We start from the raw sequence: 57,671 nt of genomic DNA, 5'->3' as shown, positions 1-57,671 counted from the left end.
CGTGGTGGTCCCCGCGGAAGCCGTGCACCGCCAGGACGGTCTGCGTCGCGTCGGACGGCCCGTACTCCCAGTAGTGCGTGGTGCGGCCGTCGACCTGCACGGACCGGTGGACCACCGGTGTGGCGGCCATGAGCGACTGGTACGGGGAGAGCACGGGCGGTTGCATCGGCGCCAGTCTACGAAGACAACCGCACGAAACCCCGGACACCCGCAGCATCGCGCGCCTATCGTGTCCGGGGCGGGCCGTCGACCGGCCCGTCGATGACGACGAGGAGCACGGTGACCTTCACAGCCCCGATCCAGCTGCCCGGCCTGACGCTCGACCCGCAGTGGTACAAGCGCTCGGTCTTCTACGAGTGCATGATCCGCTCGTTCGTCGATTCGAACGGCGACGGGATCGGTGACCTGCAGGGTGTGATCGGCAAGCTCGACTACCTGCAGTGGCTCGGCGTCGACGCCCTGTGGCTGCCGCCGTTCTTCCAGTCGCCGATGCGCGACGGCGGGTACGACATCGCCGACTACAAGGCGATCCTGCCGGAGTTCGGTACGCTCGACGACTTCCGCGAGCTCGTCACGAAGTCGCACGAGCGCAACATGCGCATCGTCATCGACATGGTGATCAACCACACCAGCGACCAGCACGAGTGGTTCCAGCAGTCCCGCGAGGACCCCGACGGCCCCTTCGGTGACTTCTACGTCTGGCGGGACACCGACGAGGAGTACCCGAACATCCGGGTCATCTTCGTCGACACCGAGGAGTCGAACTGGACGTTCGACCCGGTCCGTCGGCAGTTCTTCTTCCACCGGTTCTTCTCGCACCAGCCCGACCTGAACTTCGAGAACCCCGCGGTGGTCGAGGCCGTGTACGACGTCGTGCGGCACTGGCTCGACCTCGGTGTCGACGGACTGCGGCTCGACGCGATCCCGTACCTGTTCGAGTCGGAAGAGGGCAACGGCGAGGGCGAGCCGGAGACCCACGAGTTCATCAAGAAGATGCGCGCGATGGTGGATGACGAGTACCCCGGCCGTGTCCTGCTCGCCGAGGCGAACCAGTGGCCGCGCGAGACCGCCGCCTTCTTCGGCACCGACGAGGAGCCCGAGTGCCACATGGCGTTCGACTTCCCGGTGATGCCCCGCATCTTCTACTCGCTCCGTGCCCAGCACGCCAAGGAGCTGTCCGCGATCCTGTCGGAGACGCTCGACGTGCCGTCCGCGGCAGCCTGGGGCGTGTTCCTCCGCAACCACGACGAGCTCACGCTCGAGATGGTCAGCGAGGAGTACCGGCAGGCCATGTACGGCTGGTACGGCTACGACCCCCGGATGCGCTCGAACATCGGCATCCGCCGCCGCCTCGCTCCCCTGCTCGACAACTCGCGTGCCGAACTCGAACTCATCCACGCACTGCTGTTCTCGCTGCCGGGCTCGCCGTTCCTGTACTACGGCGACGAGATCGGCATGGGCGACAACATCTGGCTCCCCGACCGCGACTCGTCCCGCACGCCGATGCAGTGGACCCCCGACCGCAACGCCGGGTTCTCCTCGGCAGACCCGGGCAAGCTGTACCTGCCCGTGGTGCAGTCACTCGTGTACAACTACGCGCAGGTCAACGTCGAGGCGCAGCTCGCCCAGTCCCGCTCCCTGCTGCACTGGGTGCGCAACGTCATCCACGTGCGGAAGGCCCACCCGGTGTTCGGGCTCGGGACCCTGCACGTGCAGGAGACCTCGAACGAGTCGGTGCTCGCGTTCGTGCGCTCGTGGGAGGGCTCCGGGCAGCAGTTCGGGCCGTCGGCGGAGGACGTCCTGTGCGTGTTCTCGTTCGCCACGAACCCGACGTCGGTCACGGTGTCGGCTCCCGAGTTCGCCGGTCGGCCGCTCTACGACCTGTTCGGCGGCGGTTCGTTCCCCGCGTTCGACGAGGACGGCACCGTCACGCTGACCCTCGGGACGCAGTCGTTCTACTGGCTGCACGTCGGCGCGCCGGTCGGGTAGCACCGGTCGTGTCGGTGCGTCCCGTTAGCCTGACCGCGTGACGTTCCCCACAGCACAGCTGGATCCGACAGCACAGCTCGACACGCCCTCCCCGGCGCAGGACCTCTCCGGACGCCCCTGGTGGCACGCCCTCGGCGTCTTCGACCTCGAGACCACCGGTGTCGACGTCGAGACGGCGCGGATCGTCACGGCGCACGTCGGCCTCATCGACATGACGGGTGCCTCCATCGCCGAGGGCGCGTGGATCGCCGACCCGGGCATCGCGATCCCCGAGGGCGCCGCGGCCGTGCACGGTTACACCACCGAGCGCGCCCAGGCCGAGGGGCGTCCCGCGGCCGAGGTCGTCGCCGAGATCATCGCCGCGATCGAGGCGGTGTTCGCCCGCGGCATCCCGTTGGTGATCTACAACGCCCCGTACGACCTGACGGTCCTCGACCGCGAGGCGAAGCGGCACGGCTTCGCCTCCCCCGTCATCGGCAACGTCGTCGACCCGCTCGTGATCGACAAGGCCCTCGACACCTTCCGCAAGGGCAAGCGCACGCTCGAGGCGGCGTCCGAGCTGTACGGCGTCACCCTCGACGACGCGCACGACGCCGGCGCCGACGCCATCGCGGCCGGTCGGGTCGCCCAGGCCATCGCCGGCAAGTACCAGGACGAGCTCGGCATCTCGGCAGAGGAACTGCACCGCAAGCAGGTCGGGTGGTGCGCCGAGCAGGCGAGCTCGTTCCAGGAGTACATGCGCAAGAAGCGCGACCCGTCCTTCACCGCCGACGGTCGCTGGCCGCACCGCAACGGCGCCTGACCCGCGCACCGCTCGCACGACGCAGAACGGGCGGTTCTCCCGAAGGAGGACCGCCCGTTCCGACGTGCTGTGGAGCTGCTTACTTGGAGAAGCCCTTGAAGCGCTGGTTGAACTTCTCGACGCGACCGGCCGAGTCGAGGATGCGCTGCTTGCCCGTGTAGAACGGGTGCGAAGCGGACGAGATCTCGACGTCGATCACCGGGTAGGTGGCACCGTCGAGCTCGATCGTCTTGTCGCTGTTCGCGGTCGAACGCGTCAGGAAGGTCTCACCGGAGGCCAGGTCACGGAAGACGATGGCGCGGTACTCGGGGTGGGTGTCGGTCTTCATGGAGTTTCCTCGATAGCGGTAGCGGTGGTGGGATTGCGCGAGATGCGCGGGAAGTCATCGGCTTGCGCCAGCCGTCAACGTTACCAGACGGACGGCGCGATCGCAGCGCTAGGACGCGCGCGCCGTGTACCGACCGGCGTCCTTCGTGACGGACAGCGCGATGCCGAACGCCTCGGTCAGGGTCTGGTCGTTCAGGACCTCGTCGATGGGCCCGGCGGCCTGCACGTGGCCGTCGGCGAGCACCAGCGCGTGGGTGAACCCGGCGGGGATCTCCTCGACGTGGTGGGTGACGATCACGATGGCCGGCGAGTCGGCGCTCTGGGCGTAGCCGCCGAGGGTGCGGACGAGGCTCTCTCGGGCACCGAGGTCGAGCGAGGCGGCCGGTTCGTCCAGGAACAGGATCTCCGGGTCGGTCATGACCGCACGGGCGATCTGGACGCGCTTCTGCTCGCCGTCGCTCAGCTCGCCGAAGGTGCGGTCGGTGAACGACCCCAGGCCCCACTCCTCGAGCACGCGCTGGGCACGGCGGACGTCGAGCTCCTCGTACTCCTCGTTCCAGCGGCCCGTGACCGAGTACGCGGCCGTCAGCACGACGTCGATGACCTTCTCGGTCACCGGGATGCGACGGGCCAGGGCGGTCGACGCGAAGCCGATGCGCGGGCGGAGCTCGAACAGGTCGGCGCCGCCCAGCTCGGTGCCGAGCACCTCGACGTCACCCGAGGTCGGGAACGTCTGGGCACCGGCGACCTGCAGCAGCGTGGTCTTGCCGGCGCCGTTCGCGCCGAGCACGACCCAGCGTTCGTCGTCCTGCACCCCCCACGAGATCGAGTCGAGGATGGTGGCCCCGTTGCGGACCACGGAGACGTCTGACAAGCGCACGACCGAGGGCATGCGACCAGCCTACGGGGTCCGGCCGAGCACCTCGTCGTAGACCTGCCGTGTCCTCGTCGCGATCGCGTCCCAGGTGAACTCGGACTCGACGCGCAGGCGTCCGGCGCGGCCCATGAGCTTCGCGAGCCCCTCGTCGGCGAGCACCTCGCCCAGGGTCGCGGCCAGGTCCGCCACGTACTTCTCGGGGTCGGTCGGGGTGCCGGTGCCGTCCTGCGCCTGGTCGATCGGCACGATGCGACCGGTGAAGCCGTCCGCGACGACCTCGGGGATGCCCCCGGTGCCGGTCCCGACGACGGGGATGCCGCACGCCATGGCCTCGAGGTTCACGATGCCGAGCGGTTCGTAGATCGACGGGCACACGAACACGGTGCCCGAGGACAGCACGTTCACGATCTCCTCGTGCGCGAGCATCCGGTCGATCCACACGACGCCCTCGCGCTGCTCGCGCAGGCCCTCGACCAGCCCGGTGACCTCGGCGAGGATCTCCGGGGTGTCCGGGGCGCCGGCGCACAGCACGATCTGGACGTCCTCGGGGAGCGACGCCACGGCGCGGAGCAGGTAGGGCAGGCCCTTCTGCCGGGTGATGCGACCGACGAAGACGACACTGGGGCGCGACGGGTCGATGCCGAGGGCGCGGACGGCGTCCTCGTCGACCTGCGGCTTCCAGGCGTCGATGTCGATGCCGTTGTAGACGACGTGCACCTTGGCCGGGTCGATCGACGGGTACGAGCGCAGGATGTCGGCGCGCATGGCCTTCGACACCGCGATCACACCGTCGGCGTTCTCGAACGCCTCGCGTTCCATCCAGCTCGACAGGCGGTAGCCACCGCCGAGCTGCTCGGCCTTCCACGGGCGGAGCGGCTCGAGGCTGTGCGCCGTGACGACGTGGGGGATCCCGTAGGTCAACTGCGCGATCCGGCCCGCCGAGTTCGCGTACCAGGTGTGCGAGTGCACGAGGTCGGCGCCCTCGACGTCGGCGGCGATGGCCACGTCGGTGCCGAGCGCCTGCAGTGCACCGTTCGCCTGCTCGAGGCCGGCCGGCGTGCGGTACCCCCAGACGTCGGCTTCGTCGCGGAAGGCCCCGAAGGCCCGGACCCGGACGTCGGTGTCGGTTCCCGACCGCAACGCAGCAGTCAGTTCGGCCACGTGGACACCCGCTCCGCCGTAGACCTCCGGCGGATACTCCCTGGTCAGTAGATCGACTCGCACGGGTTCAACGTAACCGGTTCCCAGTGCTGACGCCTACTGTGAGCGGCATGGCACCAAAGAAGGTCTTCGGCATCGTGCTCGCTGGCGGCGAGGGGAAGCGGCTCATGCCGCTCACGGCCGACCGGGCGAAGCCCGCAGTCCCGTTCGGCGGGAACTTCCGTCTCATCGACTTCGCGCTGTCGAACCTGGTGAACTCCGGTCTGCAGAAGATCGTCGTCCTCACCCAGTACAAGTCGCACAGTCTCGACCGGCACGTCGCCGAGACCTGGCGCATGGAGGGCCTGCTCGGGTCCTACGTGGCGTCGGTCCCCGCGCAGCAGCGACTCGGCAAGCGCTGGTTCGCCGGGTCGGCCGACGCGATCCTGCAGTCGCTCAACCTGCTCCGCGACGAGCGCCCCGACATCGTCGTCGTCGTGGGCGCCGACCACGTGTACCGGATGGACTTCCACCAGATGGTCGAGGCGCACATCGCCTCGGGCCGCAGTGCCACCGTCGCGGCGATCCGTCAGCCCATCGAGCTCGCCGACCAGTTCGGCGTCATCCAGGTGGACGCCGACGACCCGACGAAGATCGATGCCTTCCTCGAGAAGCCGAAGGACCCGGTCGGGCTCGCCGACTCCCCCGGCGAGGTCCTGGCCTCGATGGGCAACTACGTGTTCAACGCGGACGCCCTCGTCGACGCGGTGCTCCGCGACGGCCAGGTCGAGTCGTCCGCGCACGACATGGGCGGTGACATCGTCCCCGACTTCGTCGACCGCGGCGACGCCGGTGTCTACGACCTGCAGCGCAACGAGGTCCCCGGGTCCACCGACCGCGACAAGTACTACTGGCGCGACGTGGGGACGATCGACTCGTTCTTCGACGCGCACATGGACCTCATCGCCCCGGTGCCGGTGTTCAACCTGTACAACCAGGACTGGCCGATCTTCAACCAGCAGACCAACCTGCCCCCGGCGAAGTTCGTGCGGGACGCCAACGGCAACACCGGCTCGACGGTCGACTCGCTCGTGTCGCTCGGCTGCCTGGTGTCGGGCGCGCAGGTCGAACGCAGCATGATCGGCCCGTGGTGCGGGATCGACTCCGGCGCGAAGGTCCTCGACTCGATCGTCTTCGAGCGGGCGACGATCGGCGCCGGTTCGGTCGTGAACCGGGCGATCCTGGACAAGGACGTCGTCATCGCGCCGGGTGCGCAGGTCGGCATCGACCGTGAGGCCGACGAGGCCCGCGGCTTCACCGTGACCGAGTCGGGCATCACCGTGGTCGGCAAGGGCGTCCGCGTCGACGCGTAGGACGACCCAGGAAACCGGTCAGGAGGCACGGCTCGCGTCACGGACGCGAGTCGTGCCTCCGTCTGTCGGTACCGTTGGTCCGTGCCCCGCTTCCTCGTCGTCCTCGATGCCGATTCCACCCTCCTCGAGGACGAGGTGATCGAACTCCTCGCCGACACCGCCGGGACCCGACCACAGGTCGAGGCGATCACGGAGCGCGCCATGCGCGGGGAGATCGACTTCGCCGAGAGCCTCCGGGAGCGTGTCGCAACCCTGGCGGGCCTCCCGGTCGACGTCTTCCGACGCGCACAGCGAGCGGTCCGCGTGACGCGGGGAGCCGACCAACTCGTCCGCGGCGTGCACGCCGCCGGGGGGACCGTCGGTGTCGTGTCCGGCGGGTTCCACGAGGTCCTCGACCCGTTCGCCGAGCAGCTCGGTCTCGACCACTGCCGGGCGAACCGGCTCGAGGTGGCCGACGGCGTGCTGACCGGACGTGTGCTCGGCGACGTCGTGGACGCGCACGCCAAGGCCGTCGCCCTGCGGGAGTGGGCCGAGGCCGACGGCGTGGACGCGGTCCGCACCGTCGCGATCGGCGACGGGGCGAACGACCTCGAGATGATGCGCGTCGCCGCCCTGTCGGTGGCGTTCGACGCGAAGCCGCGCGTGCGGGAGCAGGCGGACGTCGCCGTCGTGGACCGCGACCTGTCCGCCGTGCTCGCGACGCTCGGACTGCGCGGCTGACGCTCCGCTCCTCGCAGCCGAGTCTCGCGCACGGCGACACTTCTCGGCCCGCGCGGCCCGAGCAGTGTCGCTCAGTCCGAGACTCGGGCCGGGCGGGCCGGGCCGGGCGGGCCGGGCGGGCCGGGCCGGGCTGGCTAGTGGCCCATCCCGAGGCCACCGTCGACCGGGATGATCGCGCCGGAGACGTAGCCGGCCCCGTCGCTCGCCAGGAACAGCGTGGCGTCGGCGACGTCGTCGACGGTCCCGTAGCGGGCCGCCGGGATCGCCTTCTTGAACTCGGCCTGCAGTTCGTCGGACAGCGCAGCCGTCATGTCGGTCTGGATGAACCCGGGCGCGACGACGTTGGCGGTGATGCCGCGCGAGCCGAGCTCACGGGTGATCGAGCGGGCCATGCCGACCAGGGCGGCCTTCGAGGACGCGTAGTTGACCTGGCCGATCTGGCCGTAGGCGCCGACGACGCTCGACATGAGCACGATGCGGCCGAACTTCGCCTTCATCATGCCCTTGGTGGCACGCTTCACGACCCGGAACGTGCCGGTCAGGTTGGTGTCGACGACACTCGTGAAGTCGTCCTCGGACATGCGGAGCAGCAGCTGGTCGTTCGTGATGCCGGCGTTCGCCACGAGCACCTCGATCGGACCGAGCTCGGCTTCGACCTGCGTGAAGGCCGCGTCCACCGAGGCCGTGTCGGTGATGTCGGCCTGCACGGTGAGGGCCCCTTCGGGTCCGCCCTGTCCGCTGCGCGACGTGACCGCGACGCGGTGCCCGGCGGCGACGAAACGCTCGGCGAGGGCGTGGCCGATGCCGCGGTTGCCGCCGGTGATCAGGACGGTACGGGGGGTGCTCATGGTCGCTCCGTTCGGTGGTGGTGTGCGGTCGTGTGGTGCCGACGGGTCGGCGGACACGCCCGGACGAGCGTAGCGGAGCCAGCACCGCAGCCCGTTCGCGCGCGGCGCACCCACGATCGGCCCCGGAGGCTTAGGCTGGACCACGGGTAGACGGAGACCATCTGTATGAAGAGCACGCACACCAGCATCACCACGCTCCCGGATTCGCCGGAGCTGGACCGGGCGCACCGCCTGTCCCGCTACGTGTGGCAGATGGCGATCCGCGTCGTGCTCTTCGTCGTGGCCGTGCTCGTCTACTCCATCTGGCACTCCTGGATCGCCGTCGTGCCGATCGTCCTCGCCGCGGTGATCCCCTGGGTCGCCGTCATCGTCGCGAACGCCGGCAGCCGGACCGAGAGCGACATGATCTCGCCCGCCGGTGCCATGCAGCTCTACGACGCGGTCGACCCGGGCCTCCGCGAGCAGCAGGAAGAGGACCGCGCCCAGGCCTACCGCGACGAGCAGGACCGCCTCCGGCAGCAGGCGCAGCACGCACAGGACGAGTGGCAGCGCAACGGCGACCGCTCGAAGATGTGGGGACACCGCTGATGGGCGCGACCTTCGACCTGCACACCGAGCCGGGCTCGACCCCCGTCTGCTCCCGGGCCGGCTGCTCCAACACGGCAGCCTGGCGGGTGAACTGGCGCAACCCCCGGATCCACTCCGCCGACCGCGTGAAGATCTGGGCCGCGTGCGACGAACACCGCGACTTCCTCGCCGACTACCTGCGGTCCCGCACCTTCCCGGTGCGCGTCACCGGCATGCACGAGGACGTCGACCGGCTCGACGACGAACGCGATCCGGCATCGTCGCCGAAGAACGACGTCGGGGTGCGCTCCACCGGCACCGGTCGATGACCGACGACTTCGACCCGCACTCCCGGTACGGCCGGAAGCACGCTGCCAAGCTGCAGCGCGCCGCCGACCACGCACGGCGATCCGTACCGGACGACGAACGTCCCACCACGCACCCGGACGAGCCCTTCGTCGGCTGGCACTTCGTCCGGAGTCGCCGCTGGCTCGGGTACTTCGCGATCGCCGTGGCCTTCGCCATCGTCTGCGCCCTGTTCGGCATGTGGCAGTGGGACCGCCGCAACGAAGCCGTACGTCAGAACGAGCAGGTCGCCCAGAACTACGACCACACTCCGGTGCCCCTCGACCAGGCGCTGCCGACGGCGTCGAGCTGGCAGGACGAGCAGGAGTGGCTGCGCGTCGCCGTGACCGGCCGCTACGACATCGACGCACAGCTGCTCGTCCGCAACCGCGTGCACAACGGCCAGCCCGGCTTCGAGGTCCTCACCCCCCTGGTCACCGACGACGGCCGCGCGTTCATCGTCGACCGCGGCTGGGTCCCCACCGGCAACGCGCAGGACGCGCCCGACCACGTGCCCGCTCCCCCGTCGGGCGAGGTCACGGCGATCGTCCGGCTGCAACAGAGCGAGCCCCGGATCCCCGGCCGCACCGACCCCGCGCACACCGACCAGGTGCAGTCGGTCACGCTGGCGGACGTCGCGAAGAAGGTCGACACCCCCATCTGGACCGGCGCGTACGGCGAGCTCGCCTCCGAGTCCCCCGCCCCGACCGAGGCGCGCCCGCTCGGCTGGGAGCGCCCCACTGCCGACACCGGCCTGCACCTGAGCTACTTCATCCAGTGGTTCCTGTTCGCGGCCGGCGGCTTCGGGTTCCTGGCGTACGTGATGGTGCAGGAGTACCGGAACCTCAACCAGGACGACCCGGAGGAACGCGAGCGCGCCCAGGAGCGGCAGCGCCGCAAGGACGCCAAGCCGAAGACCGACGCGGAGATCGAGGACGACCTGATCGCGTCCCGCCGCTGACGCGCTGCACCGGGCCGCTCGCCGCACGCGTGCCGCCGAGCGGTCAGGAACCGTCGCCCGTCGACGCCGGTGACGACACGTGGTGACCACTCGGCGGACGCGAGCGGGTTGCCTTGACCAACGGGACAGCAGACGGGAGGCCCGTGGCGGCGTCGCCACGGGCCTCCCGTCCGTCCTCCGGTCACGTCGACCACCGCACGCCACCCGGCCGCTGGTCACGACGCGCTCGCATGCGTGCCGCCGAGCGGTCACGAACCGTCGCTCGCCGGCGACGGTGCCGACACATGGTGACCACTCGGCGAACCTGAGCGGGGTGTCGTGACCGCCCGCTAGGCGAGCTCGATGAGCTCCGCGTAGTCCTTGTTCCAGTGGTCCTCGGTGCCGTCCGGCAGCAACAGCACGCGCTCGGGGTTGAGCGCCTCGACAGCACCGGCGTCGTGGGACACCAGGACGACCGCACCCTCGAACCCGGCCAGGGCGTTCAGGATCTCCTCGCGCGACGCCGGGTCCAGGTTGTTCGTCGGTTCGTCGAGCAGCAGCACGTTCGCGCCCGAGACGACGATCATCGCGAGCGACAGACGCGTCTTCTCACCACCGGACAGGACCCCGGCCTTCTTGTAGCCGTCGTCCCCGGTGAACAGGAACGACCCGAGCACGCGACGGGCCTCCGTCTCGTTGAGGTCGGTCGACGCCGACACCATGTTCTCGATCACGGTGCGGTTGACGTCGATGTTCTCGTGCTCCTGCGCGTAGTACCCGATGCGCAGACCGTGGCCGGGCTGGATCTCACCGGTGTCGGGCAGGTCGGCACCCGCGAGGATGCGGAGCAGGGTCGTCTTGCCGGCGCCGTTGAACCCGAGGATGACGACGCGCGAACCGCGGTCGATCGCCAGGTCGACGCCCGCGAAGATCTCGAGCGACCCGTAGGACTTCGACAGCCCCTCGGCCATGAGCGGCGTCCGGCCGCACGGGGCCGGCGTGGGGAAGCGGATCTTGGCGACCCGGTCGGCGACGCGCTCGTCCTCGAGACCCGCGAGCAGCTTGTCGGCACGCGCGACCATCTGGTGCGCTGCGGCGGCCTTCGAGGCCTTCGCACCGAACCGAGCGGCCTGGTCCTTCAACGTCGCGGCCTTCTTCTCGGCGCCGGCGCGCTCCTTGCGGCGACGCTCTTCGTCTGCGACACGCTGCCGCTGGTACAGCTTCCAGCCCATGTTGTAGATGTCGATGGTCTGGCGGTTGGCGTCGAGGTAGAACACGCGGTTGACGACCTCGTCCACGAGTTCGACGTCGTGGGAGATGATGATGACGCCACCGGGGTAGGTCTTCAGGTGCTCGCGCAGCCACACGACCGAGTCGGCGTCGAGGTGGTTCGTGGGCTCGTCGAGGATCATCGTCTCGGCGTCCGAGAACAGGATCCGCGCGAGCTCGATGCGACGACGCTGCCCGCCGGAGAGCGTCTTGAGCTGCTGGTCGAGGATGCGGTCCGGCAGCTTCAGGTTCGACGCGATCGAGGCAGCCTCGGCCTCGGCCGCGTAGCCGCCGAGCGCGTTGAACTGGTCGTCGAGTCGGCTGTACCGGCGCATCGCCTTCTCGGCGACGGCCGTGTCCTCGCTCGCCATGTCGAGCGTGGCGAGGCGGATGCCCTCCACGAGCTCACCGAGACCGCGGGCGTCGAGGATGCGCTTGCGCGCGGTCTCCTCCGGATCGCCGGAACGCGGGTCCTGCGGCAGGTAGCCGATCTCACCACCGCGCTCGATCTTGCCGCCGGTGGGCTGCGTCTCACCCGCGAGGGCCTTGGTCATCGTCGTCTTCCCCGCGCCGTTGCGGCCGACGAGTCCGATCTTGTCACCCTTCTCGACACGGAAGGACACGTCTTCCATGAGGAGACGAGCTCCGACGCGGATCTCGAGTTCGTGCACGGCAAGCACAGTGGACGTCCAATCAGTTGGTGGGTTTGCACAACGACGTGTGCGTGAGGTGCACCGCTACGCTGACGGGACCGATGGTTCCGAACGGGACCAGCAGTCCATTCTAGGAGAATCCATGACGAACGCCACCGGGTTCGCTCCCCGCGCAGTCCTCGCCGACCGTCTGCGGACGCACGGGCTGGCCACGAACGCCGCCCTCGTCGCCGGCGGAGCCCTGTTCACCGCCGCGATGGCACAGCTCGAGGTCCCGATGTGGCCGGTCCCGATCACCGGGCAGACGCTCGCCGTCGTGCTCGTCGGCGCGACCCTGGGTGCCCGCCGCGGCATGCTCTCGCTGCTCGTCTACGCCGTCGCCGGCCTCGCGGGTGCACCGTTCTTCGCCGACATGACCGGCGGCCTGCAGGCCCTGGCCGTGCCGAGCTTCGGCTACGTCATCGGGTTCGTCCCCGCCGCGGGCGTCGTCGGCTGGCTCGCCCGCCGCAACTGGGACCGTCACTTCGGGCGCGCCGCGGTGGCGATGCTGCTCGCGAGCGCCATCCCGTTCGTGACCGGCCTGCCGTACCTGGCGGTCGTGCTCGGGCAGCTCGGCGCACCCAACGACCTGCAGTCGGTGCTCGCCGCCGGCCTGTACCCGTTCATCGTCGGTGGGATCGCGAAGGCGCTCATCGCCGCGGGCATCGTGCCGCTCGCGTGGAAGGCGCTCGGCCGCCGCTGACCCGTCGCACGACAACGGCCCCGCACCGATCGGTGCGGGGCCGTTCTGCGTCCGATGCGCGGCCGGGCTGCCGGTGCGCGGCCGGGCTGCCGATGCGCGGCCGGGCTGCCGGTGCGGTCCGTGCGGCTCGCCGAGTCGCAGGACACGCCGCCTGCGGGGCGCGTCGTTCGGTCACGACTCCCCGTCGCCTGGAGACCGAGTGGTCGCGATCAGCCGCCTGGAGCGCGGTCAGCCGACAGAACGTGACCAGTCGGCGGACGCAAGCGGGCGGTCGCGACCGCTCGGCGGCGCGCCCCGCGCGTGGCGCCACCACGGACAGACGGGAGGCCCGGTGCCAGCTGGCACCGGGCCTCCCGTCTGCGGTGTGGTCGCGACTAGATCGCGAACCCGAGCGCGCGCATCATCTCGCGCCCGTCGTCGGTGATCCGCTCCGGACCCCACGGCGGCATCCAGACCCAGTTGATGCGGAAGGCGTCCACGATGCCGTCGAGGGCGTTCGCGGTGTCGCCCTCGATGACGTCGGTGAGCGGGCAGCCGGCACTGGTCAGCGTCATGCTGATCACGAGCGCCGAGGCCTCGTCGTCCCAGGCCAGGTCGTAGATCAGGCCGAGGTCGACGATGTTGACGCCGAGCTCCGGGTCCTGGACCTCTTTCAGACCCTCGACGACCTCGTCGAACTTCTCCGGGGCGAGTGCCGCGATCATCAGGCCTGCGCCTCAGCGGCGGACGCGGCCGCAGCCTGCACGTAGCGGTCGTAGCCCTCGTTCTCGAGGCGGTCGGCGAGTTCCGGGCCACCCTGCTCGGCGACCTTGCCCGCGACGAACACGTGCACGAAGTCCGGCTTGATGTAGCGCAGGATGCGCGTGTAGTGCGTGATGAGCAGCACGCCCAGGCCGGTCGCGGCCTTGGCGCGGTTCACGCCCTCGGACACGATCTTCAGCGCGTCGACGTCGAGGCCGGAGTCGGTCTCGTCGAGCACGGCGAAGCGGGGCTTCAGGAGCTCGAGCTGCATGATCTCGTGGCGCTTCTTCTCGCCACCGGAGAAGCCCTCGTTGACGTTGCGCTCGGCGAACGACGAGTCCATCTTGAGGTCGGCCATCGACTGGCGGAGCTCCTTGATCCAACCGCGCAGGGCCGGGGCCTCGCCGTCGATCGCCGTCTTGGCGGTGCGGAGGAAGTTCGACACCGTCACGCCGGGGATCTCGACCGGGTACTGCATCGCCAGGAACATGCCGGCACGGGCGCGCTCGTCGACGCTCATCGCGAGGACGTCCTCGCCGTCGAGGGTGATCGACCCACCGACGACGTTGTACCGGGGGTGACCGGCGATCGTGTACGCCAGCGTGGACTTGCCGGAGCCGTTCGGCCCCATGATCGCGTGGATTTCGCCCTCGTTGATCGTGAGGTCGACACCCTTGAGGATCTCCTTGGTGCCCTGATCGGTGTCGATCGAGACCTGGAGGTCGCGGATTTCCAGAGTGGACATTGCGTGGGTTCCTTCGGTTTTCTGTCGTGTCGCGGACGGGCCGCGGAAAGTGTGGGGGCCGGGCGGCGGTGTCAGTCGACGGGGACGGGGTCGTGCACGTCGACGTAGACGTCGCCCTCGCGCACCTCGACCCGGAACACCGGGACGGGTTCGTACGCCGGGAAGTTCTGCGGCTTCCCCGTGGCGAGCGAGAAGCGGGAGCCGTGGGCCCAGCACTCGAGCGTGTCGCCCTCGATGAACCCCTCGGCCAGCGAGATGTCCCCGTGGGTGCAGGTGTCGCCGATGGCGTGCACGGTGCCGGACGAGTCCTTCACGATGGCCACCGCGGTGCCGTCGACGACGGCGCGCATCGGGCTGTCCACCGCGATCTCGGACTCCGCGCAGACCTTCGTGGGCATCAGGCGTCGGCCTCCGCCGGCGCGACGATCACCGAGCGGCCCTCGGCGAGCTCCTGCTCGACCGCGGCGATGAGTCGTTCCTCGAGCTCGGGCGCACCGATCTTCTGGATGACCTCGACCAGGAAGCCGAGCACGACGAGCCGACGCGCTTCTTCCTCGGGGATGCCGCGGGCCTGCAGGTAGAACAGCTGCTCGTCATCGAAGCGACCGGTCGCACTCGCGTGGCCGGCACCCTCGATGTTGCCCGTCTCGATCTCGAGGTTCGGGATGCTGTCCGCACGGGTGCCGTCGGTCAGCACGAGGTTGCGGTTCTGCTCGTACGAGTCGGTGCCGTCACCGGCGCGACCGATGAGCACGTCACCGATCCACACGGTGTGCGCGCCCTTGCCCTGCAGCGCACCCTTGTAGTTGACCCGACCGCGCGTGTTCGGCGCGTCGTGGTTCACGTAGACCTGCTGCTCGATGTACTGACCGGCGTCGGCGAAGTACACGCCGTACATCTCGGTGTCGGCGCCCTGCGCACCGAGGTGCGTCGAGGGGTTGACCCGGATGACGTCGCCGCCGAGCGAGACCACGACGTGCTTCAGGAAGGCGTCGCGGCCGACCTCGGCGAAGTGCGTCGAGACGTGCACCGCGTCGTCGTCCCAGTCCTGCAGGCTGACGACGGTCAGGCGCGCACCGTCCTGCACGACGATCTCGATGTTCTCGCTGAGCAGCGCGCTGCCGCGGTTGTCGAGCACGACGATGCCCTGGGCGTGCGGCTCGGCCGTGATGACCGTGTGCGCCGCGCGGGGCTGCGTGCCGAAGTCGGAACGCGTGATGGTGATGAACTCGTGCGCCTCGGTCGCCGTGACGGTGACGGCGAGGACGGCGTCGCGCGCCGTCCACGCAGCGGCCGCTGCACGGTCCTCGGGCAGACCAGCGGACCCGACGCGGGGGTCGTCGCTGCGACCCCACTCGACGTCGGCACCGTCGGACTGGCGGGCGAGGAAGCGGTAGGCGGATCCGTCGAGACCGCCGTCGAGGAGCGGCTGGAGCTTCGCCAGGGGCGCGAACTTCCAGTTGACCTCTCGGCCGGTGACGGTCGGGAACGCCTCGAGGTCGCCGGACTGGAACCGCTCGGAGCGGGTCTGGACCGGGATCTTCTTGTCCGGGGCGTCCCAGCCGCCGTCGGAGTGGGCTCCGGCGCCGTGCTGTTCGGCACCCTGGGCGGGTGCCGCGGGCTCGATCGGCTGGTCGATGTGGGGAGGGGTGGTGCTGGACATCTAGCCGACGGATCCTTCCATGCTCATCTCGATGAGCTTGTTGAGTTCGAGCGCGTACTCCATCGGGAGCTCGCGGGCGATCGGCTCGATGAAGCCACGGACGATCATCGCCATCGCTTCGTCCTCGGCCATGCCGCGGGACATCAGGTAGAAGAGCTGCTCCTCGCTCACGCGCGAGACCGTGGCCTCGTGCCCGAGCTGGACGTCGTCGACGCGGATGTCGATCGCCGGGTACGTGTCACTCCGGCTGATGGTGTCGACGAGCAGCGCGTCACACCGCACGGTGTTCGCTGCGTGGTGGGCCGCCGGGTCGACCCGGACCTCGCCGCGGTAGCCCGCACGACCGCCGCCACGGGCGATCGACTTCGAGACGATCGACGACGTCGTGTACGGCGCCATGTGGATCATCTTCGCGCCGGCGTCCTGGTGCTGGCCGGGGCCGGCGAACGCGACGGACAGGGTCTCGCCCTTGGCGTGCTCACCGGCGAGGTAGATCGACGGGTACTTCATCGTCACCTTGGAGCCGATGTTGCCGTCGATCCACTCCATCGTGGCGCCCTCGTGCGCGATCGCACGCTTGGTCACGAGGTTGTAGACGTTGTTCGACCAGTTCTGGATCGTCGTGTAGCGAACGCGGGCGTTCTTCTTCACGATGATCTCGACGACGGCCGAATGCAGCGAGTCCGACTTGTAGATCGGGGCGGTGCAGCCCTCGATGTAGTGGACGTAGGAGTCCTCGTCCGCGATGATCAGCGTCCGCTCGAACTGGCCCATGTTCTCGGTGTTGATCCGGAAGTAGGCCTGGAGCGGGATCTCGACGTGGACGCCCTTGGGGACGTAGACGAACGAGCCGCCCGACCACACGGCCGTGTTCAGCGCGGCGAACTTGTTGTCGCCGGCCGGGATCACGGTGCCGAAGTACTCCTGGAAGAGTTCGGGGTGCTCGCGGAGCGCGGTGTCGGTGTCCATGAAGATGACACCCTGCTGCTCCAGGTCCTCGCGGATCTGGTGGTACACGACCTCGGACTCGTACTGCGCGGCGACACCGGCGACGAGTCGCTGGCGCTCGGCCTCGGGGATGCCGAGCTTCTCGTAGGTCGCGCGGATGTCCTCGGGGAGGTCCTCCCACGACTGCGCCTGCTTCTCGGTCGAGCGCACGAAGTACTTGATGTTGTCGAAGTCGATGCCCGTCAGGTCGGCACCCCACGTCGGCATCGGCTTGCGGCCGAAGAGCTGCAGGCCCTTGAGCCGGTTCTTGAGCATCCACTCGGGCTCGTGCTTGAGGTTCGAGATGTCGGTGACGACCTCGTCCGAGACCCCACGGCGGGCCGAGGCCCCGGCCGAGTCGGAGTCGGACCAGCCGAACTCGTATTGCCCGAGCCCTTCGAGCTCGGGACGGTCGATGAGCACGTCGGACATGGTCTCCTCGTTTCCTTCTCGCGGGGCAGCGTCTTCAGGTGTGAACCCGTGGCGTCTGGACGCCATTCCACCGCAGACCGCCGACAGGCGGACACGGTGCTGCTCCCTCGCAACGACAATGGTTCCACGCAGTCCCTGGATCGATCGGCGATCTCGGCCCATTCGGAGCCGGCGCCTGCCTAGACTTGACTGCTGCTGAACCCTCGAATCCTACAGGTTCACTGCACGGAACAACAGGAAGGCACCACCCTCGTGACTCGCGTCGGACCCCCCGTCGACCAGGATCTCCGGACCGCACGGTGGTGGTCGCTCCCCCGGGTCGTCGACCGCCGGGTCATCGCGCTGGCGTGGGCCTCGTTCGTGGTCGAGGTGGTGTTGATCGGCACCGGCGGTCTCGTCCGCCTGACCGCGTCGGGCCTCGGATGCCCCACCTGGCCCAAGTGCACGGCCGATTCGCTGGTCTCGACACCCGAGATGGGCATCCACGGGATCATCGAGTTCGGCAACCGACTGCTCACCTTCGTGCTCGTCATCGTGGCGATCGCGATGTTCCTGGCGGTCGTCCGGATGCTCCGCACGCGCCCCGAACTCTTCTGGCTCGCGTTCGCTCAGGGCGTCGCGATCCCGGTCCAGGCCGTCATCGGTGGGCTCAGCGTGCTCACGAACCTCAACCCGTTCGTCGTCGGGCTGCACTTCGTCGTGTCCGCCGCCCTGACATCGGTCACCGCGGCCCTGGTCTACCGGACGATGCACGGGCCCCGCACCAGCCACCGCCTCGTGCCCGGCTGGTACACCGGCGTCGTCCGCGGCACCGTCGCCGCCGTCGTGGTCACCGTGCTCGTCGGCATCCTGACGACCGGCAGTGGCCCGCACGCCGGCGCCGACGAAGCGGTCGACGGCGGGATGCTGCACCGCACGGGCTTCGACCCCGCGGTCATGGAACACGTGCACGCCTGGCCCGCGTACGCCCTGTTCGCGCTGACCCTCGTGCTCGTCGTCGGCGCAGTCCGGCTCCGGATCTCGAGCAAGTGGGCGCTGTTGCTGCTCGTCGTCGAGTTCCTGCAGATCGCCGTCGGCCTGACCCAGGCCCGCACCGGTCTGCCCGTCGGGCTGGTGGGCACGCACATGGTGCTCGCCGGACTGCTCGTCGGGGCCACCACGGCGGTCGTGCTCGCCACGCGCGCCAGCGCCGGTCGCGAAGCCGTGCGCGAACCACTCGACGCAGCCTGACGCCCGGGCGCGTCGCGCGCGCGACACCGGTTCTGCGACACCCCACGAGTCGATCGACTCGTGGGGTGTCGTTCGTTGCGCGTGCACCGGGTGCGTGCGTCCGCCCCGCGGCCAGGGCTCGCACGCTGCGGACGGGAGGCCCGTGGCGGCCCCGCCCCGCGCCTCCCGTCCGCCCTGTGCGCACGTCCACAGCCGCGCCCGGTCGTGCGCCGACCCGGAACGACGTCGTCGACGTCGTACGACGTCGAGGACGTCGCATCGCGCCTGCGCGCAACCCTCGCGTACGCGTACGCGCACCGACGACGAAGGCGACGTCGCACGACACCGAGGACGTCGTACGGCGTCGCCCGGCGCGGCGCGCAGCGCCTAGAAGGTGAAGACCTGCGGCAGCAGCGGGTCGATGCCCACGGCGATGAAGAGCAGCGTCAGGTAGGTGATCGAGCTGTGGAACACCCGCATCGGCTGCACGTGCTCGACGTGCTGGATCGCCCGCGAGTACAGCCGGTGCGACTCGACGACGAACCAGATGCCACCGGCCAGTGCGACCACGGTGTACAGCGGGCCCATGTGCGCAACAGGGATGAGCAGGAGCGAGCAGACGAGCGTCGCCCAGGCGTAGAGCACGACCTGCAGGCCGACCACGGTGCGACCGCGGACCACGGCGAGCATCGGGACGTCGGCGGCGTCGTAGTCGTCGCGGTACTTCATCGACAGCGGCCAGTAGTGCGGCGGCGTCCAGAGGAAGATCACCATGAACAGGATGACCGGGGCCCAGGTGAGCGACCCGGTGACGCCCGCCCAGCCGATGAGCACGGGCATGCAGCCGGCCGAGCCCCCCCACACGATGTTCTGCGGAGTGCGGCGCTTGAGCCACAGCGTGTAGACGAACACGTAGATGAGGATCGCGATGACGCTCAGGGCCGCGGCGAGCCAGTTCACCAGGAACCCGAGCACCGCCGTCGACAGGACACCGAGGATCCACGAGAACATGAGGGCTTCGCGGTCCGAGAGCTCACCGGTCACCAGCGGGCGGGTGCTCGTCCGCTTCATCAGGCGGTCGATGTCACGGTCGATGTAGCAGTTGAAGGCCGACGCCGAACCGGCGGACATCGCGCCGCCGAGCATCGTCCAGAACACGAGCCAGAGGTCCGGCACACCACGCTCGGCCAGGAACATGGTCGGCGCGGTGGTCACGAGCAGCAGCTCCATGACCCGCGGTTTGGTCAACGAGACGTACGCACGGACCTTGCGGGACAGCGTCGATCGGGGTCGATCGGTGTCGGGCCTGGTCACGGTGGCAGTCGGCAAGGGAACCTCAGTCTGTTCGCATCAGCTCGCACACTCGGTGGACGACTGCGGCGGCGTCCGGGCATGCGCTGACCCGGAATGTCCACGGGTCGTCGACAGTTTACGTGATGGAAGCGCCGCGATGATGCCCCGCTCGCCCATCCCGGTCACGACGACGGACCACGGACGCCCGACTGCGGAGCACGACACGCCCGGCGGACAGGCGCCCGGGTGACCCGACTGGTGAACATCGGGCGTCACCTGAACCCCTTCTGAGTGGCTGGTCACTATGCTGGACCTGCCCTCCCGCAGTGCGCGCCCCGATGACGTCGGCCGCGATGAGCCGGTCGGCCGCCGCTAGACGGCGACACGACTCGGCCCCGGGATGGCCACATGTCCGTGCGATGGCACGAGCCCTCGCACATGTCGCATCAAGAAGGGTCAACATCCAAGTGGCTGAATTCACCTGGGACGCCATCGACCGGAAGGCCGTCGACACGGCCCGCGTTCTCGCCGCCGACTCGGTCGAGGCCGCCGGCAACGGTCACCCCGGCACCGCGATGAGCCTCGCGCCGCTCGCACACCTGCTCTTCCAGAAGGTGATGCGTCGCGACCCGAGCGACTCCACCTGGATCGGCCGCGACCGCTTCATCCTCTCCGCCGGTCACGCCTCGATCCTGCAGTACGTGCAGTTCTACCTGCACGGCTACGGCCTCGAGCTCGAAGACCTCCAGCACCTGCGCAAGTGGGGCTCGAAGACCCCGGGTCACCCGGAGTACGGCCACACCGACGGTGTCGAGATCACCACCGGCCCGCTCGGCCAGGGCCTCGCGTCCTCGGTCGGCTTCGCCTACGCCCAGCGCTTCGAGCGCGGCCTGTTCGACCCGGAGACCCCGGCCGGCCAGTCGCCGTTCGACCACTTCACCTACGTGATCGCCGGTGACGGCGACATGCAGGAGGGCGTCACGAACGAGGCGGGCTCGCTCGCCGGCCGCCAGCAGCTCGGCAACCTGATCGCGTTCTACGACTCGAACCAGATCTCGATCGAGGACAACACCGACATCGCGTTCTCGGAGAGCGTCCCCGAGCGCTACGAGGCGCTCGGCTGGCACGTCCAGATCGTCGACTGGAAGAAGACCGGCGAGTACTCCGAAGACGCCGTGGCGCTCCACGCCGCGATCGAGGCCGCTCAGCAGGTCACCGACAAGCCGTCGCTCATCGTCCTCAAGACGATCATCGGCTGGCCGTCGCCGACCAAGCAGAACTCCGGCAAGATCCACGGTTCGGCGCTCGGCGCCGACGAGATCAAGGGCCTCAAGGAGGTCCTCGGCTTCGACACCGCGAAGACCTTCGAGGTCGCTCCCGAGGTCCTGGAGTACACCCGCGGCGCCGTGGCCAAGGGCCAGGCGCAGCACGCCGAGTGGCAGAAGACCTTCGACGCGTGGGCTGCCGCCAACGCCGACAAGAAGGCGCTGTTCGACCGCGTCAACGCCAAGGAGCTCCCCGCGGACCTCGAGGCAGCACTGCCGGTCTTCCCGACCGACAAGGCCGTCTCGACCCGTGCCGCCTCCGGCAAGGTCATCAACGCCATCGCGCCGCTGATGCCCGAGTTCTGGGGTGGCTCGGCCGACCTCGCCGAGTCGAACCTCACCACGATCGAGGGCGCCAAGTCCTTCGGTCCGGCCGAGGCCTCGACGTCGACGTGGAGCACCGACCCGTACGGCCGCGTGCTGCACTTCGGCATCCGCGAGCACGCCATGGGCTCGATCCTCAACGGCATCGTCCTGCACGGGAACACCCGCCCCTTCGGTGGCACGTTCCTGATCTTCAGCGACTACATGCGTCCGGCAGTCCGTCTCGCCGCGCTCATGGGCGCCCCGGCGATCTACGTCTGGACCCACGATTCCGTCGCACTCGGTGAGGACGGCCCGACGCACCAGCCGATCGAGCAGGTCTCGTCGCTCCGTGCGATCCCGGGTCTCGACGTGGTCCGCCCCGCCGACGCCAACGAGGTCGCGTACGCCTGGCTCGAGATGCTCAAGCACACCGACCGCCCGGCCGGCATCGCGCTGAGCCGTCAGAACCTGCCGGTGTTCGAGCGTGGCGAGGGCGACGCCTCCGGTGAGGTCTTCGCCTCGGCGAAGAACGTCGCCAAGGGTGCGTACATCCTGGCCGAGGCGCCGAACGGCACCCCGGACGTGATCCTCATCGCGACCGGTTCCGAGGTCCAGATCGCCGTCGAGGCCCGTGAGCAGCTCAAGGCCGAGGGCATCAACGCCCGCGTCGTGAGCGCACCGTCCATCGAGTGGTTCCGCGCCCAGTCCGAGAACTACCAGGACCAGGTGCTCCCGAAGGACGTCACCGCTCGCGTGTCGGTCGAGGCCGGCATCGCCATGAGCTGGCGCGACATCGTCGGCGACAAGGGCCGCAGCGTCTCGATCGAGCACTTCGGTGCCTCGGCCGACTACCAGACGCTCTTCAAGGAGTTCGGGTTCACGACGGAACACGTCGTGGCCGCCGCGAAGGAATCCATCGCGGCTTCCTGACCCGCAGGGGCCGGGTCCGGTTCGCCGGATCCGGCCCTTCTGCCGGGAGGCGCGGCTCGGCTCCGCCACGCGCCCCCGGTCCCCCAGACCCCGGCCATCAGGCCGATGAAGGAAAGAAGAGAAACACATGGCTGAGAACACCCCCACTGCCGCCCTCTCCGCGGTCGGCGTGAGCATCTGGCTCGACGACCTGTCCCGCGAGCTCCTCGAGACCGGTGCGCTCACCGACCTCATCGCGCAGAAGAACGTCGTCGGCGTCACCACGAACCCGACGATCTTCGCGTCGGCCCTCGCCAAGGGCGAGCGCTACGACGCCCAGGTCAAGGAGCTGGCTGCTGCCGGCACCGACGTGACCGCGGCGATCTTCGAGATCACCACGCAGGACGTCGCCAACGCGTCCGACGTCTTCAAGCCGATCTACGACGAGACCAAGGGCTTCGACGGCCGCGTCTCGATCGAGGTCGAGCCGGGCCTCGCGCACGAGACCGCCAAGACCATCGAGCAGGCCAAGTTCCTGTTCGAGAAGGTCGGCCGCGAGAACGTCCTCATCAAGATCCCGGCAACGGTCGAGGGCCTCGAGGCCATCACCGAGGTCATCGGCGCGGGCATCTCGGTGAACGTCACCCTGATCTTCTCGCTCGAGCGCTACCGCGCCGTCATCGACGCCTACCTCGGTGGACTCGAGAAGGCCAAGGCCGCCGGCCACGACCTGTCGAAGATCCACTCGGTCGCCTCGTTCTTCGTGTCGCGCGTCGACTCCGAGATCGACAAGCGCCTGGACGCCGTCGGCACCGACGAGGCCAAGGCCCTGAAGTCGAAGGCCGGCATCGCCAACGCGCAGCTCGCCTACCAGGTCTGGACCGAGGCGTTCGCCTCCGAGCGCGCCCTCGGCCTGCTCGAGGCCGGTGCGAACACGCAGCGTCCGCTCTGGGCCTCGACCGGCGTCAAGGACCCGTCGCTGCCCGACACGCTCTACGTGACCGAGCTCGCCGCACCGAACACCGTGAACACGATGCCGGGCAAGACGCTCGACGCCACGTTCGACCACGGTGAGATCCACGGCGACGCGATCGCCGGCACCTTCGACGCCGCGCAGCAGGTCCTCGACCAGCTCGCCGCGCAGGGCATCGACTACGACGACGTCGTGGCGCTGCTCGAGAAGGAGGGCGTGGACAAGTTCAACGTCTCGTGGGGCGAGCTCGTCGACACCGTGAAGGCTGCGCTCGAGGGCGCCAAGTAGTGACGGTTTCCATCGCTGCCAGCGGCGATGCCGCGCGGGCCATCGACTCGGTGGTCCCGCGGCTCGTCGCTGACCTGGTGGCCTCGGGCATCACCGCCCAGGACCCCGAGCTGTGGGGACCGGACGCCGAGGCCGAGGCGTCCAAGCGCCTCGGCTGGGTGGAGGCCGTCTCGGTCTCCCGCCCGCTCGTCGCCCAGATCACCGCGCTGCGCGAGTCGCTCCGTGCCGAAGGGGTCGACCACGTCGTCCTCGCCGGCATGGGCGGCTCGTCGCTCGCGCCAGAGGTGATCACGCGCACCGCCGGCGTCCCGCTGACGGTGCTCGACTCCACCGCCCCCGCGCAGGTCCGCGCCGCCGTCACGACGGACCTCGAGCGCACCGTGCTCGTCGTCTCGTCGAAGTCCGGCTCCACGCTCGAGACCGACTCCCAGCGCCGTGTCTACGAGCAGGCGTTCCGCGACGCCGGCATCGACCCCACCGGCCGCATCGTCGTCGTCACCGACCCGGGCTCCGCGCTCGAGGCCGCCGCGATCGACGCCGGGTACCGGGTCTTCACCGCTGACCCGACCGTCGGCGGCCGCTACTCGGCGCTCACTGCGTTCGGGCTGGTACCTTCCGGTCTCGCCGGAGCGGACATCGCCGAACTGCTGGACGAGGCAGACGCGATCTCCGCGCTGCTGTCGGTCGACCTCGACGAGAACCCCGGGCTCGTCCTCGGTGCGGTCCTCGCCGGCACCGACCCGCTGCGCGACAAGATCGCCATCGTCCCGGACGGCACCCACATCGTCGGGTTCGGCGACTGGGTGGAACAGCTGATCGCCGAGTCGACCGGCAAGAGTGGACGTGGCCTGCTGCCCGTCGTGCTGCACCCCGACTCCCCCGAGGTCTCCGCAGCCCTGCCGGACGTCCAGGTCATCCGTCTGGTCGGTTCGCGCGAGGACGAGCGCCACGTCGCCGAGGGCGAGGTCGAGATCACCGGGACGCTCGGTGGCCAGATCCTCGTCTGGGAGTACGCCGTCGCGGTCGCCGGGCGCCTGCTCGGCATCGACCCGTTCGACCAGCCCGACGTCGAGGCCGCCAAGGTCGCGACCCGTGCGCTCCTCGACGACCGTCCCGCGCCTGCGGAACCTGCATTCACCGAGGACGGCATCGCCGTCTCCGCGACGCCCGGACTGCCGGTCGGGAAGACGCTCGCAGAAGCCGTGACGGGCCTCCTGTCCGAACTGGACGCCACCGGCTACGTGGCGGTGCAGGCGTACGTCGACCGCACCACGAACCGTGACCTCGAGACGCTCCGCGACGCCCTGGCGGCGCGCACGCGTCGGCCGGTCACCTTCGGGTACGGCCCGCGGTTCCTGCATTCGACCGGGCAGTACCACAAGGGCGGCCCCGCCACGGGAGTGTTCCTGCAGATCGTGGCGGACGAACCGGACGACCTGGCGATCCCGGGCCGGCCGTTCACGTTCGGCCAGCTCCTCCAGGCCCAGGCAGCCGGTGACGCGAGTGTCCTCGCGCAGCACGGCCGCCCGGTCCTCACCCTCACGACGTCGGACGTGCGCGCCGCCACCGCGGCCATCGCCTCCGCCGTCTCCCACTGACTCGTAAGGAGTTCACCGACTCATGTCACCGGTGGCAATCACCCCGGAGCACAACCCGCTCCGGCTGCCGACGGATCGTCGACTGAACCGGATCGCGGGACCGAGCACGCTCATCATCTTCGGCGTGACGGGCGACCTGTCACGCAAGAAGCTGATGCCGGCGGTCTACGACCTGGCCAACCGGGGGCTGCTGCCCCCGGGGTTCGCGCTCGTCGGCTTCGCCCGTCGCGACTGGGAGGACCAAGACTTCTCCCAGCTCGTGCACGACGCCGTCAAGGAGCACTCCCGCACCCCGTTCGACGAGGACGTCTGGCGTCAGCTCGAGCAGGGCATCCGCTTCGTCCAGGGCTCGTTCGACGACCCCGAGGCGTTCCTGCAGCTCAAGCAGACCGTCGACGACCTGGACGCCGAGCGCGGGACGCTCGGCAACCACGCGTTCTACCTGTCCATCCCGCCGAAGATGTTCCCGGTGGTGACCGAGCAGCTGAAGCTGTCCGGCCTCACCGCGAAGCGCGAGGGCTCGTGGAGCCGCGTGGTCGTCGAGAAGCCGTTCGGCTCCGACCTCCGCACCGCGCGCGAGCTGAACGCGATCGTCGAGAGCGTCTTCGCGCCCGACGACGTGTTCCGCATCGACCACTACCTCGGCAAGGAGACCGTCCAGAACCTGCTGACGCTCCGGTTCGCGAACCAGATGTACGAACCCATCTGGAACTCGAACTACGTCGACCACGTCCAGATCACGATGGCCGAGGACATCGGCGTCGCCGGACGTGCGGCGTACTACGACGGCATCGGCGCGGCGCGCGACGTCATCCAGAACCACCTGCTGCAGCTCCTCGCGCTCACCGCGATGGAGGAGCCCGTCTCGTTCAAGGCCGCCGACCTGCGCGCCGAGAAGGAGAAGGTGCTGTCCGCTGTGCGGCTGCCCGAGGACCTGTCGACCGCCACGGCGCGTGGACAGTACGCCGGCGGCTGGCAGGGCGGCGAGAAGGTGCTCGGCTTCCTCGACGAGGCCGGGATGAACCCCGAGTCCGGCACCGAGACGTACGCGGCGATCAAGCTCGACATCGCGACCCGTCGCTGGCAGGGCGTCCCGTTCTACCTGCGTGCCGGCAAGCGGCTCGGCCGTCGTGTGACCGAGATCGCGATCGTCTTCAAGCGCGTCCCCGAGGACGTCTACGGCAACTCGCAGTCCCCCCTCGGTCAGAACGCGCTCGTCATCCGCGTCCAGCCGGACGAGGGCGTCACGCTCCGGTTCGGCTCGAAGGTCCCCGGCGTCGGCACCCAGGTGCGCGACGTGACGATGGACTTCGGGTACGGCCACGCCTTCACCGAGGCGTCCCCCGAGGCGTACGAGCGACTCATCCTCGACGTGCTCCTCGGTGACCCGCCGCTGTTCCCGCGGCACCAGGAGGTCGAGCTGTCCTGGAAGATCCTCGACCCGATCGAGGAGTTCTGGGCCACGCAGGGCCAGCCCGAGCAGTACCGTCCCGGCACGTGGGGTCCGGCGTCCGCCGACGCCCTGCTCGCCCGCGACGGCCGGACCTGGAGGCGTCCATGAAGATCGACCTGCCGAACACCACGGTCTCGAAGATCCAGAAGAAGCTCGTCCACATCCGCGAGGAGGGCGGCGCCGTCGCCCTCGGTCGTGTCCTGACGCTGATCATCTCGACGGCCCTCGGCCACGAGGAAGAAGCGATCGAGGCCGCGAACGAGGCGTCCCGCGAGCACCCGATGCGCGTGATCATCGTGTCGAAGAACGACGGTGACACGAAGTCGCCCGGCCGTCTCGATGCGCAGATCCGCGTGGGCAGCGACGCGGGTGCCAGCGAGGTCATCGTCCTCCGTGCCTACGGCGAGACCGCGACCGACGAGGAGAGCCTGGTCACGGGCCTGCTCCTGCCGGACGCCCCGGTCGTGGCCTGGTGGCCGCAGACCGCGCCGTCGCAGCCGTCGGCCTCGGCACTGGGCCGCATCGCCCAGCGTCGGATCACCGACGCCGCCGCGCAGAAGGACCCGAACGGCGCGATCGAGGCCCTCGGTGCCTCGTACGTGCCGGGCGACACCGACTTCGCGTGGACCCGACTGACCCTGTGGCGGAACCAGCTCGCCGCGGCGCTCGACCAGCCGCCGTACGAGCCGATCACCGGCGTCGAGGTCACGGGCGCTTCGGACAGCCCGTCGACGATCCTGCTCGCCGCGTGGTTGCAGCTCCAGCTCGAGGTGCCGGTGACGGTCACCACGTCGCCGCGTGCGACCGGCTCGAGCGGCATCCACGGCGTCAAGCTCGTGCGCGAGTCGGGCACCATCGACCTCGAGCGTTCCCTGGTGGACGTCGCGACGCTCTCGATGCCCGGTCAGCCCACGCACGACCTGTCGCTGCCACGCCGCAACCTGCGTGACTGCCTGGCCGAGGAACTCCGTAGACTCGACCCGGACGTCCTCTTCGGAGACGTCGTCAAGCACGGGGTGACCCAGCTGCGCGAGACCATCGCCCGCTGAGCACCCCACAACGGTCGGGTCGTCTGTCTGGTGCAGGCGGCCCGACCGGACCGAAGGCGGTCGTACGACCGGTCGGCCGCCACGAACACGGGAGTCACGTGACCAACGAACGGCGGGTGCTCGTGCACCCGGACAAGCAGGCCCTCGGCGCTTCGGTCGCCGCACGCTTCATCACCAAGATCATCGACGTGCTCGACGAGCAGGAGCGTGCCGACATCGCGATCAGCGGTGGCTCGGTGTCGTCCCTCGTCCTCGCCGCGATCGGTCAGTCGCCGGCGCGCGAGAGCGTCGACTGGTCGAAGGTCCACGTCTGGTGGGTCGACGAGCGCTGGGTGCCGGCCGGTGACGCCGACCGCAACACCACGGGGACGCAGACCGACTTCTTCGACCACGTCGACATCCCGGAGTCGAACATCCACCCGATGCCCGCGTCCGACGCCGGCATCGACATCGAAGCGGCCGCGCTGCAGTACGAGCGCGAACTCCAGGACGCCGCGTACGAGGGTGCCGTTGCTCCGCGCTTCGACATCACGCTGCTCGGTGTCGGCCCCGACGGGCACACCGCGTCGCTCTTCCCCGAGTTCCCGCAGCTCACGGTCACCGACCGCGCCGTCGTGTCGGTCGACGACTCCCCCAAGCCGCCGCCGCAGCGCCTGACGGTCACCTACCCGGTGATCAACGCCTCGCAGCGCGTCTGGGTCATCCTGTCCGGTGCCGAGAAGGCGTCGGTCCTCGGGCTCGCCCTGGCGGGCGCCTCCGTCGAGGACGTCCCCGTGGGCGGCGTCCAGGGTCGCAAGCGCACCGTGTTCTTCGTGGACCAGGACGCCGCGCGCGACGTCCCCGAGAACCTCATCGCGTCGACGTACTAGACGGGCGTCCTGCCTGACGGGAGGCCCGGTGCCAGCTGGCGCCGGGCCTCCCGTCCGTCGTCCGGTCGCCCCTACCGCCGCCGGCCCCGTCCCCGTCGTCCCCGCGCACTGGCCGTCGGCCGCACCCGCGCGCCGATGCCGAGCGGTCAGGAAGTGTCGCCTGGACGCGCCCCACGCGACAGAACCCGCCGCCGCAGCGAACCGCACGCGGCGTGTCGTGACCACTCGGCGAGACGGCTCTCCGCGCGGCACTCGGCACCGGGCACCCGGCACCCGCACCCCGTGCCCCGGACCTGCACCTGCACCTGCATCCGCACGATCACGACACCCCGCCGACACCACGCCGAGCGGTCAAGAAGTGTCGCCTGGACGCGCCCCAGGCGACAGAACGCGCCGCCGCAGCGAACCGCACGCGGCGTGTCGTGACCACTCGGCGAGCGGGCCACCCGCGCGCCGAGCACCGCCGGCGACTTCAGACGCACGAAGGCCCCCACACCATCACGGTGCGGGGGCCTTCGTCAGTGGGTGAGCGCTACGCCTTCTTCGCCGCGGTACCGCGACGCTCGCGAAGCTGCTGGAGCGCGTCCTCGAGGAGCTGCGCTGCCTCTTCCTCGGTGCGACGCTCCTTCACGTACGCCAGGTGCGTCTTGTAGGGCTCCGTCTTGGAGACCACGGGAGGGTTCTCCTTGTCCCGCCCGGCGGGGAGACCGCTCGACGGCGAATCGACCGTCTCGGGGATCTCTTCGTCCGGGAGGTTCGCGGCGAAGTACCGCACGACCTCGTTGCCGAGGGCGTCCCAGTACGAGATCGCCACACGCTCGGCCTGGACCCCACGGTCCTGCTCGCCCATCGGTCCTGCGCCCACGCGGGACCCTCGGATTGCACTGCCTCCGCTAGCCATGGATCAGACCCCCGCCGTGAACTTGTTGATGAGACCGAGCACGATGATGGAGACGATCCAGACCAGACCGAGGATCACCGTGATGCGGTTGAGGTTGCGCTCGGCGACGCCGGACGCCCCGAGGTTGCTCGTCACGCCGCCACCGAACATGTCGGAGAGACCGCCACCGCGGCCCTTGTGCAGGAGGATGAGGAGCGTGAGCAGGAGGCTCGTGATTGCGAGCAGGACCTGCAGCACGACGGAGAGTATCGCCACGACGTACCTTTCGTGTCAGTCAGCCGTACCAGTATACCGGCCGCGCGGGGCACGGCCGGTACATGGACGGGAGTGGTGCGGACTACAGCCCGACGCCAGCAGGTGTTGCTACAGCCCGACGTGCTGGCGGAACCGGGCGATCGCCGCGAACTCCTGCACGTCGAGGGATGCGCCGCCGACGAGGGCGCCGTCGATGTCGGGCTCACGGAGGAACCCGGCGATGTTGCCGGACTTGACCGAACCGCCGTACAGGACACGCGTGTCGGCAGCGGCCTGGTCACCCCAGGCAGCAGCGATGCCACGACGGATCGCGGCGCACTCGTCCTGCGCCTGCTCGGCCGTGGCCGCCTGGCCGGAACCGATCGCCCAGACGGGCTCGTAGGCGACGACGATTTCCGACGGCTGCACGGCGTCGAGCACGACGCGGAGCTGCTCGACCGGCACGACGCCGGCGCCGCGCTGTTCGCGCTGCTCACCGGTCTCGCCGATGCAGACGACCGGCACGAGGCCGTGCTTGACGGCCGCGGCGGTCTTCGCCGCGACGACCTCGTCGGTCTCACCGTGCAGCGTGCGCCGCTCGGAGTGTCCGACGATGACGTACTGCGCGTCGAGCGCCGACAGGAACGCGCCGGAGACGTCGCCGGTGTACGCACCGGAGTCGTACTGCGACAGGTCCTGCGCACCGAAGTGGATCGGCAGCTTGTCGGCCGAGATGAGCGTCTGCACACTCCGCAGGTCGGTGAAGGGCGGGAACACCGCGACCTCGACGTCGTCGAAGTCGTGGCGGGCGTCCTTCAGGGTCCACGCGAGCTTCTGGACCGTGGCGATGGCCTGGAGATGGTCCAGGTTCATCTTCCAGTTACCCGCAATGAGCGGCGTACGGGTCATGCGGACCACCCCAGTGCTTCGAGACCGGGAAGCGACTTGCCCTCGAGGAACTCGAGGCTCGCACCGCCACCGGTCGAGATGTGCCCGAACTGGTCGTCCGAGAAGCCGAGCGAGCGGACCGCAGCGGCGGAGTCGCCACCGCCGACCACACCGAGGCCGTCGACCTCGGTCAGGGCCTTGGCGACGGTCTTCGTGCCGGCGGCGAAGGCCGGGAACTCGAACACGCCCATCGGACCGTTCCAGAACACCGTCTTCGAACCGGACACCGCCGACGCGAACCGCGCCGCCGTCTCCGGACCGATGTCGAGGCCGATGCCGTCGGTACCGAACGACGACGACTCGATCGCGTCGGCCGCCACCGTCTCGTGTGCCGCGTCGGCGGAGAACCCGGAGGCCACCACGACGTCGGTCGGCAGGTCGATCGTCACGCCGAGCTCCTTCGCCCGCGAGATGTACTCGCGGACGACGTCGAGCTGGTCGGCTTCGAGCAGGGACTTCGCCACCCCGTGGCCCTGGGCCGCGAGGAAGGTGAAGAGCATGCCGCCGCCGATGCACAGCGTGTCGACCTTCGGCAGGATGTGGTCGATGACGCCGAGCTTGTCGCTGACCTTCGAGCCGCCGAGCACCACCGTGTAGGGGCGCTCGGGGTTCTTCGTCAGGCGCTCCAGCACCCGCAGTTCGGTCTCGATGAGCGAACCGGCTGCGCTGGGCAGCGCAGACGCGAGCTCGTAGACCGATGCCTGCTTGCGGTGCACGACACCGAAGCCGTCGGAGACGAACGCGTCACCGAGTGCCGCGATGCGGTCTGCGAACGCGGAGCGCGAGGCAGCGTCCTTCGCGGTCTCCTCCGGGTTGAAGCGGAGGTTCTCGAGCAGCAGGACGTCACCGTCCTCGAGGGCCTCGGCGGCTGCGGTGGCCTCGTCGCCGACGGTCTCGCCGACGAACGTGACCTCTTTGCCGAGCAGCTCGGAGAGCCGCTGGCCGACCGGCGCGAGCGAGAACTCCGGCTTGGGTTCCCCGTCGGGGCGGCCCAGGTGGGAGATCACGATGACGCGAGCGCCGGCGGTGATGAGGGTGTTGAGGGTCGTCAGCGACGCCCGCACGCGGCCGTCGTCCGTGATGGTGCCGTCCTTGAGCGGGACGTTCAGGTCACAACGGACGACGACGCGCTTGCCGGCGAGGTCGCCGAGGTCCTCGAGGGTGCGGAGGGCCATGTGTTACAGACGCTCGCCGACGTACTCGGTCAGGTCGACGAGACGGTTCGAGTAGCCCCACTCGTTGTCGTACCACGAGGTGATCTTCACGAGACCGCCGATGACCTTGGTCAGGCCGGAGTCGTAGATCGAGGAGTGCGGGTCCGTCGTGATGTCGGTCGACACCAGCGGGTCCTCGCTGTAGAGCAGGATGCCCTTGAGCGGGCCCTCTGCAGCTTCCTTGTACGCGGCGTTGATCTCGTCGACGGTGACCTCGGACTTGGTCTCGAGGGTCAGGTCGGTGATCGAGCCGGTCGGGACCGGGACGCGGAGCGCGAAGCCGTCGAGCTTGCCGGCGAGCTCCGGCATGACCTGGCCGATGGCCTTGGCGGCACCGGTCGAGGTCGGGACGATGTTCAGCGCGGCCGCACGGGCACGACGGGGGTCCTTGTGCGGGCCGTCCTGCAGGTTCTGGTCGGCGGTGTAGGCGTGGATCGTGGTCATGAGGCCACGCTCGATGCCGAACTTGTCGTTGAACACCTTGGCGAGCGGCGCGAGGCTGTTCGTGGTGCAGGACGCGTTCGAGATGATGTTGTGGTTCGCCGGGTCGTACTGGTCTTCGTTCACGCCGAGGACGATGGTGACGTCGTCACCGGTGGCCGGGGCGGAGATGATGACCTTCTTGGCGCCCGCGTCGATGTGCTTCTGCGCATCGGCGGCCTTGGTGAAGAAACCGGTCGACTCGATGACGATGTCGACGCCCAGCTCGCCCCAGGGGAGGTTGGCGGGGTCGCGCTCCGCGAGGACCTTGATGGCCTTGCCGTCGACGACGATGTTGTCGCCGTCGAGCTCGACGGAGACGCCGAGACGACCCGTGATGGAGTCGAACTTCAGCAGGTTCGCCAGAGCGGCGTTGTCGGTGAGGTCGTTCACCGCCACGATCTCGAGGTCGGAGCCCTTCGCGAGGGCGGCCCGGAAGAAGTTGCGGCCGATACGGCCGAAGCCGTTGATACCGATCTTGACGGTCAATGGATCTCCTGGTGGGTGTGGAGCGCCCGAGGGGCGCTGCTTTCGGAGGGCGCTGGCCCTGTCGGGCCCGCGTGTGGTGGACGATACGCCCCGTAACGTCGCCGTAACGACCCTAGCAGTCGGACCCTGCCAGGCCGTGCCGGATGACGGTCCGTCCGGACGGTCCCGCACGGTGTCCTGACGGGCGTCGATGCGGCCCGCGACGTCGGCCACAGAACGGACGGGAGGCGCGGTGCCAGCTGGCACCGCGCCTCCCGTCATGCAGGTCGGACGACCCGTCTCAGACGCCCTCGAGCTCCTCGGGGACGCTCGCTTCCGTGCCGGGGATGCCGAGGTCGGACGCGCGCTTGTCGGCCATCGCGAGGAGTCGGCGGATGCGACCGGCGATGGCGTCCTTCGTCATGGGCGGGTCGGCGTGCTGGCCGAGCTCGTCGAGCGACGCGTCGCGGTGCTGCAGGCGCAGCGCGCCGGCGTACTGCAGGTGGTCGGGGACCTCGTCGCCGAGGATCTCGAGCGCGCGCTCGACGCGGGCGCAGGCGGCGACGGCGGCCTGCGCCGAACGGCGGAGGTTGGCGTCGTCGAAGTTGACGAGGCGGTTCGCGGTCGCACGGACCTCGCGCCGCTGCCGCATCTCCTCCCAGTCGGCGGTGGTGCGGGCCGCACCCATCACCGTGAGCATCTGGCCGATGGCCTCGCCGTCGCGGATGACGACGCGGTGGACGCCCCGGACCTCGCGGCCCTTCGCGGCGACGCCGAGACGCGACGCGGCACCGACGAGGGCCATGGCGGCCTCGTTGCCGGGGCACGTGACCTCGAGCGCTGCGGCCCGGCCCGGGTCGGTCAGCGTGCCGGAGGCGAGGAACGCACCGCGCCAGATCGCGGCGAGGTCCTCTCGGTTGCCCGTGGTGAGCCGGTTCGGCAGCCCGCGGACAGGGCGGCGACGGGCGTCCATCAGACCGGTCTGGCGTGCGAGGGTCTCCCCCGCCTCGAGCACGCGGACCAGATAGCGGGTGCCACGACGGGACGACGCGGACGAGCCCACCGACGCCTCGCTGCGGACGCCGTACAGCTCGGCGAGGTCCTTGCGGACCCGGTGCACGATGATCCGGGTGTCGAGCTCCACCTCGACCGCGATGCGGCCCGAGATGACGTGCAGGCCACCCGCGAACCGGAGGATCGTGGCCAGTTCGGCGGCGCGGACCGTGTTGCGGTTCACGGCGACCCTGGCCAGTTCGTCCTTGACCTCGGCAGTCAACGGCACAGCATCATTCCTAACGTTCATCTGGTGGTCCCGCGATCCCGGCGGCACGTGCGTGGGGAGCGGCCGGAGGGACGGTCACTCCCGGCCGAGATCTCGGTTCTTCACACGCACGGCGACGCCAGGCATCCCGCGGAGGAGGTTCGCCAACTCGGCGACGATGGCGACCGAGCGGTGCTTCCCGCCGGTACAGCCGATGGCGATCGTAGCGTGTCTTTTGTTCTCGCGCTGGTACCCCTCGAGCACCGGCTCGAGCACGGAGACGTACCGATCGACGAACGGACGGGCTCCGGCCTGGGCCAGGACGTAGTCCGAGACGGGCTGGTCGAGGCCCGTGTGGGCCCGGAGTTCCGGGACCCAGTAGGGGTTCGGCAGGAACCGGACGTCGGCCACCATGTCGGCGTCTGCGGGCAGGCCGTACTTGAACCCGAAGCTCATGAGCGTCACCTGAACACCCACGAAGTGATCGTCGGCGAACTGCTCGGTGACGGTGTTCGCGAGCTGGTGGATGTTGAGGTCCGAGGTGTCGATCACCATGTCGGACGCCTCGCGCAGACCGGCCAACCGGGTCCGCTCGCGCGCGATGCCGTCGAGCAGGGTGTCCTCGCCCTGGAGCGGGTGGGGTCGTCGGACCTGCTCGAAGCGCCGCACCAGGACGGCGTCGGTGGCTTCGAGGAACAGCACCCGGACCCGTGCGGACGTGGTCGACCGCACCTGCTCGACCGCGTGCTCCGGATCCGTGAAGAACCGCCCGCCGCGGACGTCGACGACGGTGGCGATCTTCGGGATCTTCTCGCCGGCGCGGTCCGCCAGCTCGGTGAGCGGTGCCAGCATCTGCGTCGGCAGGTTGTCGACGACGTACCAGCCGAGGTCCTCGAGGGCCTTGCCGACCGTCGAACGCCCGGCGCCGGACATGCCGGTGACGATGAGGATGTCGTGCTGCGACGCGTGCGCGGTCGCTGTGGCGCTGTCGGTCATCTGGGAGTGGGCTCCGTCGTGGCGGCCCGGGCGCGTCGCCCGGGGAGGTCTCGGCTGCGGGACCAGGGTATCGCCCGACAGGTGTCGGGAGGCTCGGGATGCGTCACGTGGGCAGCTGCGGACCGTCGAGGGTCACGTCGGGGACCCGCACCGGGCCCCCGGGGAGCGCCGCAGCGTCCGCGGGGTCCGTCGTGTCCGGCTGGTCCGTCTCGGCGTCCGGCGCGCTCGTCGGGCTCGCCGTACTGGTGGCCGGCGCACTCGTCGGGGTCTGCTGCAGCTTCGTGACGACTGCCGCGGCGGTCGCCGGACCGACACCGTTGACCTCGCTGATCTCGTCGGCCGTGGCCTCGCGCAGCCGCGCCACCGAACCGAAGTGCTTCAGCAGTGCGTTGACGCGGGTCGGACCGAGCCCGGGGATCTCGGACAGCCGGGACCGCACGTCGCGCTTGCGCCGGGTGCGCTGGTGGGTGATCGCGAACCGGTGCGCCTCGTCACGGATGCGCTGGATGAGGAAGAGCGCCTCAGAGTTGCGCGGCATGATCACCGGGAAGTCGTCGTCGGGCAGCCAGAGCTCCTCGAGACGCTTCGCGATGCCGACCAACGCGATGTCGTGCACCCCGGCTTCGTCCAGCGCACGCTTGGCGGCCTGCACCTGGGGTTGCCCACCGTCGACGATGAGCAGTTGCGGGCGGTAGGCGAACCGCTTCGAGGGCTTGGAGCCCTCGACCACCTCGGCGCTCGTCACGTCGGGGACGTCTGGCAGGTCGGCGTCCTCGTCGAGTCGCGCCAGACGCCGGGAGAGCACCTGGTACATGCTGTCGGTGTCGTCGGTGGTCTCGGCGATCGTGTAGCGGCGGTACTGGTCCTTGCGGGGCAGGCCGTCCTCGAACACCACCATCGAGGCCACGACGTTGGTCCCCTGCAGGTGCGAGATGTCGTAGCACTCCATGCGGAGCGGGGCCTCGGTCATGCCGAGGGCGTCCTGGATGTCGGCGAGGGCCGCGGAGCGCGTCGTGTAGTCGGCGGACCGCTTCGTCTTGTAGAGCATCAGCGCCTGGGCGGCGTTCTGGGCGGCCGTGCGGGCCAGGCCGGCACGGTCACCGCGCTGCGCCGTGCTGAGCTTCGTGCCGCGGCCGCCCCGTCGTTCGCTGAGCCACTGCTGCAGTGCGTCGGCGTCCTCGGGCAGGGTCGGCACCACGACCTCGCGCGGGGGTTCCTCGGCGACGGCGGCCGGCGTGAGCTCGTTGTCGGCGTAGACGCCCTGCACGATCTGCTCGACCAGGTCACCGGTCGAGATGTCGAGCTCCTTGTCGACGACCCATCCGCGGACACCGCGGATGCGCCCGCCACGGACCGAGAACAGCTGGACGGCGGCGGCGAGCTCGTCCTCGGCGATGCCGAACAGGTCGAGGTCCACCGAGTCGCGGAGCACCACGGCGGACTTCTCGAGCACGGCCTCTAGCGCCTCGACCTGGTCGCGGAACTTCGCGGCCTGTTCGTACTGCATGGCGTCGGCCGAGGCCCCCATGCGCTGGCGCAGCTCGGTGATCACCCGGCGGTCGTAGCTGTTCATGAACCGCACGAACTCCTCGACGAGCGCACGGTGCTCCTCGATGGTGACGCGCTGCGAGCAGGGACCGCCGCACTTGCCGATCTGCCCGGGGAAGCAGGGCTTGCCCGTCTGCATCGCGCGCTTGTACGACGAGTCCGAGCAGGTGCGGATCGGGAACACCTTGATCATCAGGTCGATCGTGTCGTGCACCGCCCAGATCTTCGGGTACGGCCCGAAGTACTTCGCACCCTTGATCTTCCGGTTCCGCGTGACCATCACCCGTGGGGCCTCGTCCGCCATGGTGATCGCCATGTACGGGTACGACTTGTCGTCGCGGAACTTGACGTTGAACGGCGGGTCGAACTCCTTGATCCAGGTGTACTCGAGCTGCAGTGCCTCGATCTCGGAGCCGACCGTCGTCCACTCGACGCTGCGGGCCGTCAGCACCATCCGCCGGGTGCGTTCGTGCAGCGTCGGCAGCGGTGCGAAGTAGTTGCTCAGCCGGGCGCGGAGGTTCTTCGCCTTGCCGACGTAGAGCACCCGGCCGGCCTCGTCACGCCATCGGTAGACGCCCGGGTCGGTCGGGATCTCCCCCGCCTTCGGGCGCCACGGGACGGTGTCCGCCACCTACCGTGCACCCGCCTTCTGCTTGGTCGACTTGCCCGGTCGGCTCGCCGAGCGGGCCTCGACCGCCTGCTGCTTGCCGACCCGGGCGTCCTGCGCGTCGAAGATCTCGCGCAGGAAGACGCCCGTGAAGCTCTCCGGCACGTCCGCGACGTGCTCCGGGGTGCCGGTCGCGAGCACCGTACCGCCGCCGGCACCGCCCTCTGGGCCCATGTCGATGACCCAGTCGGCCGACTTGATCACGTCGAGGTTGTGCTCGATCGTGATGACGGTGTTGCCCTTGTCGACCAGGCTCTGCAGCACCAGGAGGAGCTTGCGGACGTCCTCGAAGTGCAGACCCGTCGTCGGCTCGTCGAGCACGTAGACGGTCCGGCCGTTCGAGCGGCGCTGCAGCTCGGTCGCGAGCTTCACGCGCTGTGCCTCGCCACCGGAGAGCGTGGTCGCGCTCTGGCCGAGACGGACGTACCCGAGACCCACGTCGACGAGGGTCGCCATGTAGCGGTGGATCGCGGAGATCGGCTCGAAGAACTCGGCTGCCTCGCTGATCGGCATGTCCAGGACCTCGGAGATGCTCTTGCCCTTGTAGTGGACCTGGAGCGTCTCGCGGTTGTAGCGCGCACCGCCGCAGACCTCGCACGCGACGTAGACGTCGGGCAGGAAGTTCATCTCGATCTTGATCGTGCCGTCGCCGGAGCAGTTCTCGCACCGGCCACCCTTCACGTTGAAGCTGAACCGACCGGGCTGGTACCCACGGGTCTTCGCCTCGGGTGTCTCGGCGAACAGCTGCCGGATCCGGTCGAACACGCCCGTGTAGGTCGCCGGGTTCGACCGCGGCGTGCGGCCGATCGGTGCCTGGTCGACGTGCACGACCTTGTCGAGCTGGTCGAGCCCCTTGACGCGGGTGTGCTTGCCGGCGATGTGCCGCGCACCGTTGAGCTGGTTCGCGAGCACCTTGTACAGGATGTCGTTGACCAGGGTGGACTTGCCCGACCCGCTCACGCCGGTGACCGCGGTGAACACCCCGAGCGGGAAGTCGGCGTCGATCGTCTTCAGGTTGTTCGCCCGTGCACCCTGCACGCTGATGGTGCGCTTCAGGTTGACCTTGCGGCGCTCGGCGGGGACCTCGATCGCACGACGGCCGGCGAGGTAGTCCCCCGTCACCGACTCGCGGTTCGCGATGATGCCCTCGTACGAGCCCGAGTGCACGACGTTGCCGCCGTTGACGCCGGCCCCGGGGCCGATGTCGACGACCCAGTCGGCGGTGCGGATGGTGTCCTCGTCGTGCTCGACGACGATCAGCGTGTTGCCGAGGTCCTTGAGCTTGACCAGGGTGTCGATGAGACGGCGGTTGTCGCGCTGGTGCAGCCCGATGCTCGGCTCGTCGAGCACGTACAGCACGCCGGTCAGGCCGGAGCCGATCTGCGTCGCGAGACGGATGCGCTGTGCTTCGCCACCAGACAGCCCGCCGGCGCCGCGCGCCAGGGTCAGGTAGTTCAGGCCGACCTCGAGCAGGAACTCGAGGCGCGCCCGGATCTCGCGCAGGACCGCCGCGGCGATGTGCGCTTCGCGGTCGGTGAGCGTCAGGGTGTCCATGAACGCGTACGCGTTGTCGAGGGACATGTCGGTGACGTCGGCGATGCTGCGGCCGTCGACCGTGACCGCCAGGACCTCGGGCTTGAGGCGCGTGCCGTCGCACACCGGGCACGGGACCTCGCGCAGGTAGCCCTGGAAGCGCTGGCGCTGCGAGTCCGACTCGGCCTCGGCGAACTTGCGCTCGATGTAGGGCATCACGCCCTCGAACCCGCTGGTGTAGCGCATCTCGCGGCCGAACCGGTTGCGCCAGGACACCGACACCTGGAAGTCCTTGCCCGTCAGGATCGCGGCCTGCACCGAGGCGTCGAGCTGGCTCCACGGGGTGTCGAGCGTGAACCCGAGGTCCTTGCCGAGGCCGGCGAGGAGCTTCTCGAAGTACGAGTACAGCCCGCTCGCTCCGGTCCAGGGCAGCAGGACGCCGTCGCGCAGTGAGGCATCGGGGTCGCCGAGCACCAGGTCCGGGTCGACCGACATGCGCGTGCCGAGCCCGGAGCACTCCGGGCAGGCGCCGAACGGCGCGTTGAACGAGAACGTGCGGGGCTCGATCTCGGTCAGCGCGAGCGGGTGGTTGTTCGGGCACGACAGGTTCTCGGAGTAGGTGCGCACCGCACCGGGGCCGTCGTGGTCGACCAGGTCGATGCCGACGGTGCCACCGGTCAGGCGCAGTGCCGTCTCGAGCGAGTCGGTGAGCCGACCGAGGATGTCGTCGTTCGACACCAGACGATCGACGATCACCGAGATGTCGTGCTTGACCTGCTTCTTGAGCTTCGGCGGGTCGCTGAGCTGGATGCGCTCACCGTCGACGATCGCGCGGGCGTAGCCGGACGCCGCGAGCTCCTGGAAGAGGTCGACGAACTCGCCCTTCTTCTTGGAGATGACCGGGGCGAGCACCTGGAAGCGCGTGCCGGACTCGAACTCCATGAGCTGGTCGGCGATCTGCTGCACGGTCTGCTTGCTGATGACCTCGCCGCACGTCGGGCAGTGGGGCACCCCGATGCGCGCCCAGAGCAGACGCATGTAGTCGTAGACCTCGGTGATCGTGCCCACCGTCGACCGCGGGTTGCGGTTCGTCGACTTCTGGTCGATCGACACCGCGGGCGACAGCCCTTCGATGAAGTCGACGTCGGGCCGGTCGACCTGGCCGAGGAACTGCCGCGCGTAGGCGGACAGGGACTCGACGTAGCGTCGTTGCCCCTCGGCGAAGATCGTGTCGAAGGCCAGCGACGACTTGCCGGATCCGGACAGGCCGGTGAAGACCACGAGGGAGTCACGGGGGATCTCGAGGTCGACGTTCCGGAGGTTGTGCACCCGGGCCCCGCGGACGCTGAGCGTCGAGGAGCCGGTCGGGACGGTCACGCCGGGGAGGTGGGGGTCGGTCGGCTCGCCGAAGGCGTTCCGGCCCGAGGTCGCGGTGCCGCGGTCAGAGGTGATTGTCATCGCCGTCGATTGTACGAAAGGGGTCCGACATCCGCCCGCGAGTCGGTGGTCAGACGAGTGCGTCGAGAGCGAACGCGGCTCCGGAACGACGTTCGCTGGCCGTCCAGAGACGCGCGGCAGCGGTCCGGTCGTGTGCACGCGGCTCGGCACGGACCACGGCTGCGGGTCCGCGTAGCTGCATCCACCCGGCCGGGCCCCAGTACTCCCCCGAGCGCACGTCCGCGGCGACCGCAGCGTGCACGAGGGGCTCGGCACCGGCGTCCTTGCCCTGGGCGTACAGCCGCTGCGCCGGCCGGGTCCACGCGGGTTCCGGGCGCGACGGTGCGACGTCCGGGCGCTCCGGCGAGAGCGCGTCGAGCGACAACCCGGGGTGCGCGACCACGCTGGCGACGGACGAGCCCGCATCCGCCAACCGCTGGGCGAGTTCGAAGCCGAACAGCATCACCGCGAGCTTGCTGCGGCCGTACTGCCGGTAGCTGGAGTAGTGGCCGACACGGAACGGGTCGCCCGGGTCGAGGCTGGCCCACCGGTGTGCGATCGACCCGAGGTGCACGACGCGACCGCCACGCTGTTCGAGCAGCGGCAGCGTCAGCGCCGTCCAGGCGAAGTGGCCCAGGTGGTTCGTGCCGATCTGCAGCTCGGTGCCCTGTGCGGTGGTGCTCGGGGTCGAGGCCCCGACGACGCCGGCGTTGTTCACGATCGCGTCGACGCCGTCCGGTTCGAGGGCCGCGAGCTCGTCGGCGGCGGCACGGACGGAGTCGAGGTCGGCGAGGTCGAGGTGCACGTGCGCCAACGACGCCCCGTCCACGTGCCGGCGGATGCTCTGCTCCGCCGCAGCGGCGCGACCGCGGTCGCGGGTGGCGAGCACGACCCGGTGCCCCGACGCGGCGAGCTGCTCGGCCGCGTGGTACCCGAGGCCCGCGCTCGCCCCGGTGACGACGACCGTGCGGCGACCGTCAGCTGACATGCCCGGCCGACTCCATCTGCCGCAGTGCCTTCTTCAGGTCCTGCACCTCGTCACGGAGCCGCGCGGCGAGTTCGAACTTCAGCTCCGCCGCGGCCTGCAGCATCTGGTCGTTGAGGTCGCCGATCGTCGCCTCGAGCTGGGTCGCGCCCTCGCCCGCGATGCCGCCGCGCTTCAGGTTCGGCGTCGGCGAGCGGCGGCCGTCGGCGCCGGGACGACCCTGCAGCAGCGCCTTGGTGTCGTCGTTCTCGCGCTGCAGCACCTCGGTGATGTCGGCGATCTTCTTGCGGAGCGGCTGCGGGTCGATGCCGCGCTCCAGGTTGTACGCGACCTGCTTCTCGCGACGACGATCGGTCTCCTCGATCGCGGTCTTCATCGAGTCGGTCATCTTGTCGGCGTACATGAGCACCTGGCCCGACACGTTGCGGGCCGCGCGACCGATCGTCTGGATGAGCGACGTCGACGACCGCAGGAAGCCTTCCTTGTCGGCGTCGAGGATGGCCACCAGGGACACCTCGGGCAGGTCGAGGCCTTCTCGCAGCAGGTTGATGCCGACGAGCACGTCGTAGACGCCCTGTCGCAGTTCGGTCAGGAGCTCGACGCGCTTGAGCGTGTCGACGTCGGAGTGCAGGTACCGCACCCGCACACCCGCGTTGCCGAGGAAGTCGGTCAGTTCTTCCGCCATGCGCTTCGTCAGGGTCGTGACGAGCACGCGCTCGTCCTTGTCGACGCGCTGCTTGATCTCCTCGAGCAGGTCGTCGATCTGGCCGTCGCTCGGCTTCACCACGATCTCGGGGTCGACCAGGCCGGTCGGGCGGATGATCTGCTCGACCACGCTGTCCGTGATGCCGAGCTCGTACCGACCGGGGGTCGCCGACAGGAAGACCTTCTGCCCGACGCGGTCGAGGAACTCCTCGAACCGCAGCGGACGGTTGTCGAGTGCGCTCGGCAGCCGGAACCCGTGGTCGACCAGGGTGCGCTTGCGCGAGGCGTCGCCTTCGTACATCGCGCCGATCTGCGGCACGGTGACGTGCGACTCGTCGATGACGATGAGGAAGTCGTCGGGGAAGTAGTCGATGAGGCAGTGCGGCGCCTCGCCCGCGACGCGGCCGTCCATGTGTCGCGAGTAGTTCTCGATGCCCGAGCAGAAGCCGATCTGCTCCATCATCTCGATGTCGAACGTGGTGCGCATGCGGAGCCGTTGGGCCTCGAGCAGCTTGCCCTGTCCCTCGAGCTCGGCCAGGCGCTCGGCGAGCTCGACCTTGATGTCGGCGATCGCGCGGTGCATGACGTCGGTGTCGGCGACGTAGTGCGACGCCGGGAAGATCGACACGGCAGGCAGGTCGTCGATCACGTTGCCGGTCAGGGGGTGCAGCGAGGAGAGCGCTTCGATCTCGTCCCCGAACATCTCGATCCGGATGGCGTGCTCTTCGTACATCGGGATGATCTCGATGGTGTCGCCGCGCACGCGGAAGGTACCGCGGGCGAAGTCGACGTCGTTGCGCTGGTACTGCATCGAGACGAACTTGCGCACGAGCTGGTCGCGCGAGATCGTCTGCCCGACGTGCAGTGCCACCGAGGCGTTCATGTACTGCTCGGGTGTGCCGAGGCCGTAGATGCAGGACACGGTCGACACCACGACGACGTCGCGCCGGCTGAGCAGCGAGTTGGTCGTCGAGTGCCGGAGCCGCTCGACCTCGGCGTTGACCGAGGAGTCCTTCTCGATGAAGGTGTCCGTCTGCGGGACGTACGCCTCGGGCTGGTAGTAGTCGTAGTAGGACACGAAGTACTCGACCGCGTTGTTCGGCATCAGACTGCGGAACTCGTTCGCCAACTGGGCTGCGAGGGTCTTGTTGTGCGCGAGCACGAGCGTCGGCCGCTGCACCTGCTCGATGAGCCACGCGGTCGTCGCCGACTTGCCCGTACCGGTCGCACCGAGCAGCACGACGTCGGTCTCACCGGCGTTGATGCGCCCGGCGAGCTCGGCGATGGCCGCTGGCTGGTCGCCACTCGGCGTGTACTCGCTGATGACCTCGAACGGACGTACCGCTCGGGTCGGTTCGATCGCAACACCCATGCCGTCAACGGTAGTCGGCACCCCTGACACCGGCGCCCCTGCTCGCCCTGGGCGTATCGTCCTCGCCAAGCAGCCTCCAAGTCCGCTGATAACCAGCGGGCATAGCGTCCGGTCCGTTCAGCAACCCGATCGCTCCGCACGTCCCCGACGAGCCAGCACGAGCCACACCCGAAGAGGCCCCATGACGACGGCGACCCCCGCCGCACCGACGACGGGCACCCCGTTCCGCGGTCGCATCCGCGGACGAGTGCTCATCCTGCTCTGTTTCATGTACGCGATCTCGTACATCGACCGGACGAACATCTCGACGGCGCTGCCGCACATCACCGAGGAGTTCGGCTTCAACGAGGCCACCGCGGGCCTGATCGTGTCCGCGTTCTCGCTGCCCTACGCGCTGCTGCAGGTCTTCGGCGGCACGATCAGCGAGAAGGCCGGACCGCGCAAGGCCCTCTTCGTCATCACCGTGGTGTGGGGCGTCGCGACACTGTGGACCGGCTTCGCCGTCGGCTTCTGGACCCTGTTCGCGGCCCGGGCGCTCCTCGGGCTCAGCGAGGCCGCGGCGTTCCCGACCGCGACCCAGGCCATGACCCGTTGGATCCCCCGCGACCGCAACGGCTTCGCGCAGGGCGTCGTGCACTCCGCGGCCCGGCTCGGCAACGCGCTGGCTCCGCTGCTCGTCGCCTGGGTGATCGGTTCGACGGGCAGCTGGCGGTGGGCGTTCTTCGCCACGGCTGTCCTGTCCTTCGCCTGGGGCATCGTCTGGTTCGTCTGGTTCCGCGACAAGCCCGAGTCCACGAAGGGCATCACGCAGGTCGAGATCGACGAGCTCCCGCCCGTCGAGACGCGTGCGACCCGTCCGCCGGTGCCGTGGCGGCAGATGGCGCGGCAGATCCTGCCGGTGACCTTCGTCGACTTCGGCTACGGCTGGACCCTCTGGGTGTTCCTCACGTGGCTGCCGACGTTCCTCAGCTCGACGTACGGACTCGAGATCGGCGACTTCGCCCTGTTCACCACGCTCATCCTGCTCGCCGGCGTCGTCGGGGACACGGTCGGCGGCATGCTCAGCGACCGGATCATCCACCGCGGCGGCAACACCCGGAACGCCCGCCGGACCGTCCTGGTGATCGGACTCGGTGGCTCGCTCGTCTGCCTCGTCCCGCTCGTCATCGGGCAGGGCCTGCTCGTCGCGACGATCTCGCTGGCGCTGTCGTTCTTCTTCCTGGAGCTCTGCAACGCGAACCTCTGGGCGATCCCGATGGACGTCGCCCCGCAGTGGTCCGGCACCGCGTCCGGCTTCATGAACACCGGCTTCGGCATCGCCGGCGTGGTCTCCCCGATCGTCTTCGGGCTGCTCATCGACGCGTCCGGCTGGCAGCTGCCGTTCGCCCTGTCGTGCGTGCTGCTCGGCGCCGCGGCGGTCGTGGCGTGGTTCATGAAGCCGCAGCGGCTCACGTCGACGAACGGCGTCCTCGAGGTCGGCACCCCCGCCGCCGAGCAGCGCGCCGCCTGACCCGCGACGCGCACTGTCGGCGGCACGCCGTGCCGAATCGGGCGTACCTGGTCGAGAGGAACGACCAGGTACGCCCGATTCCGCTGTCCGCAACGGGACGCACCGGACGTGCGCGGAGCCCTGGTGGTCCCCGACCGCCGGACGGGAGGCCCGGGTCCGGCCCGACCCGCGCCTCCCGTCCGCCTCGCAACGCGTCCACAGCCTCGCAGCGCGTCCGCCGCCGCGCACAGCAAGCAGGAACGGGCGTCCCTGGTCGGAAGAACCGACCAGGGACGCCCGGGGTGCGCGGATCAGGGCTGCGGGCCGCGCGCCCGACGCCGGGCGCGGGACGCGAGCGACGGCCGGCCGGTGAGCGGCACGCTCAGCGGCGTCCACCGGAACGCCTCGGTGACCGCCACGGACAGCACCACCACGAGCAGGTACGTGACGAGCGTCAGCCACGGCCGCGGCACCACGGCCTCGAGCCAGCTGTCGCCGTACAGCAGGATCCAGATGAGGAACGGGTGACTCAGGAAGATCCCGAACGACCGGTCCGAGGCGTAGTCCACGAAGCGCGCGGCCGGGCTGCCGGGACGCCGACGGTCCGCCCAGCGCGCACCGATCGCCAGGAAGCCGACGAACACCGCGGTGCTCCACACGGCCTCGATCGGCTGCAGCGGTGTCCCGGCAGCGTAGAGCGACTGGCCGAGGGCGACCTGGAGCGCCCAGACGCCGAGCGTCAGCGCGCCGACGCCGGCGAAGGCCCAGAGCACGGCCCGGCGGTGCACCCGGATGAACCGGAGGAACGCGTCGGCGTGGTCGGCGGCGATCGCCCCGGAGACGATGAAGAACACGTACGAGAAGAAGAACTGCTTCTGGTACCCGTGCAACCAGGCATCGCTCGCCGGGAAGTACTTGTACCCGGCGAACACGACGAGCTGCACCACCAGCGTCACGACGAGCGTCGTCACGTGGTGCCCGCGGGTCTTCCGGACCAGCCACACGATGACCGGCAGCAGCAGGTACACCTGCATGGTCACGAGCAGGAAGTACAGGTGGTACCAGGACGAGCCGGTGACGATGCCCTCGGCGAGGGTGCGCACCAAGTCGGGCACGTCGCCCCGACGCGTGCTGCTGAGCAGCCAGCTCGAGCCGACGTACACGAACGACCACGCCAGGTACGGCACCCCGACGAGCAGGAACCGCTTCGGCCAGAACTGCGCCATCGGCCGCGGCCGCAGTGTGTAGCTGTAGACGAGCACGAACGCCGTCAGCGAGAAGAAGACGAGCCGGGTGAAGTGCAGCAGGGCGAGCAGCGCGTTCAGGCCGACGTCGTCGGACGCGGCCGTGTGGCTGGTGGTGTGCACGCCGATGACGCAGGCGAAGGTCAGGATCCGGAGGACGTCGACCTCGTACAGGTGGCGTGGCTTGCCCGCCGCGGTGCGGGTCGGGGTCTGGACCTGCGGCCGCGGCTGGGCCTGCGGCTGCGGCTGCGGCTCCGGCTCCGGCTGCGGCTGGGCCTGCGGCTGCGGCTGGGCGCCGGTCACGACGGCTGCGCCATCGTCCGCACCTTCGCCCGCTGCACCTTGCCGGTGGGCGCGCGCGGCAGGTCGGGGACCACGATGATCTCGACGGGGCGGCGGAAGCGGGTCAGGTGGGCCTCGGCGCGCGCGGTCAGGTCGGCAACGAGCCCAGCGGCGTCGACCGGGGCCGCAGCAGCGGCGACCGCGCCGGCTTCGTCCGCTGCGTCGGCTGCGTCCGCTGCGTCCTGCTCCACGATCACGTACGCCACCGGGACGGCCCCGAGCACGTCGTCCGGCCGCCCGACCACCACGGCCTCGAGCACCCGGGGGTCGCCGAGCAGGACGTCCTCGACCTCGGAGGGGTAGACCTTCTCGCCGCCACGGTTGATGACGTCGTCGGAGCGTCCGGCGAGGGAGACCCAGCCGTCCGCAGCGACGGAGCCCACGTCGCCGGTGCTCAGCCAGCCGTCGGCGTCGAAGCGGTCGGATGCGCGCCCGAACAGGTAGCGCTCGACGATCCCCGGTCCGCGCACCCACAGCGCACCGACCTCGTCGGCGGGCAGGACTGCGCCGTCCTCGTCGCGTGCCTGCACCTCGGACCCGACGGGCACGCCGACGGTCCCCGGGCGAGCGGGCGCGTCCAGCGGTGTCGCGGTGATCTGCGACGCGCCTTCGGTCATCCCCCAACTCACGACGAGCGGGACGTCCCCGAGTGCGCTGCGCACCGGGTCCGGCAGCGGTGCCGAAGCGCTCCGGACGAACCGGAGGCCCTCCGGGAAGTCCAGTGGCCCGGTCTTCGCGAGCACAGCGAGGATCGCCGGCACCGCGTTCAGCCAGGTGATGCGCCGCTCGGCGAGCAGTTCCCAGAACCCGGTCCGCCGGAAGCGCACGTCGAGCACGAGCGTCGCACCGGCGACGAGTGTCGCCAGCAGGCCGACGACCTCAGCGTTGACGTGGAACAACGGCAGCGAGTTGAACCCGCGGTCGCGGCCGGTCAACCCGTTGTGCCGCGCGACCGCCCGCGCGACGAACAGCAGTTGCGACTCCGGCAGCTCGACGCCCTTCGGCGCGCCGGTCGACCCGGAGGTGAAGAGCACCACGGACCCCTCGCCCGGTGCGTCCGGACTCTGCGTGGGGACGTCTCCGTCACGGACGGCGGCCGGGAGGAACGTGGCCGCGTCGATCCCGCTGGCGGGCGCCCCGGGGACGGTCCCGTCCACGGCGCGGTCCGACACCACGATCGAGGCCCCGCCGATCAGGTCGGCGAGACGGGCCGGCTCGGTCGCCGGCTGTCCGGTGTCGACCGGGACGGCACGGCGCCCGGTCGCCACGGCGGTCAGGTGCACCACGGCGAACGCGAGGGGGTCGCCGACGTCGACGAGGACGGCTCCGGAGACAGGCACGCCGATCGCGTCGAACGTCGCGGACCAGGCCGTCACCGCGTCCTCGAGCGCTCGGTAGGTCAGGACGCGCGCAGAACGGGCGTCCTCCAGGTAGGGACGCTCGGGACTCTCCGCCGCGCGGTCGCGGATGAGCGAGCGCAGGTCGGGTTCTCCGTCGACGGGCTGCACCAGCAGAGGCTATTGCGCGAGCCTATGAGCGGTCAGAGGGGAACCGGTGCAGCATCCACTGCCAGAGCGCGGTCATCCGGGGGTCCCCGTCCGGTCCGAGCGGCGTGGAGTCCTTGATGATGAACGAGTGCGCCTTCCCCCGGCCCCGGACGTCGGTCAGGATCGCGTGCGGGTCCGCGTCGGCGGGCGGTGGATCGGTGTCCGTCCGGAACGGGCCGTCGACGCCGTCGAGCCCGAGCACTCGCCACGACCCGGTGATCCGCGGACCGAAGGTGTCGCGGACGTCGTCGACGGCGTACATCCGGGCGACGGGGGTCTTGCCGGGCCGGTTCATCCACGCCGCGTGCGACGGACCCCGTGACTCGACGGGCGACGAGAACATCAGTGCCCCGCGGACGGACCGGATGTGCGCGATGTACGCCGCCTCGCCGCCGCCCTGCGAGTGTCCGGCCACGACGATGTCCCGCCAGGCGATGTCGTCGTCGCCCTGCACGAAACGGCCCCACCCGCCGTCGGGGTCGTGGTCGTCGAGGTAGGCCACCGCGTCACGGAACCGGGACACGATCGACCCGGCGGGCGTCACCGAGCTGAACTCGGACTGGCGGGTGCCGTCGAACCGGTTGCGCTGCACCATGCCGTAGCAGCGGGCGTCGGCCTCGCACGTGCCGGAGAGCGTGCGACCGAGGTTCCAGTAGTCCAGCCCGAGCACGTGGTACCCGTCGGCGAGGGCCTGCCCGAGGAACCGCTGGTACTCCGCTGGGCGGGACCTCGTGGCGGGCAGGAACAGCAGCAGGGGGCCGTCTGCCGAGGTACGGGCGGCGAAGTCGTCGCGGTTCGGCGTGAGCCGTTCGCCGCCCACGGTGCCGAGCCGGAAGCGGTGGAACTCCCCCTCGGGTCCGCGCCCGTCGCCCGATGGCGGCGCGGCGGCGTGCGAGCGGTCGATCGTCGGGACGCGTCCCTCGTCCTCGATGCGCTGCGCACCGAGGAGGTTCGCCGCGACCAGCGCGCCGCCGCCGATCGCGACGAGCACGATCGCGGCGAGCACGAGCAGCAACCGGTGCTTCACGAGGTGATCCGCAACCACACCTCGTCGGCGGATCGGATCGTCTGGTCGAGTGTGCCCGTCGCGTCGACGACGTGGTCGGCGAGGGCGAGTCGGTCGGCGTCGCTCGCCTGAGCGGCCACCCGGCGCTCGGCCTCGTCGCGTTCCATGGCACGGTGCTCCACCAGCCGCTCGATGCGCTGCGCAGCGGGGGCGTCGACGACCACGACCGCATCGAACCGCAGCGGGCGGGATCCTCGGGCCTCGGCGAGCAGGGGCACGTCGTACACGACGACGGTGTCCGGGTCGGCGGCCTCAGCCGCGTCGAAGGCACGCTGGGCGAGCCGCCAGACCTCGGGGTGGGTGATCGCCTCGAGGTCCTTGCGTGCCGCGGGGTCGGAGAACACGATCGCTCCGAGCGAGGGACGGTCGAGCGAACCGTCGGCCGCGATCACCGAGGAGCCGAACCGCTCGGCGACCTGTGCGAGCCCGGGGCTGCCGGGTGCGACGGCGTCCCGCGCCAGCCGGTCGGCGTCGACGACGACGCCGCCGTGCTCCGCCCAACGCCTGGAGACCGTCGACTTGCCCGCGGCGATGCCGCCCGTGAGACCGATGATGCGCACTGCGACAGGCTAACGACCCGCAGCGTCGAAACGCCGGAAGCCCGGCACCCCCTTGGGGGATGCCGGGCTTCCGGTCAGTGCGACTCGCTCGATCAGTTGGTCGAGCTGAGCTTCTCGCGGAGCGCCGCCAGCGAAGCGTCGTCGGCGAGGGGGCTTGCGCCACCGGTCTCGCTCGAGAACGACGACGAAGAGGAAGCGGACGACGTCGATGCGCCGGCCGGGAGGTCGAAGCCACCCTTTTCCTCGTCGGCGATGGTCTTCGCGACCTGCGCCTTGTGGGCTTCCCAACGACCCTGGGCGGCCGCGTACTGGCCCTCCCACTCGGTGCGCTGGGTGTCGTAGCCCTCGAGCCACTCGTTCGTCTCCGGGTCGAAGCCGTCCGGGTACTTGTAGTCACCCTTGTCGTCGTACTCGGTCGGCATGCCGTAGAGCGCCGGGTCGAACTCGGTGCCCTCGGGGTCCACGCCCTCGTTCGCCTGCTTGAGGCTGAGCGAGATGCGGCGACGGTCGAGGTCGATGTCGATGATCTTGACGAAGACCTCGTCGTTGACCGAGACGACCTGCTCGGCGAGCTCGACGTGCTTGTTCGAGAGCTCGGAGATGTGCACCAGGCCCTCGATGCCGTCAGCAACGCGGACGAAGGCACCGAACGGGACGAGCTTCGTGACCTTGCCCGGTGCGATCTGACCGATCGCGTGGGTGCGGGCGAAGACCTGCCACGGGTCCTCCTGCGTCGCCTTGAGCGAGAGCGACACGCGCTCACGGTCCAGGTCGACCTCGAGGATCTCGACGGTGACTTCCTGACCGACCTCGACGACCTCGCTGGCGTGCTCGATGTGCTTCCAGCTGAGCTCGGAGACGTGGACGAGACCGTCGACGCCGCCGAGGTCCACGAACGCACCGAAGTTGACGATCGAGGACACGATGCCCTTGCGGACCTGGCCCTTGTGCAGGTTGTTGAGGAACGTGGTCCGGGACTCGGACTGCGTCTGCTCGAGGAGCGCACGGCGCGACAGGACCACGTTGTTGCGGTTCTTGTCGAGCTCGAGGATCTTCGCCTCGATCTCCTGACCGAGGTACGGCGTGAGGTCGCGGACGCGACGGAGCTCGATGAGCGAGGCGGGGAGGAAGCCGCGGAGACCGATGTCGACGATCAGGCCACCCTTGACGACCTCGATGACCGTGCCGGTCACGACGCCGTCGGACTCCTTGATCTTCTCGACGTCGCCCCATGCGCGCTCGTACTGCGCACGCTTCTTGGACAGGATGAGGCGGCCTTCCTTGTCCTCCTTCTGGAGGACCAGGGCCTCGACCTCGTCGCCGACCTTGACGACCTCGTTGGGGTCGACGTCGTGCTTGATCGAGAGCTCGCGCGAGGGGATGACGCCCTCGGTCTTGTAACCGACGTCGAGGAGGACCTCGTCGCGGTCGATCTTCACGACGGTGCCGGAGATGAGATCACCGTCGTTGAAGAACTTCAGGGTCTTCTCGACCTCGGCCAGGAAGTCATCAGCCGAACCGATGTCGTTGATGGCGACCTGCTTAGGAGCCTTGGTCGTAGTGGTTGTCATGTAGAGATTGCTCCGAACGGACATGAGTCGGGCCGTGGCGGGCGAGGAGTCGAGACCCCCGTGGTGCACCGCCGTGGCGATTGATTGTGTGACGCGGATTGCGCCGCACAAGTCTAACCGCACCGGCGGAGCCCCCACAACCGGGCGTGCCGCCCGCGCGTCAGCCGAGCAGCGCGCTCCGCAGCGTGTCGAGACCGATGCTGCCGAGGGCGAGCGCACGACGGTGGAACGACTTCAGGTCGAAGTCGGCGCCTTCGCGAGCAGCGACCTCGTCGCGGATCGACTCCCACACGCGCTGGCCCACCTTGTACGACGGCGCCTGTCCGGGCCACCCGAAGTACCGCGCGACCTCGAACTGCACGAACGCGTCGTCCATGTTCACGTTCTCGCGCATGAAGTCGAGGGCGTACTCCCACGTCCAGCCGCCGCCGTCCGGGTTGGTCTTCTGCAGGTGCACGCCGATGTCGAGCACCACGCGGGCGGCACGCATGCGCTGGCCGTCGAGCATGCCCAGCCGGTCGCCGTCGTCGTCGAGGAACCCGAGCTGCTCCATCAGGCGCTCGGCGTAGAGCGCCCAGCCCTCGACGTGTCCGGACGAGCCGGACAGCTGGCGGCGCCACGTGTTGAGCTCACCGCGGTTGTAGACGCCCTGGCTGATCTGCAGGTGGTGACCGGGGACGCCCTCGTGGTAGACGGTCGTCTTCTCGCGCCAGGTGCCGAACTCGGTCACGCCCTCGGGCACCGACCACCACATCCGGCCAGCGCGCGAGAAGTCGTCGGACGGCCCGCTGTAGTAGATGCCGCCCTCCTGCGTCGGGGCGATGCGGCACTCCAGCCGGCGGATCGGGTCCGGGATGTCGAAGTACGTGCCGGCCATCGCCGCGACGGAGGCGTCGCTCGTCTCCTGCATCCAGCGCTGCAGGGCGTCCGTGCCGTGCAGGATCCGCGACGGGTCGGTGTCCAGCACCTCGATCGCCCGGGCGACGCTCGCACCCGGCTCGATCCGGTCCGCGATCCGCTCCTGCTCGTCACGCATGCGGGCGAGTTCCTCGAGACCCCACTCGTACGTCTCGTCGAGGTCGACGACGGCGCCGAGGAACCGGCGGGAGTGCAGTTCGTAGGCCTCGCGCCCGACGGCGTCGACCGGGGTGGCGAGCGGCAGCAGCTCGTGCTCGAGGAACTGCCCGAGGCTCCGGTACGCCGCCGACGCGACCTCGGCCCCGCGGGTCAGTTCGGCACGGAGCGAGTCCGGCACGGGAGAGCCGTCGTCGAACGCCGCACCCTCGGCGAGCCGGCGGAAGAAGCCGTCCTCGGCGCCGTTGCGGGCGGCCTGCTCCGCGACCAGGGCGACCTGCCGCTTCGCCGGGGTGACGTCCTCGCGCGTGCCCTCGAGCAGGGTCTCGCGGATGCCCTCGAGCGCGTCCGGCAGCGCGTGCAGTCGGCTGGCGACGTCGTGCCAGTCCGACTCGGTCGCCGTCGGCATCAGGTCGATGATCTCGCGGACGGACTGGGCCGGGCTCGCGATCACGTTGAGGTCGCGGAGGTGCAGCTTCCGCGCGTACGACTCCTGCACCAGGTCGAGTTCGGCGCCGAGGTCCGCCTTCGTGACCTCGTCGACGGGGTCCGCCGCCGCAGCGGCGTCGAGCGCGTGCTTCGTGGCCCGCGCCGCGTCGGCCAGGGCGGCCGCGCCGGCGGGCGAGGTGTCGCCGTACTCCCCCGTGCGACCCGGCACACCGATGTACGTGGCCGTCGTCGGGTCGAGGTCGACGAGGGTGGCGACCCATCCCTCGGCCACGTGGTCGACGGCGGTCTGCTGGCGGACGGGACGCTCTTCGCTCATGCTCCGACCCTACCCACGTCGGCAGGCGCCGTCGGCCGGGCGCGCATCGGACGGGAGGCCCGGTGCCAGCTGGCACCGGGCCTCCCGTCCGTCCTGTGGTCGCGTCGCGACCCGCGGTCAGTGCGCCGCGCTCTCCCAGTTCGCACCGAGACCGACCGAGACGTCGAGCGGCACGGTGAGTTCGGCGGCGTTGCCCATCCGGGTGCGCAGGATCTCCTCGACGCGGTCCTGCTCGCCGGGCGCGACCTCGAGGATGAGCTCGTCGTGCACCTGGAGCAGCAGGTGCGACTCGAGTCCGCCGCTGCGCAGGTCCTCGTCGACACCGAGCATCGCGATCTTCATGATGTCGGCCGCCGACCCCTGGATCGGCGCGTTCAGCGCAGCGCGCTCGGCGTTCTCGCGCAGCACGCGGTTCGGGCTCTTCAGGTCCGGGAACGGCCGGCGACGACCGAAGATCGTCTCGGTGTAGCCGTCCTCGCGCGCCTGCTCGACGACGTTGCGCAGGTAGTCGCGCACGGCGCCGAACCGGGCGAAGTACTCGGTCATGAGCGTCCGGGCCTCGGACTGCTCGATGCGGAGCTGCTTCGACAGCCCGAACGCGCTCAGCCCGTAGGCAAGGCCGTACGACATCGCCTTGACCTTGGTGCGCATCTCGGCGGAGACCTCGGCCGGCTCGACGCCGAACACCCGGGCGCCGACGAAGCGGTGCAGATCCTCGCCCTCGTTGAAGGCCTGGATGAGTCCGGGGTCGCCGGACAGGTGCGCCATGATGCGCATCTCGATCTGCGAGTAGTCGGCCGTGATGAGCGTCGTGTACGGCTCGGCGACGGCGAACGCCGACCGGACCCGGCGCCCGACCGCGGTCTTCACCGGGATGTTCTGCAGGTTCGGGTCGGTCGACGAGATTCGGCCGGTGCTGCTGCCCGTCTGCTCGTACCGGGTGTGGATGCGCCCGTCGACGATCGCCGTGTCGAGCGTGTCGACGATCTGGCGGAGCTTCGTGGCGTCGCGGTGCTGCAGCAGCAGGCCGAGGAACGGATGCGGGTGCTGCTCCTGCAGGTCGGCCAGGCTCGCGGCGTCGGTCGAGAACCCGGTCTTCGTCTTGCGGGTCTTCGGCATCGCGAGCTCGGTGAACAGCACTTCCTGCAGCTGCTTCGGGGACCCGAGGTTCACCTCGTGCCCGATCTCGGCGAACGCCTGCTGTGCCAGGTCGGCCGCTCGCTCCCCCAGTTCCTTCGACAGCCCCGTGAGCACCGGGCGGTCGATGCCGACACCGATCATCTCCATGCTCGCGAGCACCGACACCAGCGGGAGCTCGATGTCGTCGAGGACCTTGAGCGACGACTCGTCGATCCGGGCACGGAGCGCCGTGGTGACCCGCAGGACGAACCACGCGTGCACGCCGACGTTGACCGGGTCGGTCTCCGGCACGAGCTGGTTCGGGTCGGCGGTGGGGAGCTCTTCGCCGAGCTCCTGGTAGACGAGATCGGCCAGCGGCTGCCCCTGCTTGCCGGGCTGGGCGAGCCACCCCGTGATGCGCGCGTCGCCGGCGATGCCGTTCACGACGAAGCCAGCGGTCGCGAGCACCTTGATCGCGGTCTTGGCGTCGTGGAAGTGCTTCGGGGCGTCGGAGGCGAACCACGCCGCCAGCTGCTCGTAGTCCTTCGCGCCGCTGCCACCGGGCACCTGGACGGCGTCGTCGTGCGTGGCGATGCCGATGGTGCTGAGTCGGCCGTCGATGACCTCGACCGCGACGCCGTAGCCGTTCGCCGCCTCGGACGCGTTGCGGCGCTCGAGCCAGTACCCGAGTTCTTCGTCGATCAGCGTCTTCACCGACGGCGGGGTCGCGGCGCCGTCCGTCACCCCACCCTCGGCTGGCTGCTCGGACGGTTCGCCGGAGCCGGCGACCTTGAAGACGCGGTCGAGCAGCGTGCGGAACTGCAGCTTGGAGAACAGCTCGCGCACGGCGGTCTCGTCGAGGGGACGGAGCGCGACGTCGGCCGGACCGACGGGCAGCTCGACGTCGGTGACCAGGCGGTTGAGTCTGCGGTTCCGGACCGCACGGTCCTGCTGCTCGCGCAGGTTGTTGCCGACGACGCCCTTGATCTCGTCGGCGTGCTCGAGGACCCCCTCGAGCGAGCCGTACTGCGTGACCCACTTGACCGCGGTCTTCTCGCCGACCTTGTCGATGCCGATCAGGTTGTCGCTGGTCTCGCCGACGAGCGCGGCGATGTCCGGGTACTGGTGCGGCTCGATGCCGTAGCGCTCGTACACCTTGTCGCGGTCGTACCGGGTGAGCTCGGAGACGCCACGGACCGACGGGTAGAGCAGCGTCACGTCGTCGTTGACGAGCTGGATGGCGTCGCGGTCGCCGGAGACGACGTACACCTGGTAGCCCTGCGCAGCTCCCTGGGACGACAGGGTCGCGAGGATGTCGTCGGCCTCGTAGTCCTCCTTCGTCACGGTGGTGATGCCCATCGCCTCGAGCGCCTGCTGCAGCAGCGGGATCTGCCCCTTGAACTCGGCCGGGGTCTCGGAGCGGGTGCCCTTGTACGCCTCGTACTCACGGGTGCGGAACGAGAACCGGGAGATGTCGAACGCCACCGCCAGGTGCGTCGGCTTCTCGCGCTGCAGGAGCATGAGCAGCATCGAGATGAAGCCGTGGATGGCGTTCGTGTGCTGCCCGTCGCGGTTCACGAAACTGTCGACCGGCAGCGCGTAGAAGGCCCGGAAGGCGAGCGAGTGGCCGTCGATGACCATGAGGGTAGGCTTTGCGGAGTCCGACACCCGGACAGCCTACCGACGCCATCCGACACGGGAGTTCGAGCGCGTGACCGACGAAGCCACCATCACCGGGAACGTCGACGAGCGCCTCGCGGCCCGCGGGATGGGTGAGCTGGCCGACAAGATGGGCATGGTCATCACCGAGATGTCGGCCGACCGCGCCGTCGGCAGCATCCCGGTCGAGGGCAACCGGCAGCCCGTCGGCCTGCTGCACGGGGGCGCCTACGTCGTCCTGGCCGAGAGCCTCGGTTCGATGGCCGCCAACGTGCACGCCGGCGAGGGCCGCTACGCCGTCGGCATCGAGCTCAACGCATCGCACACCCGGAGCGCCACGTCCGGCACCGTCACCGGTGTCTGCACCGCGATCCACCTCGGCAACACGCTCACCACGCACGAGATCGTGCTCACCGACGACCAGGGGCGCCGCTGCTCCACCGTCCGCATCACCAACCTCATCCGCGAGGCACGCTGACCCGTCGTCAGTCCTCGGGCGGACGCTGCAGCAGCAGCCGTGCGTCGCCGAAGCCGAGCCGTCGGTAGAGCCGCTCCCCGTCGACGCTCGAGTGCACCGAGGTCCGCTCGACGCCGAGGTCGTCCGCGATGTCGAGCAGTGCGGTGACGAGTCGTCCGGCGACGCCGAGCCCGCGCAGGTCGGGGTGCACGTAGACGGTCTGCACGTCGGCGGTCAGGCGTCGGCCTGGCCGGTCCGGGGTCGGCGGCCGGGCGACGAGTCCGAGCCACGCCATCCCGAGCACCGCACCGTCGCGCTCCGCGACCACGCAGCGGTGCGTGTCCGGGTGCTCGAGGGCGAAGGCCGTCATCACCGCGCGGTAGTCGTCCGGCGACGCGGCCGGCTCGGCGCCGCCCTCGCCGACGCTCCACCGCCACCGCAGGTCGGCCACCGCCGGCATGTCGTCAGGCCGGGAGGCCCGGATCACCACGTCGTCCACGGCTCCAGCCTGCCAGGTGGTCGCCACCACCGCCCCGACCGCCGTCCCCACGAGCGCATGCGTCCGCACACTTCGACAGAGCACGCGTCGATCAACCGGTGGCTTGTCGCGACATGCACACGCAGAGGATGCGTCTGCACACTGCGACAGGACACGCGTCGATCGACCGGTGCCGTGTCGCAACATGCACACGCACCGAGTGCCCCACGCGCCCGGGAACGCAGCAGCGCCGCCGGACCGGGGTCCGACGGCGCTGGTGTGAGCGACGAGTGGTGCTACTTCTTGGCGCTGAGCTGCTCGATGATCGCCTTGGCGACGTCGTGCATGGTCAGGCGGCGGTCCATCGAGGCCTTCTGGATCCAGCGGAACGCCTCGGGCTCGGTGAGGCCCATCTTCTCGTTGAGCAGGCCCTTGGCGCGGTCGACGAGCTTGCGGGTCTCGAAGCGCTCGACCAGGTCGGCGACCTCGGCCTCGAGCGTGATGATCTGCTGGTGCCGCGAGAGGGCGATCTCGATCGCGGGGAGCAGGTCGTTCGGGGTGAACGGCTTGACCACGTAGGCCAGCGCGCCGGCCTCGGTGGCACGCTCGACGAGGTCCTTCTGGCTGAACGCCGTGAGGAGGACCACCGGAGCGATGTGGTTCTTGGACAGCTTCTCGGCTGCGGAGATGCCGTCGAGCTGGGGCATCTTGACGTCCATCACGACGAGGTCGGGACGGAGGTCGGTGGCGAGCTGCACGGCGGTCTCGCCGTCGCCGGCCTCGCCGACCACGTCGAACCCGTTGTCGCGGAGGATCTCGACGATGTCGAGGCGGATGAGCGACTCGTCCTCGGCGACGACGACGCGACGGGGTGCTGTTGCAGTTGCTTCTGTGTCACTCACAGCCGCAAGCCTACTAGACGTCAGAAGAGCTTCATGTCAGCACACGGCTCAGGCTGCCAGAAAGCGTTGTACGAGTGGCGGGACGCGGTACCGGAACAGCCCCGCACGCCGTGAGCCTGCCTTGTACGAGTGGCGGGACGCGGTACCGGAACAGCCCCGCACGCCGTGAGCCTGCCTTGTACGAGTGGCGGGACGCGGTACCGGAACAGCCCCGCA

The 57,671-nt window shown here is 69.8% G+C and carries 49 protein-coding genes (1 of these 49 running past the window's edge); 17 read left to right on the top strand and 32 right to left on the bottom strand.

What is annotated here, in order from left to right; all coding sequences use genetic code 11:
* Positions 1-166, bottom strand: partial view of an alpha/beta fold hydrolase gene (locus tag ABH929_RS17365; protein ID WP_404562110.1) — the 5' portion only. 887 nt of this gene lie to the left of the window's left edge; only the first 166 of its 1,053 coding nucleotides appear in the window; its start codon is at positions 164-166; the stop codon falls past the left edge of the window.
* Between the two features lie 113 nt (positions 167-279).
* Here ABH929_RS17365 and treS point away from each other — a divergent pair, with 113 nt between their 5' ends.
* Complete coding sequence (treS, locus tag ABH929_RS17360; protein ID WP_404562109.1) at positions 280-1,989, top strand: maltose alpha-D-glucosyltransferase; 1,710 nt, start codon at positions 280-282, stop codon at positions 1,987-1,989.
* A 58-nt stretch (positions 1,990-2,047) separates the two neighbouring features.
* The gene (locus ABH929_RS17355) at positions 2,048-2,791 is read left to right on the top strand and encodes a 3'-5' exonuclease (RefSeq protein ID WP_404562122.1); all 744 of its coding nucleotides are present in this window, start codon (positions 2,048-2,050) and stop codon (positions 2,789-2,791) included.
* A gap of 79 nt (positions 2,792-2,870) precedes the next feature.
* On the opposite strand, the gene ABH929_RS17350 is transcribed toward ABH929_RS17355, so the two are convergent.
* From ABH929_RS17350 to glgA, 3 genes are all read right to left on the bottom strand, one after another.
* On the bottom strand, positions 2,871-3,119 hold the full coding sequence (locus ABH929_RS17350; protein ID WP_017887280.1) for a type B 50S ribosomal protein L31: 249 nt from the start codon (positions 3,117-3,119) through the stop codon (positions 2,871-2,873).
* A 108-nt stretch (positions 3,120-3,227) separates the two neighbouring features.
* Positions 3,228-4,010, bottom strand: coding sequence for an ABC transporter ATP-binding protein (locus ABH929_RS17345; RefSeq protein ID WP_404562108.1), 783 nt, complete (start codon positions 4,008-4,010; stop codon positions 3,228-3,230).
* Between the two features lie 9 nt (positions 4,011-4,019).
* Complete coding sequence (gene glgA / locus ABH929_RS17340; RefSeq protein ID WP_404562107.1) at positions 4,020-5,219, bottom strand: glycogen synthase; 1,200 nt, start codon at positions 5,217-5,219, stop codon at positions 4,020-4,022.
* A gap of 47 nt (positions 5,220-5,266) precedes the next feature.
* Here glgA and glgC point away from each other — a divergent pair, with 47 nt between their 5' ends.
* Complete coding sequence (glgC, locus tag ABH929_RS17335; RefSeq protein WP_263090871.1) at positions 5,267-6,508, top strand: glucose-1-phosphate adenylyltransferase; 1,242 nt, start codon at positions 5,267-5,269, stop codon at positions 6,506-6,508.
* Positions 6,509-6,589: 81 nt separating this feature from the next.
* Positions 6,590-7,228: a phosphoserine phosphatase SerB gene (gene serB, locus ABH929_RS17330; protein ID WP_404562106.1), complete on the top strand. Its 639-nt coding sequence runs from the start codon at positions 6,590-6,592 to the stop codon at positions 7,226-7,228.
* A 134-nt stretch (positions 7,229-7,362) separates the two neighbouring features.
* Here serB and fabG read toward each other — a convergent pair whose 3' ends face one another.
* Positions 7,363-8,076 carry a 3-oxoacyl-ACP reductase FabG gene (gene fabG, locus ABH929_RS17325; protein ID WP_027465673.1) on the bottom strand — a complete coding sequence of 238 codons (714 nt, stop codon included), beginning with the start codon at positions 8,074-8,076 and terminating at the stop codon, positions 7,363-7,365.
* A 165-nt stretch (positions 8,077-8,241) separates the two neighbouring features.
* Between fabG and ABH929_RS17320 the strand changes: the two genes are divergently transcribed.
* From ABH929_RS17320 to ABH929_RS17310, 3 genes are read left to right on the top strand one after another with little or no spacing between them, the layout of a single operon-like run.
* Complete coding sequence (locus ABH929_RS17320) at positions 8,242-8,664, top strand: DUF3099 domain-containing protein (protein ID WP_123312561.1); 423 nt, start codon at positions 8,242-8,244, stop codon at positions 8,662-8,664.
* On the top strand, positions 8,664-8,972 hold the full coding sequence (locus ABH929_RS17315) for a hypothetical protein (protein ID WP_404562104.1): 309 nt from the start codon (positions 8,664-8,666) through the stop codon (positions 8,970-8,972). Before ABH929_RS17320 ends, ABH929_RS17315 begins: the two co-directional genes overlap by 1 nt.
* Positions 8,969-9,949, top strand: a complete 981-nt coding sequence (locus ABH929_RS17310) for an SURF1 family protein (RefSeq protein ID WP_404562102.1) — start codon at positions 8,969-8,971, stop codon at positions 9,947-9,949. Before ABH929_RS17315 ends, ABH929_RS17310 begins: the two co-directional genes overlap by 4 nt.
* Before the next feature lie 329 nt (positions 9,950-10,278).
* Here ABH929_RS17310 and ABH929_RS17305 read toward each other — a convergent pair whose 3' ends face one another.
* Positions 10,279-11,877, bottom strand: coding sequence for an ABC-F family ATP-binding cassette domain-containing protein (locus tag ABH929_RS17305; protein WP_404562101.1), 1,599 nt, complete (start codon positions 11,875-11,877; stop codon positions 10,279-10,281).
* Between the two features lie 115 nt (positions 11,878-11,992).
* Here ABH929_RS17305 and ABH929_RS17300 point away from each other — a divergent pair, with 115 nt between their 5' ends.
* The gene (locus tag ABH929_RS17300; RefSeq protein WP_404562100.1) at positions 11,993-12,592 is read left to right on the top strand and encodes a biotin transporter BioY; all 600 of its coding nucleotides are present in this window, start codon (positions 11,993-11,995) and stop codon (positions 12,590-12,592) included.
* Positions 12,593-12,966: 374 nt separating this feature from the next.
* Here the strand turns inward: ABH929_RS17300 and ABH929_RS17295 are convergent, their stop codons facing one another.
* The 5 genes from ABH929_RS17295 to sufB all read right to left on the bottom strand — a co-directional run bounded on the left by ABH929_RS17295 (position 12,967) and on the right by sufB (position 17,160).
* Positions 12,967-13,296, bottom strand: a complete 330-nt coding sequence (locus ABH929_RS17295) for a metal-sulfur cluster assembly factor (RefSeq protein WP_111083972.1) — start codon at positions 13,294-13,296, stop codon at positions 12,967-12,969.
* On the bottom strand, positions 13,296-14,078 hold the full coding sequence (gene sufC / locus ABH929_RS17290) for a Fe-S cluster assembly ATPase SufC (RefSeq protein ID WP_111083971.1): 783 nt from the start codon (positions 14,076-14,078) through the stop codon (positions 13,296-13,298). Before sufC ends, ABH929_RS17295 begins: the two co-directional genes overlap by 1 nt.
* Positions 14,079-14,149: 71 nt before the next feature.
* Positions 14,150-14,476: a non-heme iron oxygenase ferredoxin subunit gene (locus tag ABH929_RS17285; RefSeq protein ID WP_111083970.1), complete on the bottom strand. Its 327-nt coding sequence runs from the start codon at positions 14,474-14,476 to the stop codon at positions 14,150-14,152.
* On the bottom strand, positions 14,476-15,741 hold the full coding sequence (gene sufD, locus ABH929_RS17280) for a Fe-S cluster assembly protein SufD (protein WP_263090862.1): 1,266 nt from the start codon (positions 15,739-15,741) through the stop codon (positions 14,476-14,478). The genes ABH929_RS17285 and sufD overlap by 1 nt, the downstream gene beginning before the upstream one ends.
* Complete coding sequence (gene sufB / locus ABH929_RS17275; protein ID WP_111083968.1) at positions 15,742-17,160, bottom strand: Fe-S cluster assembly protein SufB; 1,419 nt, start codon at positions 17,158-17,160, stop codon at positions 15,742-15,744.
* Positions 17,161-17,412: 252 nt separating this feature from the next.
* Here sufB and ABH929_RS17270 point away from each other — a divergent pair, with 252 nt between their 5' ends.
* Positions 17,413-18,390: a heme A synthase gene (locus tag ABH929_RS17270; RefSeq protein WP_111083967.1), complete on the top strand. Its 978-nt coding sequence runs from the start codon at positions 17,413-17,415 to the stop codon at positions 18,388-18,390.
* Between the two features lie 366 nt (positions 18,391-18,756).
* Here ABH929_RS17270 and ABH929_RS17265 read toward each other — a convergent pair whose 3' ends face one another.
* Positions 18,757-19,683 carry a heme o synthase gene (locus ABH929_RS17265; protein WP_404562098.1) on the bottom strand — a complete coding sequence of 309 codons (927 nt, stop codon included), beginning with the start codon at positions 19,681-19,683 and terminating at the stop codon, positions 18,757-18,759.
* Between the two features lie 446 nt (positions 19,684-20,129).
* Here ABH929_RS17265 and tkt point away from each other — a divergent pair, with 446 nt between their 5' ends.
* The 6 genes from tkt to pgl all read left to right on the top strand — a co-directional run bounded on the left by tkt (position 20,130) and on the right by pgl (position 28,432).
* Positions 20,130-22,223: a transketolase gene (gene tkt, locus ABH929_RS17260; RefSeq protein WP_205462465.1), complete on the top strand. Its 2,094-nt coding sequence runs from the start codon at positions 20,130-20,132 to the stop codon at positions 22,221-22,223.
* Positions 22,224-22,350: 127 nt separating this feature from the next.
* Positions 22,351-23,463, top strand: coding sequence for a transaldolase (gene tal, locus ABH929_RS17255; RefSeq protein ID WP_205462466.1), 1,113 nt, complete (start codon positions 22,351-22,353; stop codon positions 23,461-23,463).
* Complete coding sequence (locus ABH929_RS17250; RefSeq protein WP_404562097.1) at positions 23,463-25,061, top strand: glucose-6-phosphate isomerase; 1,599 nt, start codon at positions 23,463-23,465, stop codon at positions 25,059-25,061. The genes tal and ABH929_RS17250 overlap by 1 nt, the downstream gene beginning before the upstream one ends.
* A gap of 22 nt (positions 25,062-25,083) precedes the next feature.
* On the top strand, positions 25,084-26,622 hold the full coding sequence (zwf, locus tag ABH929_RS17245; protein WP_111083962.1) for a glucose-6-phosphate dehydrogenase: 1,539 nt from the start codon (positions 25,084-25,086) through the stop codon (positions 26,620-26,622).
* Complete coding sequence (locus ABH929_RS17240; RefSeq protein WP_205462467.1) at positions 26,619-27,563, top strand: glucose-6-phosphate dehydrogenase assembly protein OpcA; 945 nt, start codon at positions 26,619-26,621, stop codon at positions 27,561-27,563. Before zwf ends, ABH929_RS17240 begins: the two co-directional genes overlap by 4 nt.
* 98 nt (positions 27,564-27,661) lie before the next feature.
* Positions 27,662-28,432 carry a 6-phosphogluconolactonase gene (pgl, locus tag ABH929_RS17235; RefSeq protein ID WP_111083960.1) on the top strand — a complete coding sequence of 257 codons (771 nt, stop codon included), beginning with the start codon at positions 27,662-27,664 and terminating at the stop codon, positions 28,430-28,432.
* Positions 28,433-28,964: 532 nt separating this feature from the next.
* On the opposite strand, the gene ABH929_RS17230 is transcribed toward pgl, so the two are convergent.
* From ABH929_RS17230 to uvrB, 11 genes are all read right to left on the bottom strand, one after another.
* Entirely contained in the window at positions 28,965-29,333 is a 369-nt protein-coding gene (locus ABH929_RS17230) for an RNA polymerase-binding protein RbpA (protein ID WP_027465686.1), read from the bottom strand.
* Positions 29,334-29,336: 3 nt separating this feature from the next.
* Positions 29,337-29,588 carry a preprotein translocase subunit SecG gene (secG, locus tag ABH929_RS17225; RefSeq protein WP_017887256.1) on the bottom strand — a complete coding sequence of 84 codons (252 nt, stop codon included), beginning with the start codon at positions 29,586-29,588 and terminating at the stop codon, positions 29,337-29,339.
* Positions 29,589-29,696: 108 nt separating this feature from the next.
* A complete protein-coding gene (tpiA, locus tag ABH929_RS17220; protein WP_404562096.1) occupies positions 29,697-30,476 on the bottom strand; it encodes a triose-phosphate isomerase in 780 nt (259 codons plus the stop codon).
* Entirely contained in the window at positions 30,473-31,690 is a 1,218-nt protein-coding gene (locus tag ABH929_RS17215) for a phosphoglycerate kinase (protein ID WP_263090846.1), read from the bottom strand. Before ABH929_RS17215 ends, tpiA begins: the two co-directional genes overlap by 4 nt.
* Positions 31,691-31,693: 3 nt before the next feature.
* Complete coding sequence (gene gap, locus ABH929_RS17210; protein WP_111083958.1) at positions 31,694-32,698, bottom strand: type I glyceraldehyde-3-phosphate dehydrogenase; 1,005 nt, start codon at positions 32,696-32,698, stop codon at positions 31,694-31,696.
* A gap of 280 nt (positions 32,699-32,978) precedes the next feature.
* Entirely contained in the window at positions 32,979-33,959 is a 981-nt protein-coding gene (whiA, locus tag ABH929_RS17205) for a DNA-binding protein WhiA (RefSeq protein WP_111083957.1), read from the bottom strand.
* Between the two features lie 75 nt (positions 33,960-34,034).
* Positions 34,035-34,934, bottom strand: a complete 900-nt coding sequence (gene rapZ, locus ABH929_RS17200; protein ID WP_111083956.1) for an RNase adapter RapZ — start codon at positions 34,932-34,934, stop codon at positions 34,035-34,037.
* Between the two features lie 103 nt (positions 34,935-35,037).
* On the bottom strand, positions 35,038-37,113 hold the full coding sequence (gene uvrC / locus ABH929_RS17195; RefSeq protein ID WP_263090843.1) for an excinuclease ABC subunit UvrC: 2,076 nt from the start codon (positions 37,111-37,113) through the stop codon (positions 35,038-35,040).
* Positions 37,114-40,140 carry an excinuclease ABC subunit UvrA gene (uvrA, locus tag ABH929_RS17190; RefSeq protein WP_404562095.1) on the bottom strand — a complete coding sequence of 1,009 codons (3,027 nt, stop codon included), beginning with the start codon at positions 40,138-40,140 and terminating at the stop codon, positions 37,114-37,116.
* A 49-nt stretch (positions 40,141-40,189) separates the two neighbouring features.
* Entirely contained in the window at positions 40,190-41,107 is a 918-nt protein-coding gene (locus ABH929_RS17185) for an SDR family NAD(P)-dependent oxidoreductase (RefSeq protein WP_404562094.1), read from the bottom strand.
* Entirely contained in the window at positions 41,097-43,169 is a 2,073-nt protein-coding gene (gene uvrB / locus ABH929_RS17180) for an excinuclease ABC subunit UvrB (protein ID WP_308202609.1), read from the bottom strand. The genes ABH929_RS17185 and uvrB overlap by 11 nt, the downstream gene beginning before the upstream one ends.
* A gap of 193 nt (positions 43,170-43,362) precedes the next feature.
* Between uvrB and ABH929_RS17175 the strand changes: the two genes are divergently transcribed.
* Positions 43,363-44,691, top strand: coding sequence for an MFS transporter (locus tag ABH929_RS17175; RefSeq protein WP_404562093.1), 1,329 nt, complete (start codon positions 43,363-43,365; stop codon positions 44,689-44,691).
* 290 nt (positions 44,692-44,981) lie between these two features.
* Here ABH929_RS17175 and ABH929_RS17170 read toward each other — a convergent pair whose 3' ends face one another.
* The 7 genes from ABH929_RS17170 to polA form a co-directional block, all read right to left on the bottom strand.
* Positions 44,982-46,217, bottom strand: coding sequence for an acyltransferase (locus tag ABH929_RS17170; RefSeq protein WP_404562091.1), 1,236 nt, complete (start codon positions 46,215-46,217; stop codon positions 44,982-44,984).
* Positions 46,214-47,764, bottom strand: a complete 1,551-nt coding sequence (locus ABH929_RS17165) for a class I adenylate-forming enzyme family protein (RefSeq protein ID WP_404562090.1) — start codon at positions 47,762-47,764, stop codon at positions 46,214-46,216. Before ABH929_RS17165 ends, ABH929_RS17170 begins: the two co-directional genes overlap by 4 nt.
* A 22-nt stretch (positions 47,765-47,786) precedes the next feature.
* Positions 47,787-48,830 (bottom strand): BPSS1187 family protein, encoded by a 1,044-nt coding sequence (locus ABH929_RS17160; protein WP_404562088.1) that lies wholly within the window; start codon positions 48,828-48,830, stop codon positions 47,787-47,789.
* Complete coding sequence (gene coaE, locus ABH929_RS17155; protein WP_404562087.1) at positions 48,827-49,429, bottom strand: dephospho-CoA kinase; 603 nt, start codon at positions 49,427-49,429, stop codon at positions 48,827-48,829. Before coaE ends, ABH929_RS17160 begins: the two co-directional genes overlap by 4 nt.
* A gap of 92 nt (positions 49,430-49,521) precedes the next feature.
* A complete protein-coding gene (gene rpsA, locus ABH929_RS17150; RefSeq protein WP_111083948.1) occupies positions 49,522-51,000 on the bottom strand; it encodes a 30S ribosomal protein S1 in 1,479 nt (492 codons plus the stop codon).
* 160 nt (positions 51,001-51,160) lie between these two features.
* Positions 51,161-52,840 carry a DUF885 domain-containing protein gene (locus ABH929_RS17145; RefSeq protein WP_404562086.1) on the bottom strand — a complete coding sequence of 560 codons (1,680 nt, stop codon included), beginning with the start codon at positions 52,838-52,840 and terminating at the stop codon, positions 51,161-51,163.
* Between the two features lie 117 nt (positions 52,841-52,957).
* The gene (gene polA, locus ABH929_RS17140) at positions 52,958-55,600 is read right to left on the bottom strand and encodes a DNA polymerase I (RefSeq protein ID WP_404562084.1); all 2,643 of its coding nucleotides are present in this window, start codon (positions 55,598-55,600) and stop codon (positions 52,958-52,960) included.
* 127 nt (positions 55,601-55,727) lie between these two features.
* On the opposite strand from polA, the gene ABH929_RS17135 reads away from it, so the two are divergent.
* Complete coding sequence (locus ABH929_RS17135) at positions 55,728-56,096, top strand: PaaI family thioesterase (protein WP_111084165.1); 369 nt, start codon at positions 55,728-55,730, stop codon at positions 56,094-56,096.
* A 7-nt stretch (positions 56,097-56,103) separates the two neighbouring features.
* On the opposite strand, the gene ABH929_RS17130 is transcribed toward ABH929_RS17135, so the two are convergent.
* A complete protein-coding gene (locus ABH929_RS17130; RefSeq protein ID WP_404562083.1) occupies positions 56,104-56,574 on the bottom strand; it encodes a GNAT family N-acetyltransferase in 471 nt (156 codons plus the stop codon).
* A 275-nt stretch (positions 56,575-56,849) separates the two neighbouring features.
* Positions 56,850-57,455 carry an ANTAR domain-containing response regulator gene (locus ABH929_RS17125; protein ID WP_022905562.1) on the bottom strand — a complete coding sequence of 202 codons (606 nt, stop codon included), beginning with the start codon at positions 57,453-57,455 and terminating at the stop codon, positions 56,850-56,852.
* Between the last annotated feature and the right edge of the window lie 216 nt (positions 57,456-57,671).

Source organism: Curtobacterium sp. AB7 (assembly GCF_044909335.1).
Lineage (GTDB): Bacteria > Actinomycetota > Actinomycetes > Actinomycetales > Microbacteriaceae > Curtobacterium.
Note: the sequence above shows the minus strand (reverse complement) of the source record. Positions and strands in the feature narration are given on the sequence as shown.

Excerpts from the sequence above, each read along its gene's own strand:
- ABH929_RS17350 (WP_017887280.1), bottom strand. The coding sequence starts at position 3,119 with ATGAAGACCGACACCCACCCCGAGTACCGCGCCATCGTCTTCCGTGAC.
- ABH929_RS17345 (WP_404562108.1), bottom strand. The coding sequence starts at position 4,010 with ATGCCCTCGGTCGTGCGCTTGTCAGACGTCTCCGTGGTCCGCAACGGG.
- glgC (WP_263090871.1), top strand. The coding sequence starts at position 5,267 with ATGGCACCAAAGAAGGTCTTCGGCATCGTGCTCGCTGGCGGCGAGGGG.
- fabG (WP_027465673.1), bottom strand. The coding sequence starts at position 8,076 with ATGAGCACCCCCCGTACCGTCCTGATCACCGGCGGCAACCGCGGCATC.
- ABH929_RS17320 (WP_123312561.1), top strand. The coding sequence starts at position 8,242 with ATGAAGAGCACGCACACCAGCATCACCACGCTCCCGGATTCGCCGGAG.
- ABH929_RS17315 (WP_404562104.1), top strand. The coding sequence starts at position 8,664 with ATGGGCGCGACCTTCGACCTGCACACCGAGCCGGGCTCGACCCCCGTC.
- ABH929_RS17310 (WP_404562102.1), top strand. The coding sequence starts at position 8,969 with ATGACCGACGACTTCGACCCGCACTCCCGGTACGGCCGGAAGCACGCT.
- ABH929_RS17300 (WP_404562100.1), top strand. The coding sequence starts at position 11,993 with ATGACGAACGCCACCGGGTTCGCTCCCCGCGCAGTCCTCGCCGACCGT.
- ABH929_RS17295 (WP_111083972.1), bottom strand. The coding sequence starts at position 13,296 with ATGATCGCGGCACTCGCCCCGGAGAAGTTCGACGAGGTCGTCGAGGGT.
- sufC (WP_111083971.1), bottom strand. The coding sequence starts at position 14,078 with ATGTCCACTCTGGAAATCCGCGACCTCCAGGTCTCGATCGACACCGAT.
- ABH929_RS17285 (WP_111083970.1), bottom strand. The coding sequence starts at position 14,476 with ATGCCCACGAAGGTCTGCGCGGAGTCCGAGATCGCGGTGGACAGCCCG.
- sufD (WP_263090862.1), bottom strand. The coding sequence starts at position 15,741 with ATGTCCAGCACCACCCCTCCCCACATCGACCAGCCGATCGAGCCCGCG.
- sufB (WP_111083968.1), bottom strand. The coding sequence starts at position 17,160 with ATGTCCGACGTGCTCATCGACCGTCCCGAGCTCGAAGGGCTCGGGCAA.
- tal (WP_205462466.1), top strand. The coding sequence starts at position 22,351 with ATGGCTGAGAACACCCCCACTGCCGCCCTCTCCGCGGTCGGCGTGAGC.
- zwf (WP_111083962.1), top strand. The coding sequence starts at position 25,084 with ATGTCACCGGTGGCAATCACCCCGGAGCACAACCCGCTCCGGCTGCCG.
- ABH929_RS17240 (WP_205462467.1), top strand. The coding sequence starts at position 26,619 with ATGAAGATCGACCTGCCGAACACCACGGTCTCGAAGATCCAGAAGAAG.
- ABH929_RS17230 (WP_027465686.1), bottom strand. The coding sequence starts at position 29,333 with ATGGCTAGCGGAGGCAGTGCAATCCGAGGGTCCCGCGTGGGCGCAGGA.
- tpiA (WP_404562096.1), bottom strand. The coding sequence starts at position 30,476 with ATGACCCGTACGCCGCTCATTGCGGGTAACTGGAAGATGAACCTGGAC.
- ABH929_RS17215 (WP_263090846.1), bottom strand. The coding sequence starts at position 31,690 with ATGGCCCTCCGCACCCTCGAGGACCTCGGCGACCTCGCCGGCAAGCGC.
- rapZ (WP_111083956.1), bottom strand. The coding sequence starts at position 34,934 with ATGACCGACAGCGCCACAGCGACCGCGCACGCGTCGCAGCACGACATC.
- uvrA (WP_404562095.1), bottom strand. The coding sequence starts at position 40,140 with ATGACAATCACCTCTGACCGCGGCACCGCGACCTCGGGCCGGAACGCC.
- ABH929_RS17185 (WP_404562094.1), bottom strand. The coding sequence starts at position 41,107 with ATGTCAGCTGACGGTCGCCGCACGGTCGTCGTCACCGGGGCGAGCGCG.
- ABH929_RS17175 (WP_404562093.1), top strand. The coding sequence starts at position 43,363 with ATGACGACGGCGACCCCCGCCGCACCGACGACGGGCACCCCGTTCCGC.
- rpsA (WP_111083948.1), bottom strand. The coding sequence starts at position 51,000 with ATGACAACCACTACGACCAAGGCTCCTAAGCAGGTCGCCATCAACGAC.
- ABH929_RS17145 (WP_404562086.1), bottom strand. The coding sequence starts at position 52,840 with ATGAGCGAAGAGCGTCCCGTCCGCCAGCAGACCGCCGTCGACCACGTG.
- polA (WP_404562084.1), bottom strand. The coding sequence starts at position 55,600 with ATGGTCATCGACGGCCACTCGCTCGCCTTCCGGGCCTTCTACGCGCTG.
- ABH929_RS17135 (WP_111084165.1), top strand. The coding sequence starts at position 55,728 with ATGGGTGAGCTGGCCGACAAGATGGGCATGGTCATCACCGAGATGTCG.